Consider the following 57671-nt stretch of genomic DNA (forward strand, 5'->3'; position numbering starts at 1 on the left):
TCTCCCAATCATGGATGCCGTTACCTGCAGACAGAATGAATTCAGCCTCGGTAAGTGGAATCGCCTGAGGATCCACCGCGACTGGACCAAGATCTTCGATGCGAGATTCAATGCTGAATGTGCCTTCAAATTCAACCGGCAGCACTTCGTGTCGGGTTTCATCAATTGGTAGCGCACATTCTTGAGCCAGCAGAAGCACTCGAGGTGTCACACGTTTGATGTCGTGACGAAGCCCTGCTGCTCGACATACTGCATGCTCACTATCGACTTGCCACGCTTGTGTTGCAGGACGTTCATTAATCGCCGCAGACAAGCGCGCACCAAGTTCAAATCCACCTTGAATGCTATCCGGGAATAGCCAGTGCTTAGGCGAATATTGGGCTTCGATACTCGCCAGAACCTCAGCTCGCTGTTCTGGGCTGTAGTGATCAAACACTTCATCCGGAATCGTTAGCAATCGGTCGACGCCTGCAAGATCAAACTGCTCTTCTTTGTGGGTGCCGAATACCACAGCCATCACTGCGCCCTCACCGTCAGACTGTTTAATCAGCTGATGGGCTTGGCCAAGAACGTCTTTATCATGGCTGCTCAAGCGACCACCTGGCATATCTGGCACAACCACAATGTAAAAGTCTGGAGACTCAACCTTGTGCAACGGCAGCTCGACACTTGCTTGGCTGCTTTGGCGAGCACCCATCATCGAGGTTGCGGCATTATTGTTCAGACGATCGATGCGCTTAATGCCGTTCGGTCCAATAAAACCAACTCGATGTGGATAACGCCTAGTTAAGCCGCTTGGTCCAATCTCTTCAACTGGCTGTACCATCAAGCTATCATGCTGTGGGTGCAGCCTGTTTCGTCTAATCCACTCGACACGAGGGTCACGGCGTAAAATAAATTCTCCCATGATCTTCTCCTACACACCGACGGTTTCAGATTCTGGTGTCCATACGTCCACCTGATCATCGCTAATCTCAACCAGCATCTCAGCAACAAGTTCAGCAATGTCTTTCACTTCAGGTCTTGGCTCAACAACACCTTCAAGCATCGCAGTACATTGCTGACAACCTACCGCCACAAGATCGGCACCTGTTTCACGGATGTCGTCCATACGCATATCCGCAATACGACGTTCGCCAGGGATATCGGTAATCGGAGCCGCACCCCCCCCGCCACAACAACGTGAGCGGAAACCAGAACGTTCCATTTCAGCAATTTCAACACCGAGGTGTTTTAGCACCGAACGAGGCGCTTCATATTCGCCGTTGTAACGACCTAAGTAACAAGGGTCATGGTAGGTAACTTTATCGACTGACAATGGTTTAAGACCGATTAACCCCTTTTCAACCAATTGGTTAATGAAGGTTGTATGGTGCCAAACCTGGTAGTTTGGTTTTTCATTCTCTGGATAGAAGTCCGGGTATTCGTTCTTCAAACAGTGGAATGCGTGAGGGTCTGTTGTCACGATGCAGTCAAAGTCGTACTTCATCAGCGTTTGGATGTTACGTTTTGCTAAACGCTGATAAGTTACGTCGTCACCTAATCGGCGCGCAACGTCACCACAATCCAGTTCTTCATCGCCCAGGATAGCTACATCAATCTTGGCTGCTTTGAGAATTTGCACCATCGACTTAAGAATGCGTTGGCTACGCATATCAAACGCACCGTCAGACACCCAGAACAACACATCTGCACGTTTGACTTCAGACATCAGTTTGAGATCTTGGTCTGCTGCCCAGTTAGAACGTTTGTTCGGGTTATGACCATTCGGATTATCAGTGAAGATGATATTTTCCAGTACTTCCGCACCTTTGTTTGGTGTTTCGCCTTTTTCAAGCGTTAAGAAGCGGCGCATATCAACAATCGCATCCACGTGTTCGATCATCATCGGACACTCTTCTACACAAGCGCGGCAAGTTGTACATGACCATAGTGTTTCTGCGTTTAGAACACCGCCCACGATTGGTTTGTGCGGGTCACCTTTTGCACAACCAGTTTCTTTGCCTGGATATGGGCTACCAGCGTACTTTTCATCCGTACCACCAGCCAGTCCCACAACCATGTCCTGGATAAGCTTCTTAGGGTTAAGAGGCTGACCCGCAGCAAATGCCGGACACACCGCTTCACAACGGCCACACTGAACACAAGCATCAAAGCCTAGCAGCTGATTCCATTTAAAATCACTTGGGTTTTCGACGCCTAGTTTTTTAGCATCAAGATCTACTGGCTTTAAGCCTGTCGAACGACCGCCACCAAAACGCTCAGGACGACGGTGAAATGCTAAGTGCAATGCACCGGCAAACGCGTGCTTCATTGGTCCGCCCCAGCCCATACCGAGGAACATCTCACCGACGCCCCATACGATAGCAGCAAGGAGAACAACGGCAGCAACCACGTTAAACACATCGCCAACCAACTGAGTAGCAGGCAGTGTCACGATGAAGAAGCTCACCGAGAACATGATCAAGCTTTTCGGCAACCGCATCCAAGGGCCTTTAGACAAGCGCGATGGCGGGTTTAGTCGACGTTTTGCGACAAACAATGCGCCGCAAAACATTAAGCCAAGTGAGCCAAGCAGTACCCAAGATAAGATTTGCGGCTCCAGGTTAAACACGTGAACCGCGAAAATAAGTACAACGGAAAGGACAAAACCACCTGCCGTTGCAACGTGAGTGTTAGACATCACTTTGTCGCGCGCTACCACGTGGTGCAGGTCCACGAGGTAACGACGAGGCATGGCTGCTAACCCTGCAAAAAAGGCAACACTTTCGGCTTGCCCTCTCCGCCACATCATAATGCGGCGGAGCATCCCTATAACAGCCAGGGCTCCGGCTGTTATAAGTAAGATAGGAAGTAGTGACTCTAGGAACATAAGCCCCCCTTACAGATCTTTACACAGACGTAGTGCGTCGTAGAGTGCAGCGTGAGTATTACGTTGTGAAACACAGTCACCCAAACGCCACAGGATCATGCCGTCGTTGTCTTGAGATAAGACTGGCTGAGCCTGTGATGCAAACAAGGTTTCAACGTCAATTTGGCCTTTGTTTACAGACTCTGCTTTCAACTCGTAGTAAAGCGCTTCATTTGGACGAATGCCGTTTTCTACTACCACTTGGTCAACAACGCGTTCTTCTTTCGCACCCGTGTATTCGTTCTCTAGCAGAGCGATCAGGTTGTCACCTTCACGGTATACTTTCAGCAGTGCCAGATCCGAAGTCATGATGACTTCTTTCTCATACAGACTACGGTAGTAAGTTGGGAAAGTCGTACCGCCGATACCAACACCTGGTTTAATATCATCAGTAACAAGTTCAACTTGTGAGCCTTTAGAAGTCAGGTAATCTGCCGCCGACATACCAGAGAATTCACAGATAGTGTCGTAAACCAGAACATTCTTACCTGGTTCCACTGTGCCGTTGAGGATATCCCAAGAAGACACAACCAACCCTTCTTCTGCGCCCCAGTCAGGGTTCTGCTCGATAAATGGAGTACCACCAGTTGCAAGGATACAAACGTCAGGTTTAAGTTCACGAATCATGTCTGCGTTAGCAGCTGTCTCTAGAATAACTTCAACGCCAAGACGGTCTAATTCCATTGCCAACCAGCGTGTGATACCCGCCATCTGGTCACGTTGAGGTGCTTTCGCTGCGATGGTGATTTGTCCACCTAGCTCACTCGCTTTTTCAACCAACGTTACTTTGTGACCACGTTCTGCTGCAACGCGAGCTGCTTCCATACCACCAGGGCCACCACCAATTACGACAACTTTACGAATAGGTCCGGTTGTTTTTTCAATGATATGTGGCATACCCATGTGCTCACGGGATGTCGCCGCGTTTTGGATACACAATACATCCAGACCCATGTACTGACGGTCGATACAGTAGTTTGCGCCAACACATTGACGAATTTGGTCGGTTTGACCCAGTTTGATTTTGGTGATCAAGTGTGGATCCGCAATGTGCGCACGAGTCATACCAACAAAATCAACGTAACCCGCTTCAAGGATACGCTTAGCCTGGTTTGGATCTTTGATGTTTTGCGCGTGGATAACAGGTACAGAAACCACTTCTTTAATACCAGCTGCCAAGTGCAGGAATGGCTCTGGCGGGTAGCTCATGTTAGGAATAACGTTTGCTAGTGTGTTGTGGGTATCACAACCAGAACCAACAACGCCGAAGTAATCAACCATCTTAGTTGCATCGTAGTACGCCGCGATTTCTTTCATGTCGTCATGGTTCAAGCCATCAGGATGGAACTCATCACCCGTAATACGCATACCAACAACAAAGTCAGGACCAACCGCTTCACGTACCGCTTTCAGTACTTCCATACCAAAGCGCATGCGGTTTTCAAACGTTCCGCCCCACTGGTCAGTACGTTTGTTAACACGTGGAGACCAGAATTGGTCGATCATGTGCTGGTGAACAGCAGACAGTTCAACGCCGTCTAAGCCACCTTCTTTCGCACGAACGGCTGCTTTCGCGAAGTCGTCGATGATGCGCCAGATTTCTTCTTCTTCAATGGTCTTACATGTTGCGCGGTGCACTGGCTCACGTACGCCAGACGGAGACATTAGGTTTGGCCAATGCTCACCATCCCAACGAGAACGACGTCCCATGTGAGTAATCTGGATCATGATTTTGCCGCCATGCTTATGCACAGCATCGGCTAGATTCTGGAAATGAGGAATGATGCGATCGGTTGAAAGGTTAACTGAGCTCCACCAGCTTTGTGGGCTATCAATTGAAACCACACTTGAACCACCACAGATACACAGACCACAGCCACCTTTGGCTTTTTCTTCGTAGTATTTTACGTAGCGGTCGGTCGTCATACCACCGTCTGTGGCATAAACTTCTGCGTGCGCGGTACTAACAACGCGGTTACGGATGGTCGTTTTGTTAATTTTTAATGGTTGGAATAGAATATCGAACTGAGACATGATTTACCCCTGTACCAGCCTCGCTTGCGAACAAGCAAGGCTGTCTTCCTTGACTGACTTACAAATGGATTGATGTTGGTGTTTAGCCGATTGGTGTTACTTCGAAGACGCCGTAATCACACCCTTCCTCAGCACCACTTTGTGTTTGTACTGCTTTGGTTTTCACTGACAAGCCCAGGCTCTCAGCGATTTGGTCGATTGCGCCAGCGAACCAGCCTGTAAACATGTAATCCACTTTGCGGTTAACTTTTCCGTACTGGTATACGAAACATGAATTTTCCAAACGAACTCGAGCTTCGCCTTTAGCAATATTAAGGTGCTCAGTGACAAAGAAACCCCAGCCACGTTGAGATAGGCGCTTCATGTAGTGTTCAAATACGGCATCGCCAGAAAGGCCGTGTTCTTCGGCTTCTTTCTCACACCAGTAGTAAGCGGACTTGTAGCCAGCTTTGTATAGAATGTCTGCGTAACGCTCCGCACCGATCTCTTCTTCAATACCCATATGGTTATTTACAAAAAAGTGACGCGGTACATACAACATTGGTAAGGCATCCGTTGTCCAAACCCCTGTTTCGTCATCGACCAAGATTGGCATTTCAGGTGCGTGTGTACTCATATCGTATTCTTCCTTTTATACAATTAACTAACTCGTTATATATTTATATTTTTATGGTGAAACACTGTGGTTATTCACCCCAGACTTCGCCTAGTACGCGAAGCCAGTTTTCGCCCATGATCTTGCGAACTTGAGTTTCAGAGAAACCGTGACGCAACAGCGCTTCTGTTAAATTAGGGAACTCACCTAAAGTACGAATGCCTTCAGGGTTAATGATTTCGCCAAAGTTGGTTAGTCGGCGCGCGTAACCTTTGTCATGCGTTAACCACTCGAAGAAAGGCTGACCGTGACCTTGAGTGAAATCAGTACCGATACCGATTTGGTCTTCACCAACCAGGTCAAAGATGTAAGCGATCGCTTCAACGTAGTCATCAATCGTTGAATGAATGCCGTTTTTAAGAAAAGGTGCGAACATCGTTACACCGACGAAACCACCATGGTCTGCAATAAATCTCAGTTCTTCATCTGACTTATTGCGCGGGTGATCTTTTAAACCACTAGGCAGACAGTGTGAGTAACAAACTGGTTTTTCAGAAGCCAGAATTACTTCTTTGGAAGTCTTAGCGCCCACATGCGATAGGTCACACATGATGCCCACTTTGTTCATTTCCGCGACAATCTCGTGGCCGAAACCAGACAAGCCACCGTCGCGCTCATAACAACCGGTACCAACCAGGTTTTGTGTGTTGTAACACATCTGAACGACGCCGACGCCAAGGTCTTTAAAGACTTGCACATAGCCAAGCTGGTCTTCAAAAGCATGAGCATTTTGAAAGCCCATTATGACGCCAGTTTTACCCTGTTGCTTAGCTTTACGGATGTCATCGGTGGTGCGAACTTTAAGCACCAAATCATTGTTTTCCTCAAGAAGGTTATTCATTTCAACGATATTGTTTACCGTATTCTGAAAGCCTTCCCAAACTGAAACTGTACAGTTTGCAGCAGTGATGCCGCCTTTGCGCATGTCTTCAAACAGTGCTCGGTCCCACTTCGCGATAACCAGGCCATCAATCACTGTTGAATCATCATGCAAGTCCGTTGCGTTCATTTTTAAACCCTATTCTTCCCTTTCCTCGTTAGTCTCCAGAATAGGTATTACGGTCGATTAAAAGTGTTCTAAAAACGGCATTCTGAATCCCTTTTGCGTAACGCTAAGCGACAAAATGAAAACAAAAAAAACCGCCATCCTGCTGGATGGCGGTTTTTTTTAGAACAAGCGGATTAGATGGAGATTGAGCCGTAGGTAGGCTCATGCTGCGCTTCAAATAGCGCTTTCGATGAGCGTAATGGAGCATCAAATTGCATTAAATCTACGATGGTATTCGACTCTAAAGCCGGAGGAGCGACACTCACATTAGCCACCGCTGCTGAATGTGTTCCCAACCTTTCCGCTTTCGGTGAAATACCAATGTGCACGCGGTAACACTTACTAAAGTGTGGTGAAGAAACAAAGCCACATGCAGTAGCGATCTCGATAATTGACATCGATGTTTGTCTTAGTAACTGTCTTGCGCGGTTCAGTCTTAGCTTGAGGTAGTATTTTGATGGTGAGCATTGCAAATATTTCTGGAACAGACGCTCTAATTGGCGACGGGATAAGCCGACATACACTGCCAATTCATCCAGTTCGATAGTCTCTTCTATATTCGCTTCCATTAAAATAATAGCTTCGACTAGTTTAGGCTGAGCCGTACCAATCGTATGCTTAAGCGGAATACGCTGTGTATCACTTTCACCGCGAATATTGTCGCAAATGAACATTTCTGAAATGCTTGAACCAAGTTCACGACCATAATCTTTCTGGATCATGGTAATCATCATGTCTAACGGCACAGAACCGCCACTGCATGTCATTCGATCTCGGTCAATAACGAATAAATGGTTGAGACAATTAACGCGAGGATGACGCTCCTGCAACGTAGCAAGACATTCCCAGTGCACACTGCACTGATAGCCGTCCAGCAACCCCGCTTCCGCTAACACGTAAGCCCCCGTACATACCCCACCAAGGCCAACATGTTTACGGGCTAAAGACTGTAACCACGTTACTTGTTTACGCGTAAAACTGCGTGTGATATTTACACCACCCACTACAATCAATGTATCTAATTGGGGGGCATCTGCCATTGAACAATCTGGCTTGATGGTAATACCGTCACTAGCTTCAACGTAATCACCATCTTCTGATATCACATACCAATCATACAGTTCTTTCCCTGTCAGCTGGTTTGCCATGCGCATCGGTTCCACCGCTGATGAAAACGCGAGCATAGTAAAATTATCTAACAACAAAAAACCAATACGGTTTACTTCCTTGTTCGACGAGCCATCGAACTGATTTATTGAGACTGACATAGCGCACTCCAATGTAAAGGAGATTTATTATTAACCGGTAGCACTAGCTATTTTTTGTTTTTGCTTAGCGCACCGAATCGAGCACTTTTGTCTAAGCAACAACTATGCCTGTATATCTAAATACAGTGCATACTTTTGCAACATCAAGTTTAAAACTACAAGGGTCAATATATCTGATTGAATAGCTTGCTTATTTTTTGGTAAGCCGAAAACAAATTTTTTCTCCGCAGCATCCTAAAGATGTCTCTCACCAACCGACTGCAATCTCACGCACCAAAACGATGCAAAGTTAAACAAACATTCAAAATAATTGACCAAATAAAAACCTTACAACTTAGAGGCTTAGAGCAATTATTCGGTTCCATTTAAAACAATGATATAGCTAGAAAAATCCGTCTATCTATTGGCACAACAGAACGGTAAACTTATTGTTTTAAACGTTAACCAATGGTTACGATATAGTTAACAAATAAAGATTTCAGTGAATTCGCACACATAAATAATCATCATGACGAAAAAAATTTATTGCATCACGGGATATATCTATGCGGCACATAAACAAAGAAGCCAACATCTGTGGTCATACGATGCTGGCTTCTTTTCGGGGGTGTTTCACTGGTTTTCAGCCTCAATACTTTAAGGTCAGATATTTCTATTTTGACCTTTATACCTTGGCTTACTTAGTGGGCTGGCTTCTTTCTTAAGCTAAATGCTCCTTAAAGAAACCTTCCATTTTGTCGAATGGAATCACATCCATCTGATCATAAAGATCGGTATGGGTTGCATTAGGAATGATCATCAGTTCTTTTGGCTCAGCAGCTGCTTCATACGCCGTTTCACTGAAATAGCGCGAGTGTGCCTTCTCACCGTGGATAAGCAGAACCGGACGTGGTGAGATTTCTGCAATGTACGTCAAGATCGGCATGTTCATAAACGACAGTGGCGTTGTGATTGTCCAAGAAGCATTTGAGTTAATGGCTCTTGGGTGGAAACCGCGCTGCGGATCCTTATAGTAAGCCGCGTATTCGACAACAAACTGTGGTTCGCCGCCCTGCAGTTCAAGAGACACAGGACCATAAGCTGGCTCACCGTTTTCAGCGTCTTTCCAGCGCTGCTGACCCAATTGCTCTAGTCCTTGAGTACGTTGTTCAAGAGTAACACTGTCGTTGTAGCCTTTGGACATAACTCGAGTCATATCGTACATAGTGCTAGCCACAACCGCTTTAACGCGCTTGTCAATTGCGACTGCATTTAATGCCATGCCGCCCCAACCACAGATACCGATAACGCCGATTCGCTCGCGGTCAACATTTTCTAGCAAACCGATAAAGTCGACTGCAGCACTGAAATCTTCAGTATTGATATCTGGGGAAGCAACATTACGTGGCTCACCACCACTTTCACCAGTGTAAGATGGATCAAATGCTAGCGTAACAAATCCACGTTCTGCCATTGTTTGCGCATACAAACCAGATGACTGTTCTTTCACTGCACCAAATGGGCCACTCAGAACGATAGCAGCTAACTTGCCAGTGCTTTCTTTTGGCTGATACAGATCAGCGGCAAGCGTAATACCGTAACGGTTTTTGAACGTAACTTTTTTGTGCTCAACCTTGTCGCTTTTAGCGAAAGTTTTATCCCAGCTATTACCTAATTCTAATGTCGTGCTTGCCATGGCCTGGCCTCCTGAAAGCGCACCAACACCTAAAGCAACCGCGCTTGCTCCTGCCATTTTCAATGCATTTCGGCGACTAGCGTCTGGCAAGTCGTGGCTAGCGTTTGTATTGTTGGTATCGTTGTGTTTGTTCATCTAGTTTCTCCTAGTAAGCCTGATAAGCTTGTCATCTCAGTTTCGGAATTTGCTCAAATTAGTCATCCCCAACTTGAGACAACATGACTAGCTTAAGAGCGTGCACCGTTTAGGAGAGTGTCTCTCCTAACGACGTTTCTGCTATTTATAATGCGACAAGTCACCAATTTACCGTTATCCGGATACTACGAATTCCTTGCACAATCTTCCAAGTTGAACCATGAAATGTAAGAAAACCGACCTAGACCAATCAGTAAAAACACCCAAAAACAAACAATAAACATTTGATATAAAAAATAATAAACCTAAATCTCAACCAATAAGCATTCCATTACTTATTACTTACGTAAACGCTATTTAATGCCTAATTTTCTACTTTAACTTGCCTTAGGTGAGAAAAACGAACAAGCCTAGTCAACATGTGACTAGGCTTGTTCTTAACTCACTGATTCGAATCGGTACTATAACGCTTTCTTATACAACTCGATCACTTGATCTTTTGTCATTGGACATGGGTTACCACCAGCGCATGGATCGGCTAATGCGTCATCGACCCAACTCAAGATATCCTCTTCAGTAACACCCAGTTCACCAAAACCAGCCGGAATGCCTACTCGACGGTTCAGCGCATGAAGCGCGTCAATTGCAGCCAAACTTGCCTGTTCTACTGTCAAGTCAGAGGTATCTACGCCCAATACTTCAGCAACCTTGGCAAATTTTTCTACACGGTGCGGGCGGTTAAATTCACTCACGATAGGTAACAAGATTGCGTTACATACGCCGTGAGGTAAGTCTTTATGTGCACCAGCAGGGTGAGCCATTGCGTGAACCATACCTAAACCCGCACTGTTGAAAGAAAGACCAGCAATAAACTGACCATAAGCCATCATTTCGCGCGCGTTAATATCGGTGCCATCATCTACCGCTGCTGGAAGGTTTTCTGCAATGGTTTGTATCGCTTCCAGAGAGATATAGTCGGTCAATTTATGCGCGCCAACAGAGACGTATGATTCAAGAGCATGAGTTAATGCATCAATACCTGTTGCGGCTGTCGTTGCTTTAGGAATACCCAACATAACGCTTGCGTCATTGACTGAAATTTCTGGAATAATTTTATCTGAGATAATGACGTGTTTCACATGCGTTGCTGTGTCCGTAATAACCGCGTTACTGGTGACTTCTGCAGCCGTACCCGCAGTGGTATTAATCGCATAAAGCGGCGCCCCTAAGCGTTCGACTTTCTCGACACCGTTATAAGCGGCGATTGGTCCTGGGTTTGCAGATAGGATCTTGATCGCTTTTGCCGTATCAATCGAACTACCACCACCAAAACCGATAATGTATTGCGCACCAGAAGTCACATACATGTCATACGCATTTTTCACCGTGTCGGTATCAGGGTTAGGTCTTACATCTTTAAACAAAGTAAGCTCTAACGAGCTCGAAAGTAGTTTTTCGGCAAACCCCAACTCAACAAGCATTGGGTCACAGATAAGTAAACCTTTTTCCAAGCCATGTTCATTCGCTAAACGCTCGACTAAGGCTTCAATCGCGCCTACACCAGAGTAATTGATTTTAGGAAACGCCAGTTTAAATACGCTCATCGTGTTTATCCTTATAAGTTAAGATCTTGTTGAGGGTGTCGATCTTTTTTGCTATCTATTTACCCTCTTTCTTTATAAGGTTATTAAAGCGATTTTTTGCTCCGAATAACTTTGCTTTTTTGCCTGTCAGCGCATGAATAAGGGGATTTTTTTAAGGTTAGAGAGCCGAAGTTCACAAATTGAAAAACAGGCAAATTGCACTTTGAAAGTACAAGTTATAACTGGAGAATTGATTACAAAAATGAAGATGGCAAGCAGAATCCCGAATCCAATTTATGAATTCGGGTAGAGTTAAATATTAATTTATAGAGATATTTAATGACTGTCTGATGTAGGTGCCTGCGCCCAGCAGGCCAGGTTCGGAATGAGTGATCAAGAATACAGGGATAGATTGAAGGTACTCTTTAAAACGGCCTTTATCTTCAAAAGCCACTCGAAAGCCAGACTTGATGAATAGGTCTTGAACTTTAGGAACAATACCACCAGCAATATACACACCACCAAATGAACCATTGGTCAGAGCAAGATTACCGCCAAAACGCCCCATCAAAATGCAAAACAGATAGAGTGCGCGCTCACAATCCTTGCATTCAGATTTAAGTGCTTTCTCTGTAATCTTTGCCGGAGTGTAATCTTCAGGCTCGGCACCACGGTGTGACACAACAAAGTCGTATATGTTTCGGATACCTTGGCCAGACAAACAGCGTTCCGCAGACACACGACCGAACTTGTTACGTAGGTAAACGATCAAATCGTCTTCTTCTGGAGTACAAGCAGCCAAGTCAACATGTCCACCTTCTCCCGGTACACTGTGCCAAAGGTTTCCACCATGGATTAACTGAGCAACACCAAGCCCCGTCCCCGCTCCGTAAACCGCAATTGGTTTATTTGAGATTGGCTCGCCACCACCAATTTGAACTCTGTCCTCAAGATTTAAGCTTGGGATAGCAAAGGAAACCGCTGTGAAATCGTTAATGACTTCCAAAACCTGAAGGTTGAGTTGGGATTTTAATTCCTGAATAGAGAACTCCCAGTGGTGGTTAGTCATGGAAACCCAATCTCCGGTTACCGGACAAGCAATCGCAATACAGGCCGATAAGATTGGAGTGTCATGACGCTCAAGGTATTTGCGAATCACGATTTCCAGCGTTTCATATTCGGCAGCAGGGTAAGTCACGATATCGCTGATCGTCCCTGTCGCTAACTCACAAAGAGCTAAACGCGCGTTGGTTCCCCCGATATCCCCTACCAAGGCATACTGTTCCGACATTACTTCTCCTTAATAATACTCAAAACGATCACGTGTATTTATTGGCGATAAAACGCACGCAGAACACAAAATGCAACACCATGAAAAGTGACACAAAACAAACTAGTTAATGCTCAATAATCAGAAATCGTTGCTTTACGACATAATATTTGCACTTAAATATAGCAGAGGGTTGGAGCCTATCTATGCGAAATGGATTACAGGTTAACGATTTACTGATTTCACCGGTAAATTCCATATAGCGCGAAAAATAGTACGAATGAGCAAAAATAACACAGGAATGGGTCTTTATTCTCTACAGTAAATTGATGAAAATACTCGGTTCAGGAATTATGCGGACAAACTCAGAGTAAAGCTGTGGAAAATAACGGCATCCTTTGTTGAAGATTAGCGTATGAACTTGAATATAACGCCAGCTTAAACACCATTACTATTCGGAGAACCGATGTCTCAACCAGAAGCTCAAACAGTCGAGTTAAGTCATACAAAAACGAAAAGACTGGGGCTAAAACTAAGAAAGATACTCAAAGTCGCGATCGCCCTACTCGCCATTATTGCTGCTGGTGTCTACACCTATATGCTACAACCTCAGTTTGCCTCCCCTCAGGTGAAAGTGGATAGTTACCAGGGAAAATACGTAGACGGAAAGTTTCACAATATTGAGGAGGTTCCGGTATCCACGTCAAGCGATGGCGCTTTGGTGGGGTTCTACCGTTTTTTAACGGAACCTGTTATCGACGCCGTTCCGGTAACCAATTTGCCTTCAGTCAAGTCAGACTTACTGGGTCTGAATCCACGTGACAGTGTTATGGTCTGGATGGGCCATTCCAGCTACTTTATCCTGCTAGATGGCATTCGCTACTTAATTGACCCTGTATTCAGTGACAACGCTTCTCCGGTTCCCTACACCAACGTGGCATTTCCCGGTAGCAATGTTTACAGCGCAGATGACATCCCAGAAATAGATTATCTGTTAATTACCCACGATCACTGGGATCACCTCGATTACCCAACAATTAACGCGCTGAAAGCGAAAATTGACCATATTGTGACGCCTATTGGTGTCGGCTCTTATTTCACTCAATGGGGGTTTAGCCCTGAGCAGATCACAGAAGGCGACTGGTATGATTCCATCGCAACGAAAGCGGGCCGAATTCATATCCTTCCAGCACAGCACTTTTCAGGTCGATTGCTAAAACGTAATCGTACACTCTGGGGATCATTTGCCATCGTATCGAATCAACATAAGGTCTATCTTGGTGGTGACAGTGGCTATGGTGACCACTTCAAATCAATAGCCAATAAATTCGGCGGCTTCGATATCGCGGTGCTTGAAACTGGCCAATACAACAAAAACTGGCCATTCATTCATATGACGCCAGAAGAAGTCGCTCAGGCAGCCAACGATCTCAACGCAAAAGCACTATTACCTTCGCACAATAGTAAATTCAAGCTGGCTAAACATGCCTGGTATGAGCCACTAGATCGAATCGCTCAGGCAAGTCAGCGACAAGATTACCGCTTAATGACACCAATGATTGGAGAAATCGTCGGTTTAGAAGATAACAACCAGACGTTTTCTGAGTGGTGGAAACAGTAATACCCGTCTCAATAAATTAAGTTCGGGTCACTGGGGGAGATTCTTCGTCATATTGCCCTGAATCTCAAACCTTCACGTCGACCTGCGAACGAGGTCATAGAGGAAATGGGTGAGTTCGTATTACCCGCTATCAATCAGAACTAAAGGCAGTTAAAAATGAGCAATGCACTCTGAATGCATTGCTCATTATTGGAGTCAACCTTCGGCACTTTAGCGTTCAGAGAAAAACGCTCAAAGAAAAACACTCGATAAAAAATTAACCACCCTCGATAGCCGCCAGTGGAACTTGATAAACTTCTTTACCATTAATGACTACCGTCCAGGTGTCGCCTTCCAAATCCGCTTTCACCTCGCGGTTGGTTGCGTTTACGTAATCGGTCATAAAGTTAATCGTGAACTGCTCTCCTGCCGGGCTTTGCACCACGATACTGGCTTGATTATCTTCCATGCGTAAGATACCTGCAGGACACGTACCGAAATCTTCCTGCCCTTCTGCACGGCAACGCAATAATGTTGTTGCATCATAGTCATCAGTCGAGAAAGGAGACGTCGCATTATTCACGTCCGGATTTAACGCATCTGTATTCCAGTAAACGTAAACACTTTCTTCAGGGAAACGAAAAATTAAGCCCTGATCGCCCAAATCACTCTGGCGATAAACCATGTTGCTATTCTGATCGGTAAACTCCCCGGGGGTGTCGCCTTTTGGTGAAAGTTCATGCACAACGCCATCACTACGATTTATTGTTATGTAACCACTGCGCTGGCTAAAAGTACAAGCGATCATCTTCTCTGCGTTGTCGTCGCCTGCTTTGTAGATATCACAACGGCTCTCGGCTGAATCAGCATACGAGATCGAACTCGTGGCTAAGCCAGCGACAAGGGTGAATAACATAAGACCAGCTCTCATAATACCTCCTACAATTTGTTACTTAATCCACGCTAATGACCAATGAGCGCGCTCCCAGAAACAAAAAAAGAATAGTTCTTAGCCTCCTATTGGGCAATTAAACCAAGTTGTCGAGAAAGCCATTTGCATCATGTTTAAAGCCGCTTCTCTGAGATCCATCTATTTACGCCAGTCACCCAGGCTTGGTATAACAACAGAAAGAAAAAGAAATAAAGTTCATACAAGAAAGGAAGCACAGTGAAGATTTGTTTAGACAACGTAATTGCAAAAGGGAACACCTCCAACTTAACCATTGAGCATTGGAAAATAGAAAGCGGACATTGCTGGGGCATTTTCAGTGCCGAAGGAGACATCGGATCTTTGCTTGGGGACTTACTTTGTGGGGAGCTTTTGCCAATCGATGGCACGTTAGATCTTGGCGGATTAAAAGTAGCCCAAGTCTCTTTGTCTGAACAACAGCGACTGCTCGATTCTGAACTCAAAAAAGATGACACCGACTTTCTTGACCGAATTGACCAAGGCAGCACCGTCTATGCGTTAATATTTGAACGCTGCCAGGATGAAGCGCTGACTCTAAAACTTATCGAAGAGCTCGATCTCTCGCACCTTCAGCAAAGTGGTTTCCGTGTGTTGTCTACTGGCGAAACCAGAAGAGTGATGCTGGCACGCGCTTTGGCCACACAGCCTGATTTAGTCTTATTGGACAACCCTTTTACCGGATTGGATGTCAGTCATCGAGCAGCACTGGCCGACTATTTGCACACATTATCTCAGTCGTTACAAATGCTGATCACCTTTTCTCGTGAATCCGATATGCCAGAGTGGATTGACCGCGTTGCTCTGTTTAACGCTGGCAAACTCGACAGTACCATGGATAAACAAAGCTGGGATCAACACCCAATCATTGAGCAAATAAAATCTCAGTCGGAGAAACAAAGTGAAGAAATGATGGCACTCATACGCCAGCATCAACACGCTACCCATTTTGAAAACCCGATCTTTGAGCTGAAAAATGGTCACGTCGAATATACCGATAAAATGATTTTTACAGACTTGAACTGGCGCATCGACAAAGGCCAACACTGGCAGGTAAAAGGACCAAATGGATGTGGTAAAAGTACGTTGCTAGGGATGATCTTCGGCGATCACCCGCAATGTTACAGCAACGACATCCATATTTTCGGTAAAAAACGCGGCTCGGGTGAAACCATCTGGGAGATCAAGCAGCACATCGGTATGGTTTCCTCCGCATTGCACCTGCAGTACCGTGTTAATTGCAGCGCATTAGAAGTGATTTTGTCTGGGTTCTATGACTCGATTGGTTTGTACCATCAACCAACCCGTAAAGAGGTAGAAGTCGCGAAAGAGTGGCTTGAAATCCTGCATATGAGCCAATACCAGAAAACGTCGTTCCGACAATTAGAGTACGGACAGCAACGCTTGTTACTGATTGCACGAGCGATTGTAAAACAGCCAACCTTGCTGATTCTGGATGAGCCATATCAAGGTTTAGACTTTTTAGGCCGACGTCTGGTCAAGAATACCTTAGAGCTCATCGCGCGCGAAAACTTAAGCCAGTTACTTTATGTCTCTCATTATCAGGAAGACCGTTTAGACAGCATTAAAAACGATCTAGAGTTTATTTTCGATAATGATGTGCAATGCTATCGAACTCAAATTCTTCAGTCATAAGGAGCACAACAATAGTTCCTGAACTATGGCTCCTGAATACAGTATCCGTTCAGGTGACTGGCTGTCGCGCGAGTTGACGGTATGGTAACGGCTTGGAATAGAGGTAGCCCTGATGATATTGAACGCCCAATTTCTTCAGGTGCTCCGCTTGCTCAGGCGTTTCGACACCTTCGGCAATGAGCTTAACCTTTAACTCATCGGCAAAGTAAACAATGGCATTCAAAACTGACGAACTCACGCTTTGGATGCCGATTGTGTCAACAAAGCATTTATCGATTTTCAGATAATCAATACGCATGTGTTGCAGAAAAGCTAACGAGGTCTGCCCCGTTCCAAAATCATCAATCAGTACATCGATACCATATACCCTCAGTGCGGCAATGCATTTGCGCGCCTCATCATCAATCAACTGACGTTCTGTAATTTCTATTCCCAGAGAAACGTTATTATTGTTTAGTTGTCTATGAATAAGTTGGATCTTCCTTATGACCTTTGGCTCGACGAGATACCCCGGAGGAACATTTACACTTAAGTGCACAGGGTGAGTAAATTTCAGTTTAGTGAAATCTTCTGCTGCTTTTTCTAACACAAAGTCTGTCAGGATCGATACCAACCCACTCTGCTCCGCAGCGGGAACAAATTTGTCCGGTGCAATAAAACCTTTTTGTTGGTGTTCCCAACGTACCAGCGCTTCATATCCAAACACATCCCCACTCTCTGCATCTATCTGAGGTTGGTAATACAGCGTCAAATCCTCTCTTCTTAACGCCTTTTTTAACTGCGAAACCAAGCTACGACGAGGATCAAAAAGCATGCGAACCATATAAAACAACAGATAAATCATTAATATGATAGGCACTGTGTACACCAGATAAGACAGCGTTCTTTGGTTTACAAACAGGTCACTTGCTTCACTCAAGGCTTCATAGTCGAACATGGTTGAAGACTTAGTCGCTATAGGATTAGTGCCGTTTCTTGTGGCATCAGGAGGGGTAACCTGACCATGAATAAATAGCGCTGAGCGTTTGAAACGCAGGTCGTTGTTAAAACCTATCGTCACTCCAAAATAATCTCGGTCAATAACTGTCACAACCTGATCGTTATGAGCACCAAGAGTAACCATAAACAGGAATGGCTCAGGTAAATTTTCTACTCTGCCAAGAGCCAGTTTCTGGCCTTGAGGAAAAGTTAGATAATCAGCCAAAGGCTTGTTTACCTTACCAAGCTTTGAAGAACAAATAATGTCATTTCCTTTGACGATAAGCATCTCATCAATATCTCGCTCAAACATCAAGTTCTGCTGGAGTTGTTCGCAATTTTCCGGGTGAAGTAATGCCTTTCTATTTTCAGTTTCAACCTGATACAGAATTTCATCGGCAATAGAGATGTTTCGATCTAAAAGATGCTCAAGTTCGCTTTGCACACTCTCTCGCGCGAAGTAAATCGCGCTAAAAATCACCAGAGGTATAGGGATTGAAATAATAATGAGTTTGTTTAAAAGCGCTTTATTAAGCATGTAAGACAACCTTTATCAACCGACCCTATCTGGTGCCAGAAAAACCTTCCTTGGAAGATTAACGAAATACAGGTTTTTCATAAGATACTGTGAGTATGCAACTCACCTGGTAGGACCGCAAACTAAACAATGAGTTGATTATTTATTCGCAAATCACCTCGTATCTTGAGGTGATTTGCGTGTAATTACCATTTGATGCGCAACGAATGCTCATCCGACTCACCTTTGAGACAAAACCATGAGTTTCATCCCGGCCCAAGCTTTTCTCATCCAATAAGAATTGCCCACAAAAATTATTTTTATTTTCTCAGTGATTAAGAATTATAGTTGTCCTATATCATCCAACAAGTTACAACCTATACATGACAACAAGCAAAGCAAACGCTAATCAGGTAAACGAAAAGGCGCTGCAATTATTAATGAAAGTAGCGGTAAGCCAATTCCCAGTATCTGCGAAAACACTAAGTGAGCAATTAAACGTACCATTGAGCAGTCTCTATCGACATTTGAAACTGCTAAAAGAATGGAATTTGATTGAAGAAAGCGTCCACGACAAGACATTTGTAGTAGGGCCAGCTGCGCTACTTTTGATGCACAGTTATGAAAGCTCACAACACGGTCTTGATATGGTTGAAACCATCTTGGCTCGCTTAGTTCAGCAGACCGGAGAAATGGCGGCCTATATGGTTCCTTCTGGTTATCGGGCATTGTGTGTCAGACAAAAAGAAAGTATGCAGGCGCTACGGTGCAGCTTCGTCCAGGGTCAAAGTCAACCCCTGCTTCGTGGCGCCTCATCCAAAGTGATGCTGGCTTATATGCCTAAGAGTCGTGGCGAGAAGATCTTACGTTACTTCAAACAGGACCATTGTCTTGATGAATGGGAACAAGAGTTTGCCACGATCAGAAAACACGGATACGCCGTCAGTACTTCCGAAATTGACCCAGGTGTCTCTGGTATCAGCGCACCAGTCATGAAAGGAAGTAAACTCGTTGGCGCAGTTTCGGTTATGGCTCCAGCTCACAGGGTCGAGAAGGACAAGCAACGTATCGTTTTACACGTGTTGCAGGCGGCAAGGGCACTACCACCAGAAAGGTAATTCATCATGTTGGGCTTTTTCAAACGATATAAATTTCATCAAACAACACATACACCAGTTCAGCACTACCCATTTTCATTTATGACGGTTTGTGAGCACGTTGCTCCGATGTCAAAAGGCGCGTTTGAATTAGCGAATCAAAGCTTAGAAAGTGCGAGCGAATGGCTCTATCAGCAACATGATCAAACTACAGCTGCGCATTGTGGTCATTTTACTCATGCTCAATTAGAGAACGGGGATTTTCAGGAAGCACTTAGCTTGGCACTTTCCCGTCACTCTATTCCAGTATTGGTAACCAATTGCACGGAAGCGATCTTGTCTATGCTGCCAGTGGTCGCTGCCTGCCAGGATGATGTGGGTATTTTGCATATTGGTCAAAAAATGCATTTAAAGCCGACATTAGAGCCAAAGGTAGGGTCAGCATTTCATTTTGCGCTTTCCCGCTACCCAAACGTTAGGCTGCTTTTTGCGGGTGTTAACCAACATGATACCAAGCAAGAGACATGGGAATATGCTGAGGACCAAGGCTGTGACTGGATCACCGACAAAGAGTTTACTTTTCGACACCGTAATCATGTCAAACAACAAGTTGGCAATTATCTTGACCATTGCGACCAAGTGATTATTTCGGTTGATTTAGGTTCGCTTATCGCCAAAAACGACCTTGATGGTGATATGTCTTTAGATATTCAAATGGTACTCAGAACCATCAGGCTATGTTTAGTATCGGGCAAAGTAAAAGCCATACAATTGGTTGGTGATCGTGACCGTCTCGTCTATTCAAGACAAACGAAAACGATCATTGAGGAGCTGTATCAAATAGCGCCACTTCTCGATCACGCTGCCTGATAGCAAGATAGAACCGATAAAATAAAAGCGCCCTCCAAATGAAGGGCGCTTTTTTATTCAGCTCAATTCGTCAATATTGGTTATTTCGCTCGACGTGCTTTCAAACGCTTCACCATCGCCAAACGACGTTCTGCTGACCCTTGGTCTGTTGCAGATTGGTTAGGGTTATTACGACGTCCTTGACGATTTTTAAATGCCGGTTTGGAGTTCAGTTTTTCGATGTACGATTCACGCTGCTTTGGTTCATAACCAGCTAGCTCAATACGGCGAATTCGTTGTTGAATCAAGTTTTCAACTTGTACAACGGTCAGCTCTTCATCTCTGTTTACGAAAGAAACCGCGTGCCCTTGCTTACCAGCACGACCAGTACGGCCAATACGGTGAACGTAGTCTTCAGCAAGGAACGGCATATCGTAGTTCACAACATGTGGCAGATCCGCGATATCTAATCCACGAGCGGCAACATCAGTTGCTACCATCACACGGACTTTGCCTGATTTGAATTCTTCAAGCGCACGACGTCGAGCACTTTGCGCTCGGTCACCGTGACAAACTGCCGCTTTGATACCATCAAGCTTCAATTCTTTAACCACTTCGTTCGCGGTTTCTTTGTAGTTAACAAACACCAACACTTGTTGCCAGTTTTTGCGACCAATCAGTTCAGAAAGCAGCTCTGTTTTTCGTTCTTGATCAACCGGATAAAGTACGTGAGCAACGGTTTGTGCGGTTGTATTTGCGCGTTCAACTTCAATACGTTTTGGTTTACGCAAAATGTCTTTTGCTAATAGGTTAAGCTGGCTGGACGTCGTTGCAGAGAACATCATGATCTGCGGATCCGTGTCCACATCAAGCATGATTTTACGCACCGCGTGAATAAAGCCCATATCCAAAATACGGTCAGCTTCATCAAAAACGAGGAACTCTAGATTGGCAACTGAGACATTACCTTGCTCAATGTGCTCTTCCAGACGACCCGGTGTGGCGACCAGAATATCGACGCCGTTTTCGAGCGCTGAGACTTGTGAAGACATTTTACGTCCACCAAAAACTGCCACCACCGATAGGTCGGTATATTTGGTGTACGCTTTGATGTTGTCAGCAATCTGCTCTGCCAGTTCACGCGTTGGAGCAAGAATAAGCGCACGCGCCGTCTTACGTGAGGCACTGTGATCACTGTCTAGCAGTCGCTGAATCATAGGCAATGAGAACGCTGCAGTTTTACCAGTACCAGTCTGGGCTGTAGCGAAAATATCATGGCCTTTAGGAGCCATTGGAATCGCCTTCTGTTGAATTGGCGTTAACTTTTCATAACCGCATTCTGCCAGCGCTTTTACCACTTCTGGTGCAAAACCTTGAGATGAAAATGACATTGAGCGTATTCCTTAAACAAACCACTAAAAATAGCGTTAAAAATTCAGCCGTGCACTATACCCGAATTTAAGTGATTTATCTCACTTTTCTCTCTTTTTTCAGTTTTAAGTCTGTGCAAACAGATTAAGCGGCAAACACTAACGCCACATTGCTTGACCGCTTAAGGGAGATAACCAGGTAACTCGTTACTTCTCTATCCCAGAAAGTTTAAGTAAAACACTTTCTAACTCATCCCAAGGAAGCAACTGAGAGTCGATCACTTCTAATCTCGATTCAAACCCTTCAAGGCTGATTTCATTCACCGTAACTACCGCATTCGCGACATTAAATGCGTAACATCCCCGGTCTGTATTCACTACAGCTTTTACTCGCTCTGCCGTTAAGGCCGATAGCATAGAGAATAGCTGATCGAAATCGAACGTATGCTCTGCGCCAAATAGCCAACCACAACTGAAATACCCCTGCCCCTTATTCTCTTTACGAATGAAAGCTTCGCCCGGTGGCAGTTGGAATTGTGGTTCTTGATGCGCGTGTTCATGATGGTGAGACTCAATATGTGAAGAAGCACTGCCATGAACTCGTTCAATATCTAAAACTTCAATAGGTAGATCGCCGTCATGAATCAACTTGCTAAACACTTTCGATGGTGACTGATCGGTGATCCAGTCGCTAAATACATCAATGTCATGGCTAGAACAAAGGTCAACTTTGCTACCAATAACCACATCCGCGCAATCTAGTTGATCAAGGAAGTTTTGATTGGAAAGGTGCTTCTCATCACTCAGATTACGTGGGTCCACCAATGCGATGGTCGCTTTAAGATCAACATAAGGCTGATACTGCTCAGACGTTAATGTCGCAATCACTTGTTTTGGATGACCAAGCCCTGTCGGTTCGATAAGCAAACGATCGGGCTTTTGACGCAACAGCGCAGTAATGCCCACCGACATGGGAACGCCTGCGGTACAGCACATGCAACCGCCAGGGACTTCTTTTATCAACGCACCTTGGTCAGTCATCAAAGCGCCATCAATACCGATCTCACCGAATTCATTCACTAAGACTGCCCAATTTTCGTCTGCTGGTTTTTTCTTTAGCAGGTTTAAGATCGTCGTCGTTTTACCTGATCCCAAAAAACCAGTCAGTATATTGGTAGGTACTCGATTTGACATGCTTTTTCTCCGACGTTAGTGCATTCATACTCTGGCAAAGTATACGGACAACGTGATGCGCTTCAATAATTTTGTCGCTGTAGAGCCTCTACAACAGCCAATCACTCACGTTGATAATATTAAAGATAAATATCTCTTCGAGAAATCTGCAAGCGGTTAACGTTAAGCTGTGGTTAGCAAATCTTTCCGCCTGTGACAGTAATATCAGTGTCATGGTGAACAACCACTTGCGCCATCAACCGCAGCGCTTCCACTATGGTATCTAATGACATTGTAGGCTGGTTACCGAGTGTGTTTTGTTCGGGTAACAGTGGAATATGGACAAAACCATGCCGTAAAGGCTTATCTCTAAGGTAGTGTTGCAAACCATAAAAAAGGTGATTGCAAACGAACGTTCCCGCACTGTTAGAAACTTGGCAAGGAATCCCTTGTTGTTGCAAAGTCTGAACGACACGCTTGAGCGGTAAAGTCGTGAAATAAGCGTCAGGACCATCGGCAATGATGGGCTCATCAATCGGTTGGTGACCTTGATTGTCAGGAATTCGAAAGTCATCCACGTTGATAGCAACACGCTCAGGGGTAATGGCGGCACGGCCAGCCGCTTGCCCAACGGTTATCACACAATCTGGCTGATGCTGTTCTATCGCTTCTATCACTGTATTAATTGAGTCATATCGCGTGACAGGCACGTGGCAAGTGACAATAAAACCGTCATCAATGGCCTCTCCTTCTAACCTCTTGATCGCTTCTAAAGCAGGGTTGATGGCATCGCCGCCAAAAGGTTCAAAGCCAGTAATCAATACTTTTTTCATGTGCGTTTTCAATTAATTGGGATTAGCAAAATTATTGCACTCCTGCTTCGCTAGTCCAAATACTAATTTGATTGCCCTATTCACTCTTAAATATTATGTGAAGACCGTAGAAAGTTTTACCGAAAGTACCAGAAACTTGGTTTCTCGTCTTAACTTAGGTAGAGTACGCGCCACAAAATATCTGCGATTCGAAGAGATTGAATACAATGAACATTGATGATCAAGTGATCGAAACTATTGAAGAGCTGGAAGCCTTTTTGCACCTGGTTGAAAGCGGTGCTCTTGGCCTTGAAGGTGTGGCAGGAATTGCACTTGCTAAAACCAATAGCGATGGCCGCCCATTTGTCGCGGTACTAGGAGACAACCACCAGCTTATTCTGGGTCGTTGGGTTTCAGCACACGTTTACGAGAACGGTAAAGATATCGTTCAAAATGGCCCACGTCGTGCACATTAATGTGAATATGGCTAACCACTAGCTTGCTTTTGATAAGCAAGCTTTTTTGTATTAACTATGTACTAATCAACTAGTTCACGATAACAACATCAAGATTTAGGCAACTGATCACACAATACGCATAAGATTTTGGGTATAACGTACTAATCATAAAAATTAGGACGTGAAAAATGAATAACTCTTTCGACTACACAATGCCCAACAATGAAGGATTCTTTGGCGAATATGGCGGCAGCTTTGTACCACCAGAGCTTGAGCAAATCATGCGAGACATCAATGCTGCCTACGAAGAATGCTGTAAAGACCCAGAATTTAAAACTGAGCTGGCACGCCTTTACAAACACTTTGTGGGTCGACCGAGTCCGATTTTCCATGCTGAGAATTTGTCCAAAAAATATGGCGCTGATATCTACCTGAAACGCGAAGATCTTAACCACACTGGCGCGCACAAAATTAACCACTGTTTAGGGGAAGCCATTCTCGCGAAAAAGATGGGTAAAAAGAAATTGATCGCAGAGACAGGCGCAGGTCAACATGGCGTTGCGTTAGCGACAGCAGCGGCTCTTGTCGGATTAGAGTGCGATATTTACATGGGCGAAGTGGACATCGCTAAAGAGCACCCTAACGTGGTTCGAATGAGAATTCTAGGCGCTAACGTGATTCCTGCGACGCACGGACGCAAAACGCTGAAAGAAGCGGTAGACGCAGCATTTGAAGCTTATTTAAAAGATCCAGAGACTCAGCTTTACGCCATTGGCTCTGTAGTAGGCCCTCACCCATTCCCTAAAATGGTTCGTGATTTCCAATCGATTATTGGTAACGAAGCACGAGTTCAGTTTAAAGAAATGACGGGCAAACTACCGAACAACCTCGTGGCATGCGTGGGCGGTGGTTCCAATGCTATGGGCTTATTCAGTGCCTTTTTAGAAGACGAACAGGTCGCGATTCACGGTGTTGAGCCAGCGGGTCGTTCTTTAGAGAAAGTGGGGGAACACGCGGCAACGCTTAGCTTGGGCGAACCTGGCATCATGCATGGTTTTAAATCTTACATGCTGAAAGACGAACAAGGTGAACCTCAAGAAGTTTATTCTGTGGCAAGTGGACTAGACTACCCATCTGTTGGCCCGCAACACAGTTACCTAAAAGATATCGGCCGCGTGAATTACGGTTCGATCACTGATGACGAAGCAATAGACGCTTTCTTTGAACTATCACGAGAGGAAGGCATTATCCCTGCGATAGAGTCGTCTCACGCAGTGGCTTACGCGATAAAAATGGCGAAACAAGGAGAAAAAGGGTCGATTCTCATCAACTTGTCTGGCCGAGGTGACAAAGATATTGATTTTGTGGTCGAAAACTACGGCGCAAAATACGGTATCGAATCGCTAATCTAAACCTTATTGTATTAACGTAAAGCCACCTAAATTAGGTGGCTTTGTTGTATTTAGCATCTGTGAATAGGCTTTTTGGCCTCACATTCGCTTTAGTGGCTTAACGACGCTATCTAAACCTTCGATTTTTAGCGCTAAACACAACTTGAGCAAGTCCCCAAGCTCACCGCTTGGCCACCCTTTTTTATCGAACCACAGCAAATATTCCTCTGGAAGATCAATCAACACTCTTCCCGCGTATTTCCCAAAAGGCATTTGCATTCTTGCTAGTTTTATCAGGTTTTCTTTTTCTAACATAAGTCGGACTGTGATTAACGTAATTATCCTTAGGGTATCACTGGTGCGATCTCCCGACCAGTTTCACTGTGCTTTATGCTAAAGTAGGCCGCATTCGAACATAGAACGAGAAAGTAATGAAGTCACCTTGTCGTGCTGCCTGTAAAAACAATGGCGGCATCTGTTCTGGTTGTCACAGAACGATAGAAGAGATCATCCAGTGGAAAGACAAAACGGATGAACAACGAGATAGTCTGATCAATCAAATTGCCGGTGGTGCGTCTACCCATTCATGCCCAGAATGCGGAACTCAAGCACACTGTGACATCTCAGCAGGAAAAGAGACTTGTTGGTGTTTCGGTGTCGAGACCAGAGATTTACCCAAGCCTGACGAAGGCCAATTGTGTTTGTGTAGAAAATGTTTGGAAAAAAAGCCAGTCGCTTAATCGACTGGCTCTATTTGATTACTTAGCTTTTAGTGCTGGCGATTCAAACTTAACACCATCCCAGCCGCTCACCATAAAATTACGAATGTTCTGATGATCATCGTTTTCTGGATGTTGTAAAACATCTTCACGGTAAAAACGTCCAAAACAGGCCAGTGTGGCTTCCTTGTCTAAGTTATTAAGCAGACCAAATGCAAAGATTTTGCACGAGCCATTGTTTTCACCGGCTCCATTTTCGGTCGCACCATTAGTAAATGCAGTTGGTGTGAACTCGTAGTTCGCCTCTATCACCGCGATGGTCGTTTCAAATTCAATCTTTTCTGGTGTCGACGCTACTGCATCTAAAAATTGTTGTAGTTCCATTTTCATTCCAATTTGTTATGCCAACATACCGATGACATATTTGTTTAATAAAAAGCCAATATAAGAGTCATTAATCATACATATATTCATAGCCTTACCAAAACATACGTCAATCAATGCTTCAAAAGCATTCACGAAGATTAGTGAATATTTATTAAAAAATTATGCATTGAGCCACATTGTATCGGATTGATAAGGAGATATCATGTCCACCCCATTTAAAGCAATAGGTGTTTTAGCACTTTCGTCACTTGCCATCGCATGTTCTTCACAGCCAGAGGATACATTGGCATCCTTCCGTGCTCAGTGTAAAGCGACCACTGCACCGATTGCTGGCGAAACCTCTATTCAAGGGCTGACGCTAGTAGGAACGTCTATCGCGGATGCACCTTTTGATACATCAGCAGCAGAGATTGTTAGCTATGATGGGTGTACAGATAAACTTTATGTGGTCAATGCTCAGGCAAAACGCATCGATGTCCTATCCATGGACGAAAACAGCCGCCCATCGCAAACCGCGTTTATAGATTTAAATGGCGCTGGTGAAGCCGCATCGATTGATATCGGCGCCGCCAACAGTGTAGCTGTCTCCAATGGCCTCGTTGCGGTTGCTATTGAGAACAGCAACAAACAAGAAAACGGCATTATCGCGCTTTATCGATCGGATAACTTGTCTCTTGTAACGACCTATCCTGCTGGTGCGCTGCCAGATATGGTCGGGTTTTCAAAGGATGGCCGTTACATCGCGACCGCCAATGAAGGAGAGCCAAGCGGTGATTACCGTATTGACCCAAAAGGCAGTATTACATTAGTGGATTTAGGCCAAGGGCTCACCAACGCCGAAGTCACGCAAATTGGTTTCGAGCAATTTGATGGTCCTCGTGCCAGTGAATTATCTGATAGCGTGCGTATTTCTGGACCGAACGCAAGCGTGGCTCAAGACTTAGAACCAGAATACTTGACCTTTGCTGACAACGGTAAAATTTACGTAGCGTTACAAGAAAACAATGCCATGGCAATCATTAATCCTGAAAGCAAATCGGTTGAGAAAATTGTCGGGTTAGGCGAGAAATCATGGTCTGACGCTAAATTGGATGCATCCAACAAAGACAAAATAGTCGGCAACTTTAAGAGCTACCCGCAATTGGTTGGCTTATATATGCCAGACACCCTCGACAGCTATTCAGTTAACGGTAAAAGCTACATAGTCTCTGCCAACGAAGGAGACGGTCGTGAGTATGGCATCAAAACCACACAAGAGCGTTGTGAGCAGGTCAACTTTAAGTGGGATGAAGATGACTATCAAGGTACAAGCGACTACGCCAGCAAAGAAGGCACTTGTCTCAGTCACGTTGATGAGGTTCGTGGTAAAAAGCTTAAAGTCGCGAGCGATCATCCACTGGCAGCAGCACTAAAAGACAACTCATTTCTAGCGCGACTAAAAGTCATCAAACCGGAACAGACATTAACTGCTACGGATAATGTACAAGCGTTTGGTGCTCGTTCTTTTTCAATATGGGATGAAGATGGTGAACTGGTTTTCGACAGTGGTGATGACTTTGCAACCATCGCTTTAATGAATGAAGGCAAACACTTTAACAGCACCAACGACAGTAATAGTAGCGGTGATGATCGCAGTGATGACAAAGGTATTGAACCTGAAGCAATCGAAACCGCAGAAATAAACGGACGTCACTACGCATTTATTGGCCTTGAGCGCCAAGGCGGGATCATGGTTTACGATATTAGTGAGCCAAGCCAAGCGGTCTTCCTTCACTATGTGAACCACCGTAACTACGAGCAGCCGGTTTGCACACAAGTGGAAGAGAGCGAGTGCGCGAATGATACCTACAATCCAAAAGCTGGCGATCTCGGACCAGAATCGATTAATTACTTCACCCGTAACAGTGGTCACTTTATCGCAGTTGGGAATGAAGTTTCTGGCACGACTTCTGTCTATCGTATCGAGCTCTAAGGCCCAATTGCTCTAAAAAAGACGCCCGAACTTATGTTCGGGCGTCTAGTATAAAGCTAAATACCTCTTATTCGGTAAGAGCTAAACCATCACATTTCGATGCGCAGATAAAGTCGTTCTTATGCAGCCCTTTTATTGAATGGCTCCACCATGTCACCGTGACTTTACCCCACTCTAGTAAAATCGAAGGGTGATGAAATTCATCTTCTGCCAGTTCAGCAATTTTATTACTAAACGCCCAAGCCTGTTTGAAGTTTTTAAACTTATACACTTTTTCTAACTGAGGAATCCCCTCTCTTTCAAAAATCTGCCAATCAGTAAGTTGCAGCAGCAGTGACTGTTGCTCCTCTTTACTCAGCGCAATGGCATCAAGACTACAAGCTTCGCATTTTTGTTCATTCAACATGAGCAGGTTCCTTTGGTTCAAATAGTGGTGGCAACAATCCGGCCCCAATAGCCATATCGGCTTGCTTTAATAGGTTTAATTGACTGATTTGATAAAGCTGTGAAAAATCGTCGATTACATAGTATTTCGGTTGCATGATATCGATGCGATAAGGCGTTCTCAGCACGGTTTGTAAATCGAAACCTTCACGAATCGCATCTTCACTTTCTAGCGAATAGATGGTTTCTCCCGGAGAAGAGAGAATGCCTCCGCCATAAATCTTGGTCTGATCGCCTTCTTTAACCAGGCCGAACTCGACGGTAAACCAATATAATCGTGCAAGATACGCTCTCTGTTTAGGCGTCGCGGCTTGGCCTAACTGCCCATAATGCTCAGTAAACGCGGCAAAATCAGGGTTGGTCAACATGGCACAGTGGCCAAATATTTCATGGAAGAAATCGGGTTCTTGCAGATAGTCAAACTCTTCACGACTACGCAGGAATGTCGCAACGGGGAAGCGTTTATTACCTAACAGATTAAAAAAACGATCGAAATCGATAAGCGCTGGAACAGGCTCGACCTGCCATCCTGTCGTTTCCATCAATACACGATTGATATCAGGAAGTTGTGGCACATGATCCTCGGGCAAATCGAGTAATGTCAAACCATGTAGATAAGCCTGACAAGCGCGGTTATGAATAACACTCATCTGTCTGGTGACTAAATCTCGCCAAATTGCATCTTCTTCGAGGCTCCATTCTACCCTTCCATCCTGGTCAACGGGTTTAGAATGATATTGCGTCATGACCTTTCTCCATTAACAAATCCTTTACATTAAGCCTATCTGTACTCCTGACTGCTTCCAATCCCTAAACCATTTTCGCCCGCGCATTTGAGTGTAACAAATTATTTACATTTACACGTAAGACTATGATATTGCTAACATCAAATACTTTCACGCCAGTTTGACATTGTTAGTGATTGCTTTCAGACTTAATGTGTTATCAGCTTGTTATAGAAGGAACCTATGCGCGAGTACAACAAATTATGGCAACCGAGCGAAAGCCGCATCGAAGAAGCCAATATCACCCAGTTTATTGAACACATTAACAGGCAAGGAAATGACATAAAAAACTATGCCGAACTCCATCAATGGTCACTGGATCATTCCGAACAGTTTTGGCAAGAAGTGTGGCTGTTTTGTGATGTAATCGGAAACTCGGGTGACACGGTAAAATGCCAAGCTGAGAGTAAATGGCAGCAGCCGGTTCCTAACCGCGACACAAGCTGGTTTCCTGACGCCCAAATTAATTATGCGGAAAACCTTCTTAGTTTTGCCTATCACAACCCTAATGATATTGCGATTTGGTTTGAGAACGAGCGTGGAGAGAGACAAAATTATACTTGGCAAGAGCTGTGTGATGAAGTCTCTAGCATACAGCGATGGCTGCAAGATTGCGGTGTAAGAAAAGGCGATGTGGTTGCTGGATACCTTCCCTACCTGCCTCAAACCGTGATTGCAATGCTAGCCACGACCAGCCTTGGTGCGACTTGGACCGCGACATCGCCTGACTTCGGCATAGAAAGCGTTTTGGAACGATTTGGCCAAGTAAAACCCAAAGTTCTGTTCACTTGCGATGGCTACACATTTAACGGCAAAGTGTTCGATATGACAGATAAAAACCATCATATCTCCGATCACTTAGATGGTCTAAAGCACGTTTGCCAGATCAACTATCTCAATCCTCGCAGCTACGAATGTGATGTTTGCACCCAAGACTGGCAATACATATTAAATCAATACCCACCGCAGCCCGTCACTTACACGCGTATCAACTTTAATGATCCCTTATTCATACTCTACTCATCCGGCACTACTGGGAAACCAAAGTGTATTGTGCATTCTGTAGGCGGTACTCTGCTTAACCATGTTAAAGAGCATCAGCTTCATTGCGATATTCAGCCAGAAGATCGCGTATTCTATTACACCACTTGTGGGTGGATGATGTGGAACTGGCATGTTTCCACCCTAGCCAGTGGCGCGTGTTTGGTCATTTTTGATGGCAGCCCAATGTACCCAAATTACAAAGTGTTGTGGGATTTGGCTAAACGCGCTGATGTATCACTTTTTGGCACCTCGGCAAAATACTTGGAAGCCATGGAAAAAGCGGGCTATTCCAATCAAGGAAGCGACCCGCTTCCATCACTAAAAACCATATGTTCCACGGGCTCTGTACTTTACCCGGAGCAATTTGATTACGTTTATCAACATTTGAAAGAGGACGTTCATTTAGCTTCTATTTCTGGTGGCACAGATATTTGTGGTTGCTTCGTATTAGGTAACCCTATCTCCCCGGTTTACCGTGGTGAATGTCAGTGTGCAGGTTTAGGTGTCGATACAAGAGTCTTCAGTCCACAGGGCGAAGATATTATCGGTAACCGAGGCGAGCTAGTGTGTGACAATTCGATCCCTAATTTCCCAGCTAAATTCTGGGATGACAGCGGTGAGCGTTACCATAACGCTTATTGGGACAAGTTCGAGAACGTTTGGCACCACGGCGATGATGTTGAAAGAAATGCCTCAACGGGCGGTTATCTCTTTTACGGGCGAAGTGACACAACGTTAAACCCTGGTGGAGTTAGGATTGGTACAGCAGAAATTTACCAGCAGGTTAATTCGATTGAAGGGATTGTTGACTCAATCGCGGTCGGAAAAGAGGTAGATAGAAACGAGCAAATCTGGCTGTTTGTTCAGCTAGCCACTACCGAAAAATTGAACGATGAGATGATCGCGAAAATCAAAGCTCAGTTGAAATCTGCCTGCTCAGCGAGACACGTTCCAAGTGAAATTTTTGCCATCAGTGACATTCCTAAAACGAGATCTGGTAAATTAGTCGAGCTTGCTGTCAAACAAGTTATCAATGGCAGAGAGGTGGAAAACATTGGTGCCATCGCAAACGCACATGTTTTGGAAGAAATAAAAAAGCTGGTGTCAGCCTGATTAGGTCTTAATGGAAAGGTTGCAAGCAAATAAAAAGCGAGCCTTGAAGCTCGCTTTTTGATGTTCTTATTAGGGATTACCGGCGCCCAACACCCATTATTACTGACATCGATTTACCATCTGATGTGATTTCAAACACATTCTTTGTTTCTACGTCAGTAAAGCCCGCTTTAACGAGGGCAGCTTCTGAACTCGCCTCTGTAAAGCCATCTTGTCCTGAGTCTGATACAAAATCAAAATGAACGAAACAGCCACCGTGGTTAAGTAAAGAGTGCGAAATGCTTAGTGCTGAATCTGCATCTTCCAAGAAGGCTAAAACTGATGATGCAACGACCAGATCAAATTGCCCACGGAACGCAGGATGCTGCGCAACAAGACCTCGAGATAAGGTATCAACAACTGGCTCTACATTCGCCAGCTCTTTTTTATCTAACTCTTCGATCATCTCTTCAGATGAATCTAGTGCCACGATATCTTTAACCAATGGAGACAATAACTGGCTTAACTGCCCGGTTCCGCATCCGAAATCTAGTACTTTAATGCCATCAAGCTGAGTTAACTGTTGTAACTGTTCAAACACTGACTGAGCAAATTGCGTGGTTGCGGGATTTGATTCCCAACTCTTTGCTAAGCCGTCCCAATCTTGTGCCATCGTGGCCTCCATGTTCACTTCTGATATCTCACATCTCACCGTGTGACGCCGAAAGTGCTTTAGTTACAAAGAGAACGGTTCTATTCTCTATTACAAAGCGCAAAACACTTTTAGCGTGACACAAGAAGTCTAACAATGATTGACTTCTTTTGAGCGTCAGACCTATATCAACGCATACTTGGTATAGGGTACCCCAAAACCACAAAAAGACCATAGACTTATCTGGCGAAATCGTGTTTTTTTCGTTAACCTTTCACAGCTTTGGGAATCGTTCTGTACCGTATCCCTTTTGATTTCAAATTACTTTTCGGTTGTGTCAAATCATGAACTTAACGCAAGTAGAAGCCTTCTGTACTATCGCTGATTGTGGATCGGTGTCCGAAGCTGCAAGGCAGTTGGACTGTAACCGAACCAAACTCAGCATGTCGATAAAAGCGTTGGAAAAGGATCTCGATGTCGAATTGTTTACCCGAACAGGCAATCAACTCACGTTGTCTGAAGCGGGAAAAGCGATTTACAAAGACTGTGAGTACCTTTTAGTCATAGCACAACGTATTCGCAAAACGTGTGGCCAAATTTCAGAGGGTTTCAACGCCGAGGTATGGGTTGCACGAGACGACTCCCTACCCGACGACCTGTGGCAAGACTTATCACACAAGCTGAACAACCGTTACCCTTCCACCACATTTAACATCATCCTCGCATCAAGTGGTGACTTAGCCAACCTGGTGAGCACGCATCAAGTGGATTTTGCTTTTGGTGTTGATTACGAGCGAGTCGACGATCCCCATATCGTTTATAACCCACTAGGTAAAATACGCATGATGTCTGTGTGCAGCGCCGATCACCGGTTAAGCAAAATGCGTCGCGTATCGGATGAAGAGCTACGCAGCCAAATGCAAGCGCTGATGGTTTACTTAAATGAGAAAGACAACCCAGAACTACAGCCTTTCTCAACACGCTACATCGGCTTCTCAAGTTTTGATTACATGTTAAACACCATCCTAGAGGAAGATGCATGGGGCGTGTTACCTGAGCCCCTAATTCGTCACTATCTACGTCAACAAAAGTTGGCGGTCATTAAACACACCTACGGTTTAACACAAGAAGACTACTGTATGTTTTCTACAAATGGTCAAATTGAGCACCCTGCTATGACGTGGTTAGCGGACAAACTCAGCGATTATTTATTTGACTTCTAAACACTTTGCACTGAGTGTCAATTTTTATGACAGCAAGGTTATGCTGTATCATATTGTTTTTATTATAAAATATTTTAAACCCCTCTCACTCAACAAGTTACTGGTCAAATTCTGGTTGCCTAAATAGCCTTGTAAGCAAAGAATATAGCGGAACAAAAACTACAAGGTATATCTCATGTGTGTCAGGACAAGCAGAAACGAAAACCATATTTTAACCATTTCAGCCCTTTTAGCTTCAGGCTTCGCTGCTGGTGGTATGGTACTAGGCTTGCTTGTTGGCTCAATTGTGATCGTTTTTGATGGTGTCTACTCTTTAGTCAGCTTACTGTTAACATTATTGTCACTGGCAGCCTCTTATTACATTAGCAAACCATCGAAGTCAGTGTTTCCATTTGGTAAAGCCGTACTAGAGCCGATCGTTATTGCGATCAAGGCAACAGTTATTTTGATTGTTGTGCTATTTTCTCTTTACTCTGCGATTTCCGCACTGATGACAGGCGGTAGAGAAGTCGATGCGTCTATTGCGACAATCTTTGGTGTTGTAAACGTTTTGGGCTGTGGTTACGCATGGTGGTTTATGGCGAAAAGAAGCCGAAACTACTCATCAGGTCTAATCGAAGCAGAGACAAAACAGTGGCAAATGGACACCTTGTTAAGTGTTGCTGTCACGGTAGGTTTTGTGGCCGCGTGGTTGGTGTCGCTGTCTCCATTCGCTCAATATGCGGCTTATGCTGATCCACTGATGATGCTGTTGATGGGCTTCTACTTTTTAAAAGTACCGTTTGATATGTTATGTGGCGCACTACGCGAGCTGCTGATGATGACACCGAGCAAAGAACTTTGTCAGGTGGTTGGTAACGATGTACTAGAGATCGAGAAAGTATCAGACCACCAGCTAAAAGTTGCTGGCATCACCAAAGTTGGACAAGAGCTACGAGTGAACATCGATCTGCATGTCGACGATGACACGCTAGAGTTGGATACGTTGGAGAAGACGCGTAAACAGCTAACAACACGCTTGTCGAAGCACAGATTCAAGCTGCAGCTCCAGCTAAACGTCGCTTAGAACAAATAAAGAAAGCTCCCTAATTTGGGAGCTTTTTTGTATTTACGGGGTCGATATTCTCTTCCACTGCAGAGGCTCGTTTCTCTTTTGTGACTAGCCAACACAATAATGAGCCAACCGTTACCATCATCACACCATGCCAAAAGCTCTGACTCAAGGTCACTCCAAGAATGACGGAAGAAAACAGAGCCGAAAAGATTGGTGTGAAGTAAGAGAGCGTCGCAAGAAACACCATATTTCCGCCAACAATCGCAATGTTCCACAACCCATAGCCTCCCGCCATCAAAGCCGCAGAAGCTAGCAAGTAGCTCATTGCCGACCAAGAGAAAGTCATTGCTGGTTGATCCGTTACTAAAAATTTCACCCACAAAGACACAGCCGTGGCAATAAAGAACAGCGTAATCGCGTTGTGTTTAGACTGTTGCTTTTGAGTCAGGTTACAGTATACCGCCCAGATCACTGCGCCAGTCAGAGCCATAAAGTAAACCAATGGATTACTGTTAACGTTGTCTATTATTTGCTGCACTGATAAGCCGTTATCCCCACTCACCGTCCACGCAACGCCTAAGAAAGCGAGGGTTACGGCTGGATAAAGTAACCAGCTTGGCTTTTTATTACTGCTTAACACCGCAAATAACACCGTCAATGCAGGCCAGAGGTAATTTACGATGGACACTTCTATCGCCTGCGCTCGTGAGTTTGAATATCCCAGCGCCAAAGCGAGAAAAATCTCATAACAGACAAACAGTGCTCCGCCGAAGATAAGATATTTAGCAGAGAAGTTAGAAAGCCTTGGGATCCCCACCACAACAATCAGAAAAATAGAGCTGACAGAATACAACATGGCCGCCCCTCCGACTGTTCCCAGGCTTTCCGTCACCAATCTGGCGATACCCAGTAAACAGCTCCAGGAAATAATGGCGATACAACCATAAAGAGTGAATTGAAATTGCGCAGATTTCATGTGACCTACAGCTTATGAATGCGAAAGTAGCCATCAGATTAACGCAAAAAGGAGCGGCTACAACAGACAATCTTATAAAAAATCAGTATAGAAATTATTCCGTTACGAGTTTGGAACAAATATAAAACACTTTTTACAAATTCTGCTTAACCCCTTTTTAGTCAGCGACTATGATGAAAAGAACTCACAAGTGAAATTGTGGAGAATAATCAGTCTGTAAATGCAAGAGAAACAGACAGAATACTCAGACTAAAGGGACTCTCAAATGAAAAAAATTGCGGTTATCTTCAGTGGCTCTGGTGTTTATGATGGAACAGAGTTGCACGAAGCTGTATTGGCACTCCACGCTATTGAGAAAGAAGGCGCTAGCTGGCATTGTTTCGCTCCTAATATCGACCAGTTGCATGTGATCAATCACCTGACTGGCGAGGAAATGGATGAGACCAGGAACGTAATGGTGGAATCAGCACGCATTGCGCGAGGAAATATTGAAGATGTGGCGCGATTGCATGTCGAAGATTTCGACGCTTTACTTCTACCTGGTGGTTTTGGCGCAGCAAAAAACCTAACTGACTTTGCGGTATCTGGGGCGGAATGCTCAATCAACACACACGTTGCTCAAGCCTGCCGTGCATTTGCTCATGCCAACAAACCCGCAGCTTATCTTTGCATCGCACCTATCATTATCCCGATGATTTATGAGCAGGGTGTAAAAGGAACAATAGGCAATGATGAAGCGACTTCTGCCGCCTTTAATCAAATGGGTGGTGAGCACATCGAATGTACCGTTGATGAGTTTGTTTTTGATGAGCAACATAAGGTCCTTTCTACACCCGCTTATATGTTAGCCGAGAATATCTCTCAAGCTGCTTCAGGCATCGAAAAACTCGTATCTAAACTTGTCGAAATAGCATAATTATTGATAGATAAGTTAAAAACACTTCTTTCATCCCCATTGATAAATCTAATTTCAATGGGGATTTCTTATACTTTAGTCTAATTTAGATATAAATCATCAATAGATCTTCATTATTAACAATTTTTTACGTTACTAGTTTCATATTTAAGCTACGTTATATTTATGTTGCACCTACATGCTGTGCAACAAGAACGCTGTCACAGTTCCTGTAGTGAAACGAGTACCAACTGGCTTAATTTGTTGTAGATCAAGTTGGAACCCGAAAAAGGTGTGCGACAGTAATTCCCAATTAATAACAACTTATAAAGAACGACGGAGCAATCCAATATGACTAGTGCATTTTTTATCCCTACGGTAAACCTAATGGGCGCAGGCTGTCTTAAAGACGCCGCGGACAGTATTCAATCACAAGGCTTTAAAAAAGGGTTGATCGTTACCGATAAAATCCTTAACCAAATCGGTGTGGTTGAGCAGGTTCAAGGCCTTCTTAACGAAAGAAGCGTCGCAACCGTAGTGTTCGATGGCACTCAGCCAAACCCAACGATTAACAACGTTAACGACGGCTTAGCACTATTAAAAGAAAACGAGTGTGACTTTGTAATCTCACTTGGCGGTGGTTCACCACACGACTGTGCGAAAGGTATCGCACTTGTTGCTGCAAACGGTGGACACATTTCTGACTACGAGGGTGTTGATCAATCTGCAAAACCAATGCTGCCACTTATCGCTATCAATACGACTGCGGGTACTGCATCGGAAATGACTCGTTTCTGTATCATCACCGATGAAGAACGTCACATTAAGATGGCAATCGTAGATAAGCACACCACGCCATTGATCTCAGTAAACGACGCTGAGTTAATGCTTGCAAAACCAGCGTCTCTGACTGCGGCAACAGGTATGGACGCGCTGACTCACGCTATTGAAGCGTACGTTTCTATTGCGGCAACGCCAATTACGGATGCCGTTGCGATTAAAGCGATTGAGTTAATTCAAGCGCACCTGCGCACAGCAGTGAAAAACGGTGAAAATCTGGAAGCTCGTGAACAAATGGCGTACGCGCAGTTTATGGCGGGTATGGCGTTTAACAACGCTTCACTAGGCTACGTCCACGCAATGGCTCACCAGTTAGGTGGTTTCTACGATTTACCACACGGTGTGTGTAATGCCATCCTGCTTCCTCACGTACAACGCTACAATGCACAAGTCTGCCCTGAACGTCTGACTGATGTGGCGAAAGCAATGGGCGTTAACGTGGAAGGCATGTCAGCAGAGCAAGGTGCAGCAGCCGCAATCGACGCGATCGTTACACTAGCGAAAGATGTTGGTATTCCTGCTGGCATCAAGGAGCTTGGCGCGAAACTAGAAGATATTCCAACGCTGGCTGATAACGCACTTAAAGACGCGTGTGGTTTCACTAACCCTAAACAAGCAACTCACGAAGAGATCTCTGCAATATTCGAAGCGGCAATGTAATCGAATCAGAGTTCACTCTCGCAACGTCATACAATCCCCGATCTCGTGTCGGGGATTTTTACATCTGTATACAGTTTAACGCCTAACAAACATAGGAATTCAGTGTTAGCTTTAAATACAGACACGTTTTAAATTGGACACTGCCATGAGAACCGTTATCACCACCCTGCTCGTTTGTTTTACCTTTTCCAGCCATGCTGCCGACTATGAGGCAAAAGAAGTGGCGAACGGATTCAATGTTCCTTGGGGAATAGAATTTATCGATGAGAAGCAGGCCGTCGTTAACGAGAAAAACGGTACCATTTCTTTGTTGAATGTCGAATCGGGTCAACGTGAAAAACTGTTTTCAGTCTCAGGCGTGAGCACGACTGGTCAAGCGGGCTTACTTGACGTAGCCCTCGCACCAAATACAGATAAAACCCAGCCAACGCTTTTCTTTACCTACAGTAAGCGAACCAGCAAAGGAAACACGGTGGCGCTCGCGACCGCGACTTTACACAACAATCAACTGACACAATGGAAAGACCTTTTTGTTGCTGATGCGATTACTGATACCGGGCGACATTTTGGTAGCCGTATAGCGTTTGTCGATAATAAAGTTTACTTCTCGATTGGGGATCGAGGGGATCGTGATAACGGGCAAAACAGACAAACTCATGCAGGGTCAATTCTACGTTTAAATCTGGACGGCACTGTCCCGGCAGATAACCCTTTCACAGAGTCTGACGTAAAGCCTGAGATTTGGAGTTATGGTCATCGTAATCCTCAAGGTTTGTACTTCGATCAAGCGACGAATCAGCTTTGGTCAATCGAACACGGTCCAAGGGGTGGCGATGAGATTAATCTGATAAAGAAAGGCTCGAACTACGGCTGGGCAAGAGTCTCCCAAGGAAAAGAATATTGGGGCCCGCTTGATGTTGGCGAAGCGAAATCCCTGCCGGGTATGGAAGATCCCAAACTGGTTTACATCCCTTCTATCGCCCCAAGTAACCTAGTGGTATACCGCGGAGACAAATACCCTGACCTAAACGGAAAAATTGTCGCTGGGGCTCTTAAACTTACGCACCTCAATGTGGTTTCTATCGAGAATGGAAAACTGACCGAATATCAACGCCTGATGGACGATCTTGGCGAGCGAATCAGAGACGTAACGATCAGTCCCGATGGTTATCTCTATTTTTCGACCGACACCGGGAAAATATTTCGTCTAGAGCAGAAGTAAATCAAATTTAGCTTATAATTAAACTGTTGTTTTAAAGATACTTTATACAGTATGCATGAGGTAAAAATGGTTCCTTTCCCATTAGTCGTCGATAAAATTAAAGCCGTTATTTTTGATTTAGATAACACCCTTGTGAGCTCCGATATGAACTTTCAAGCTCTGCGCCAACAACTAGGGTGTCCACAGTCGCAAGACTTATTAGACTTTGTAGAAAAACTGGAACATCCTCACCACAAAGAGCATGCACACAATGTGATTTTTGATCACGAAATCTCCGATGCCGAGCAATCTGCACCCATGACAGGCTGTCACGAACTTTTGGCTTTCCTGAATCAAAAAGCGATGAAAACAGCCATCGTGACACGTAATTGCCTGATTGCCACCCAACGTAAACTTGAGCATAACCAAATCGAAGTTGAGCGAGTGATCACGCGCGAATGCTACCCACCAAAACCCGACCCTTTGTCTTTGCAAGTTTTAGCAAAAGAGTGGCGGTTGATGCCCGATGAAGTACTTTACGTCGGCGACTACTTATATGATTTACAAGCGGCTTATAACGCACAAATGCCCTCTTGTCTTGTCCACCATGGAAACTTAACTGAGTTCCACTCTTGCGCGTCTCTTGCGGTAAAAGAGCTCACTGATTTGTTGATTTACTTAGAATCATCCCTTTTAAGACAAAGCAGTTAGCCCACTTTACAAAAATAAAAAAAGAGCACCTCAGTGCTCTTTTGTCTTATTTCCCGATTCTTTTTCATGCATTACTGAAGGTAAGCGTTCAGCATCCACATCAGTTTTTCTTGCTCACGAATGTAGTCGCCCATTAATGCAGCCGTACCTTCATCTCCCGCTTCGCCAGCGTTGAATAGAATTTCACGCTGATTAAGCAGAAGGATGCCGAAGCCATCAACCAAACCTTTGACGCAATCGTCACCCGATGTTGCGTTTTGGTGCTCTTTTATTTCACTTGATTCCAGATAGTGGCTGAATGCATGTGCTGGCGTGTGACCTAATGTCAAAATACGCTCTGCCAGTTCATCGATTTTTACTTGCAGGTCGGTATAAATTTCTTCAAATTTCACGTGTAGCTCAAAGAACTGATGGCCTTTGATATTCCAGTGATAACCGCGTGTGTTCATGTACAACACTTGGTAATGGGCAAGTAGCTGGTTCAGCTGTTGTGCTAGTTGCTCAGAGTGTTCGCGATCTAGACCAATTAGGCTTACTTGTGTGCTCATATCTTGCTCCTGTATGTAATTAAAAATTTATTTGCAGTGATTTCTGCTGATGGAGTTATATTAGATCGAAGCGTTGAGTAACGAAATTCGGTTCTGGCTATAACTTTGATAAGTAAATTCTATAGTGACCGCAGCCACATAAAAAAGCCCAACCACTTAACGACAAAGAGTAAATGGTTGGGCTGCTATTTAAGAATGTGCGGATGGCTTGAATCGTTATACGGTTTTGAACGCTGCCATTTGTTGATTCAGCTCTGTTACCTGCTCTTTAACCTGAAGCGAAGTTTTAGAAGCATGATGACTGTTGCTGGACACCTCATTAACGGAATGCGTTATCTCATCCATCAATCCCGTAATTGAGTGGGTGGCGTGAGATTGTTGCTCAGCCGCTGCAGCCAGTTCAGCCATCTGTCCGTTTAACGAGTTGATTTGCTCTGTAGTCGAGATTAACTTGATCACTGCATTCTCGATATGTTCTGCACCAGTTTCTGCCAGTAACTGACTATGCTCAATTTCCTGAACAACCGACTGTGTTGAGCGTTGAATAGCATGGATGATATCGTTTATTTCCGTAGTAGATTGCGTGGTTCTGGTTGCCAGCATTCGCACCTCGTCCGCGACAACTGCAAAGCCTCGACCTTGATCTCCTGCTCTTGCTGCTTCTATCGCTGCATTCAGCGCCAATAAATTGGTTTGCTCTGCGAGACCTTCGATCACTTCGGTCACCCGACCAATTGCATCACTTTCTTTACTTAGCTGCATTACTCGAGAGCTTGCGTTTTCAATGCTGCCATGCAGGTTTTCCATCGTCCCTTTATTCTGCTCTAACGCGTCACGACCTTGTTCTATTTCACCTTTCGAGTCAGACAGTTTTTGTACAGACTGGTGTGCTTGTTCAAGAGTATTTCTAGCGGCAATAGCGATCTCTTCAAGTTGACGTCCCATTTCAACGATGTTGCTTTGCTGCCTCTCAACATTGGTTGATGTAACCTGAGCGGACTCCAGTAACGCTACCATGTTGCTATCAACTTGCGATGCTTTACTGCTTACACCTGCAACGATATTGGCCAGAGATTCATTCATGCGGTTAATAGACTCGGTAAGGACGGCGAGTTCATCATTTCCAACAACTTTAAGCGGAGGTTGTGAAATATCACCGGAGGCGATGGTCTGCGCACGCTGTGATAAATTTTTCACTCTGCGACCAATCGTGTTGCCCATATATTTTGAGATCACGACGGCAGCAACAATGACAAATACTGCCGCTATCAGTACTGAAGTCAGTACATTTTGAATCGACTGACTGATACCATCACCACTTTGACTTGCCCGACGTTGTTGAACAGATACGATGGACTCTAAACTTGCGTCGAGTGCGTTGGCTGCTGGTAATAACTCGTTCGCCATCAGAAGATTAGCTTCGTTCCATTCTGGAGAACGTCGCAATGAAATCACCTTCTCGGCGAGCGGAAAGTAAAGTGCTTGCATCTCTTTGAACAATGCCCATAACGACTTGTCGTTGTCTGAGAGCATGTCGAGCTTGCCATCAATTTCAGCGACGGATTGATTATGGAACTTGAGAAGGTCCTGATATTTTTCAAGGTGATATTGCTGGCCGTACAACAGGAAGTCACGCAATGCCGATAATGCGTTCGCAAGTGACGTGTAACTATCGGCGTAGACTTTGAAAAGTCGCTTACGTTCGCCACCAAACTGATTTCCTGACTCTTCATTTATCAAGCTTTGGATCTGATCAAGCGCCACTTCTGCAATCGGGGCGGCTTCGTTAATAAATAAACTGTGTGCTGGCAGGTTTTCTTCGCTGTGACTTAACTCAAGCAATGTATTCAGAGAGGCTTTCATTGCCTCCCATTGATTTTGGATTGTGAGAAAGTCTTGCTCAGGGATCAACGCTTGCAAAGTTGGCAAAGATTCATCGGTGGAAGCCATGATATTTTGTACATCTTGACTTAATTGTGCTCCGGTCGTCTCATTGGCCCCGAGTAGCATATAAGCACGGATAGAAGATAATGAAGCCTGAACAGATTGCTGAATACCTCTACTGGTATCCACTGTCGGCAGATCGGAAGTAAGCAACGAAGAGACATGCTGCTCGACGGTAGTGATATTTCGATAAGTAAAGATCGCAGACGCAATAAAAAGAACAGCCAACAACATAAAACTCAGCTGTAACTTTCCTGAAATCGTAAGGTTCATCCATAAACTCCTTTTAACGATGAACCACAAATATAACGACTTTTACAAAAAGATTAACCCTACGGGACGAAAACGCCATAAAAACAAGGTTTTATTTGCTATTAACAAAAGTATTTAGAGACAATGACTAGATGAATGCGCTTGCTAGAAGCTGTAGCGAATGTTCGCAAACAATAGTGTCGCAGGCGTCTCACCAAACAAACTGTCACTTTCACCGGTAAAGCATTGAACAACCGTGAGTAACTGCCAGTCATTAGCAAGTGAGTAATTACTCGAAAGACCCGCAAAATAAGAGCCATCATCGTAATAACTTACGGATGCCGTCAGGCGATTAAGGGAAGTCAGATCAAAGCTTACATCAGCATAAAGTGTGTGCTGGGTAAAACTGAGGGTTTTCGCATCGAGAGGTAAGTTTAGATAAACGACGGCGCTAGAAGCATCTACTGGCTCTGAAATGAATAACCACGCCACACGCCCAAGCCAGCTCCGTTTTCCTCCAAAACTGTAGTCCGATTCAAGGCTTCCTGCCATGGATGATTGCGTCAATTCGCCTTGGTATTGCTTTTCTATCGGATCAAACCAGGATAATTCACCACGTAAACCCGCTTCGTAGATGTCTGTTGCAAACCCGGCTCCAAGTACAAAGTCCCGGTTTGTCCGCCCAGCAATCACCTGATAATCCCAGCCTGATTGATTGGCAAAATAGCGTAGCGAAATACTATTCTTATCTGGCGACTCCACAGGCGCGAAAATTAAATCGATGCCATCAGCAAACCCTAGCTTCTTGCTCACCATTAGCGCATCGGTACCCGCTCGCTCTTCATAATCAAAGTCATAAATAGAGTAAGCATTATAGATATCGTTTGGGTTCCAGATCGTGTTCATCGACCAATTGACACGAAAACGACCCGCCGTTGCGCTCCAGTCTTCCTCACGCCAGGTGATATACAGTCGATCAAACTGAGTATTGAGAATTACGCTGTCATCTCGCCAGTTTTTGCTCAGATCAAAGTATCCGTTATCCAATGCGACCAGATCTGCATATTGGTCGAAATCGAGTGAATCACCCCACAAAGCACGGTTTCTCATCCCGACATTAATACGCCAGTTTGGTGAAAATCGATATTCCAGATTGAAGCGATTATGAATCAAGTGATCAAGCGTATTACTGTGATTATCCGGAATGTTATAAGTGGCCATGTACTTGATATAACCATCGAAGTCCCATGCTTTTTCTGGCTCGACACCCGGAATCGAGGCGGAAGTTTGCGAGTTTAGAAACAGTAAACTCAACGCAAGATAGCGACTCACTTTGATATTCGGCTTTGAACCGTTTGACCTCCACCTAAGCATGAGATCTCTCCGCATGATTACCAATATTGCTGAAATCTCTCGCTAAACGCCCATCTTCAAAGACGATAATTCGATGCGCCCGCTTGATCACTCTGGGATCATGTGTGGAGAAGATAAACGTCGTGCCCTCTTGTTCACTTAACTGCTCCATGATATCGAGAAGTTCTGCGGTACTTTTCGCATCTAAATTAGCCGTTGGTTCATCCGCCATAACAAAGCGAGGTTTAGGTGCGAGTGCTCGTGCGACAGCCACACGCTGTTGTTGCCCGCCCGACATTTTGCTCGGGCGTTTATGCATTTGCTCAGCCAATCCAACCTGCTCAAGTAATGAAGAAGCACGCTCGCGGCACTCTCTTTCGCTTTTCCCCTGAAGTTGCATTACGAACTCGACATTTTCTAATGCCGTTAACACAGGCAATAGGCTGTAGTCCTGAAAGATAAAGCCAATGTTATCCCTACGATATGCAATCAGCTCTTTCTCCGACATTTCGGAAATAAGGCAACCATCAATTTCCACTCGACCTGCGGTCGGTGCATCAATGCCCCCAAGCATATTGAGCAGTGTGGTTTTTCCCGAACCAGACGGCCCCATAATAGCGACAAACTCCCCCTGTTTGATTTCCAAATCGACACTCTTAACAGCATGGACCGGAAAATCACTGTCGGGATTGTAGGTTTTGGTTAAATGTTCGAGTTTAATCGTCATCAAGTTTTCTCCGCCATGGCATCCACAGGTCGATGTTTGAGTATTTGTCGCGATGGGTACCAAGCAGCAAACAGACTCGCGACAAAAATCGCCACAATGATCATCTGGTACTCATAAAAAGACACTCTTGGGAACAGCAAGGTATCCACACCATAAGCGCCTAACCCGTCGGCAAGGCCACTAAGCGACAACCCTGTGATACTCAAAATTTTCAGCATGATGGCACTTCCTATCAATCCAAACATGCAGCCCGACAGCCCGAGAAACAGCGTCTCTAAAATGATAAGTAAGCGGATTTTGTGTTGCTGCATGCCCACAGCCATCAGCACGCCAAATTCTCTGGTACGCTCGAATACTGACATCAGCATGATGTTGATGATGCCCAACATCATCGCCAGCACAAACACCACCAGCATGACCTGATTCGAAATGTCCATGGAACTCATCATCGTAGAGAGTAAAGGCTGTATTTCTTCCCACTTCCTCACCACTAAATGATCTTTCGTTGTGTTAGACAGCAGCGTCTGTGTAAACCTTTTTGTTTTCTCTAACACTTTCTCGTCGTTTGAATTAAGAAGGATAGAAATTTCGTGGGCGCCTTTTAACCCGGCGACTTTCTCTAAATCGGCTTTGCGCACATAAGCATTACCATCATCAAACGTACTCGACGGTGTTTTGAATATCCCTCTGACGCGAAACGCCGCACCCGAGACATCCCCATTAATATCGGAAAGCGTCACAATCACTTTGGAACCGATACGCAAATTTAATCTCTTGGCAGTTTTCTGGGAAACTAAAATAGGATTTCTACCGTCTTCATCCAACCATTGCCCTTGCTGTATGTGTTGCGCCAAGGGCGTGATTAATGGCTCTTGCACAATGTCGATACCATTGATGCGAATACCACGTGTACTTCTAGCAGAGGCGATCATTCCGTCCACAAGAAAACGTTCAGCCACCGCCTTAACTTGTTGCTGATTGGCTAAGGTCGCCGCGATCACTTGAGCGTCTGGAATGGTCTGCTCCAGTTCAGGGTTAACCAAGTACTGGTTTTGATGGATCTGCAAGTGGCTGGTTTGCCAGGAAATCGCATTTTTGATCATGCTATCAACCAAACCATTCATAAATCCGATCATGGCAATCACACCCATCAGACCAAACACCATTGCCCCAATCATGATTGATGTTCTGAGCTTGTTTCTCCACAAGTTCCGCCACGCCAACTTAATCAACATGCGAGCCTCCTTTGAGACCACTTGCGATAGGAAGGCGTAATAAGCGCGCCATTGGATATAAAAGACATAAGAAGAGGATAAAAAGCACAACCAGGATTTGAGTCATTGCCAAATGAGGATCGAGCGAAACAGGCACGATTGGCTCAAATCCCGTTCCTAGCATCACCTCAGCGGCCTCTCCGGTAATTTCAATCGGGTTAAAGTGAAAGTAAGCCAAAACCGGGGCACTGATCATCAAGCCAAGCAATACGCCAATGACCGATATAAACAGAGACTCAATAACCAGTAGAGAAACTAGTTTGCCTCTGAGCATCCCGGTCGCCAACATAACCGCAAACTCACGCTGCCTTTCTAACGTGGTCATCAGAATTGTGGCAAACAGGCCAAACCCAACAATGCCGTAAAGGATATAAATTAGAAATATTCCCCCAGCTTTATCGAGCGCAATCTGTTGCGAGAGTTCAGGTGATAAGGCCTTCCAGTCTTTCACCGCGACATCTCGACCATAATCCCGGCGCAGTTGATCAACAACACTCGATAAACCACGTAAGTTTTCGGTATTGAGAACCCAAGCTGTCACTTGCTTATCCAGGGAATACAGAGCCTGAGCGGTATCGAGCGGCATGTATACCAATTGAGAGTCGAGTTGCTGCAGCGGGAAATGCAAAATACCCGCGACGCGATACAAGCCCGCTGCGGTTTGCCCATGATAGCCCATGCCATACAAAACCAATTCATCACCAACGTCTAAATGGAGATATTGGGCCAGACGTCCCCCCACCAGCACTGCATTTTCTCCCGCAGCGATATAAGTTCCTTTGACTATTTTGTCACTGATACTGGAATAGTCGTCTTCGGCTTCGGGGTCTACTCCCAACACCAAAGCCCCTTTTGAATGTTCACCTTTAGCAGCGAGAGCAAACGACTCAACTCTTGGCAGAACAACATCAATTTTTGGGTTATCTTTCGCAGACGAGATGAAGGACTCGGTTTGTGGCAAAACATCATCAATACTCAAGGTATCGCTGAACTCAGGATTTTGTAATTGGATCAACCCCGTATAGAACTTTGCCGCATTTTTTATGTTCGACGTATAACTGCCTTCTTGAAAAGCGCGTGTTATCAGGGAAAGGAAAAGTACTAATGCCAATGCTGTGGCCGTCAGTAACGTCCGCCGTTTTTGCCGCCATAAATTTCGCCAAGCAAGTTTCATCAGCATACGCTATTGCCTTCCCTACTCATGACACACGACCTAATCTCGGAGTAACTTCATTTGCTGTTGAGAGAAAAAGTCATCATCAATCTTAAAATCGAACTGGGCTTGATGCGTAGTCAACACGGTTCGGTTACCCGGCTTATCAATTGGACGCATTTCCAGGCGGGTAGCAACCTTTCTTCCTCCTAAGGTTTTGATATCAAAAGTGGTCATGACATTGACCAGATCATCAAATTCATCATAAAACTCGATTTTTCGCTGTAAGTAAGTCGCCTGAGAAATCCACAAGGTGACTTTATTCCAGACAACTGGCGCGTCAGGCTTAGCTAAAGCATCAATTCGCCAAACCTTATCTCCATCAAAGGTATCCTCTCCGAGTAAAGTATGTTGGTAATCTACGACGATAGAGGATTGGTTAATCAGATCGTCATTCGTGAAGTCAGAACCCATCCACGACTGGCTCAACATCGATGGCGCAATCTTTATAATTCGTTCAATGCTGGGTACCCAGTTCCACATCTCTCGGTAACGTTTGAGTGACGCACTGCCTTTATCTTTTGCTGGAGCAGTCACCAGCACTAACGAAAGTTCTGTCCCTTTAGTCCAGCTCTTCATCGTCATTGAGCGCCGCCAATCTGGCCGGATAATCTCCATCGTCGCTTCACTGTAGCTCGACTCACCTCGCATGGTTTGATCCGACTTCTGAACTATCTCAAACGCCGTTGCCGCCAAAGCCAGCGGTGAAGTGATAATACATAGCAGGATCACAAACGCTTTAAACATAATGCTCCTCTCACTCATATTGGCTTTACGTCGACAACACAAATAACAATAAAAACATGAAATTCAATTGAGTATAGCAAGGAACTCATTGCGCTTAGGTGATGTGAAGTAGAAAAACTCAGGTGTGTGATATGTAGTGAGGTTAGGACGAAATAGATAATAAGAACGAGAATCAACAAGCATCAATAATCATGCAGAATCAAACCTAATAACTTGAGTGCAGGTTATTAGGATAAAGAAAAAGCCCTATTCAAAATCCACAATGTGAGTACTTTGAATAGGGCTCTTTGCCTTTATGCTTCATTTTCCGACTGAAGCTGCCTTTACCTTTTTTGGCGTTAACGATTCTCGTTTTAAATAACTGACTCGTAACAACTGCTTTAAGCGCATTATCTTTTATTTTACCTCTGCCGAATTCGGTATCATGCTGAAACTCATTCGACTGAGGACTAGCTTTTAACTTTGCCATAAATCCTCCTCAATGGTCGGGCCAGATTGGACAATAATTAGAAAAATAAGTCAATTTAATTGAGTAAATTAAATTTTATGCGTGAAAAATTCACAGCGACGTCATTTAATTGAAAATTACTCTAAAACAAGCAGATTAAATAGTGACTGCATACAAATATTTCCCCTTAAAGTACTAATATCTGTTGACTCTTATCGTATTTAACCTAGACTCAAACACGGCTAGAAAGAAAGTTCTTTGTTTTCACATTTCGTTGGATTACTTGTAACTCCGTCGTCCTGTGGTACGCAATAGCAATTTATTTTTCCACGCTATAAGCGCCGTTGAGGCGAAAGATTACACAAATTTAGATATTTAGGAAAATAGACATGTCTAACACAGCTACTGGCACAGTTAAGTGGTTCAACGAAACTAAAGGCTTCGGTTTCATCCAACAAGAAAACGGTCCTGACGTATTTGCTCACTTCTCTGCAATCACTGGTGACGGCTTCCGTACTCTAGTTGAAGGCCAGAAAGTAGAATTTGTTATCTCTCAAGGTCAAAAAGGCCCTCAAGCAGAGCAAATCAAAGTACTTTAATTCTTAAAGAATTTGATACTGTAGCCAGCTTTTAAGCTGGCTATTTTTTTATCTATAACGAAATTTTCTCTCCGGTCACCGATAACAACATGGCGCTAAAACCAACCATTTATAAGTTTCGTATCGATATTTCCGATATGAACAACGATTATTATAATTCGCACAAACTGACCATCGCTCTTCATCCCTCGGAAAAACCACAACGTATGATCGCCCGCGTCTTGGCTTATTGCCTCAATGCGACGAGCGATTTAGAGTTTACAAAAGGGTTATCAACCATTGAAGAGCCTGACCTTTGGCACATCGAAGACGATCAAAGCATCACTCACTGGATTGAAATCGGTGAACCAGACGCAGATCGAATCAAAAAAGCCACTCGCCTTTCAAAGCAAGTCAAAGTCTACAGCTATAACACTAAGGCTTCGGTATGGTGGGAGAAAGTATCAGGCAAGTTTTCCATGCTTCCGGTAAGCGTAGAAAGTTTTGACTACGACTCCATTGACACAATTTGTCAGCACCTTGACCGTGGCGCAAGCCTTTCTGTTATGATCACTGGTACGTCTATATTTGTTGATATTAACGATCAACATATCGAAGTAACGGTGAGGGAACTGCAAAGTCATGACGCCACTTAATACACTGTTTCAAGAGATGGGATTCAAAACGATTCCCTTTGTAACCGAGCATAAGACGGCAAAGAAACGTTGGCTGGACGAACAGAACGCGCTATTCACTAGAGTGTGTGAGAATAAGCCATCAACAGCCCCAGCACTTCATCTGCTGGGATTGCTAACTAAATCTCACATTGAAGCTAGTGCTAGCTACGAGCAAAACGCGCACGCTAGCCAACAAATGCAGATAGCGATCAGTGAGTCAGTGGGTGACGAACACGCGAGCAAGTTCACCAATCAATCTGCTGAAGACCTTATTCTGATTACCCACCTGTGGCTCTTTACGCAAGGGTATCTGAATATGGATTTCAGCCTGGCTCACGATCATGCAGAGCAAACTCAGAACACGCTCCAACATGTACTGGTGATTCAACGTATTGATGTCGACGCGTTTAGAACCGAGTTGATGCGTAGCTTTTATTTGGGACGAGAAGCAAATCCAGCCAAAAGTGGCGGCTTTTTAGGTTGGTTCAAACGACTCTTTTCCATATGAAAAGCATGGTTTTATCTACAGTAAACAACTGATAGACTGCGTCTCCGGCGCGGCACTTGTCGTAATTGTATTCGTAAAGGACATCATCCTTTGAACATCAGGGACTCATTATGAAGTTTATTCGTTGGTTTTTAGGAAAAATCATATTATTGCTTAACGCTGTTTTTTCACCTCGTGGAATCAAGCGCGATGCTAATGAACAAATGAGCGTTGACGACAAAGCGAAGCAATATGCGCTTTATCAGTTTGAAGCTTGTCCTTTCTGCGTGAAAGTTCGCCGTGCAATGAAACGACAGTCGGTAAAAATCGAACTACGTGACGCGAAGAACGACCCTGCTCATCGCCAAGATCTCGAGCAAGGTGGCGGTAGAATTAAAGTTCCTTGTCTTCGAATCGAAAAAGATGGTGAGACACAATGGCTTTACGAGTCTTCAGACATCGTCGCACATATTGAAAAAGAATTTGCCTAGTTCCCCCTAAGAACATTGGCGGATGTAAAAGAGGCACCAATCAATTGGTGCCTCTTTTCTATTTATCAGAACAAATAACGACGATTAGTCGCTGACGATCAGCATCAGTTCCACACGGCGATTACATGCTTTTCCGCTGGCGGTCGCATTGCTGCATTGGGGAGCATGCTCACCAAACCCACGCGAGAAAACTCTTTGACGTGGAATACTGGTTGCCAGCAACTGCTTTTCAACTTCGCGAGCTCGTCGTTCGGACAATGTGTCATTAAAACTTGCCGCCCCGGTGCTGTCCGCATGCCCATCGATCACCACGTCAACATCAGTACGTCCTGCCAGATAGTGCCCTAGACTGCTCAGCCAACCTTGAGATTGTGCAGATAATTGAGCAGAACCAGTCTGAAAGTGAACTTGATCTTTCAAGCGTACCATCAAGTGTCCCCCACTGATGGTTTCATGGGCAATATTGTGCCGATCTAAAAACATCTCCAGTGAAGTTATGGAATAGGATTCGTCCACAGCAGCGTTCGTAGTCGGCTGAACAGCGATGTTCATGACACTCGATGAATTACCATACCCCCACTCAGGGTGTCTTAGCTCTGTGTTCGTCTTCGGGGCTGTATCTAACATGTTCCCACCAGGCACTATGTCTTGACTGATACTGCCACACCCTCCAAGAATGCCACAAACAATTAAAAACCACTGCTTCATACCGTTCCCAACGTAGAAAAACTCTTATTCATTATGTCGACTCAATACGCATTGTCTTTAGCGCTTTCGTCAGTTCAATATCAGGCATAACGTCAAATGACATTAAAACATCGAAACAAATGCACTGTTCGTGCCAGCCATATGATGCTTTTAGCAGCGAGTTTGATTTCTATTTGGGCATTATCATCTCACTTTAGTGTAACAATCGGTTTTAATGGTTTTAGTCGTCATCGTTAACCGATAAACTAGCGAAAATTTCTCAATCGAGCGTTAATATGTTCAAAAACATTTTGAAAGGATTTGCTTTTTTTGCCGCGGTGACAGCACTCACAGCATGTGACAACGGCAATTCACAGCCGCTACAAGGCAAACAGTATGAAGTGCTGCCAGCCTCACTTCAGGAGTACCAACTCGCTCCTGTTACCGAAGCTTTTTCTCTGACCTGCGGTCACTGTCGCTCGATGGAAGAGTTTGTCCCTCAACTGGAGTCTCTGACTGAGCAAGACGTTGAAAAAGTGCATGTTACGTTTAACGAAAGTGCTCAGATCAGCGCTATCATTTTCTATACGGCGGTAATGCAGCTAGAGGCGACTCCAGATAAGGCATTTATGGCTGACCTGTTTGCTGCGGTTCAAATGGCACCTGAAGCCACCGCTGATGAACGCCAAGCAGCGGTAGAAAAAGCGTTTGAATCTCGTAATCTTATCAGCCCTTATCAACTTGACGAAGCACAGCAAAAACAGCTTTTCGAGTACATAAACAATGCTGATGCAATTACGACTAAAGGGCAAATCAACTCAGTGCCAACCTTTATCGTCAACGGTAAATATCAGGTGATTAGCGGCGGTCATGACAGTATTGAAGCTATGGCTGAAACAATTAACTACTTACTAAAGCAACCTAAATAGACAAGGAGCCAACGTGTCTAAATTTTTGTTTCCTATTATTATTTTTGTTCTGGCGGCATTTTTCATTTATCGCACTTGGACAAACCATAAAGTGGCCGATGAAAACTTTGCCAAGGGACAAGCATTCCTACTAGAGAACGCCAAGAAAGACGGGGTCATCACAACAGAAAGTGGCCTGCAATATATGGTGCTAGAGAAAGGTACGGGTGACGTTCACCCAACAGCAACAAGCAAAGTAAAAGTGCATTACCATGGCACACTGATTGATGGTTCGGTATTCGATAGTTCAGTAAACCGCGGCGAGCCTATCTCATTCGGTCTGAACCAAGTGATTAAAGGCTGGCAAGAGGGTGTTCAGTACATGGTAGAAGGTGAGAAGATTCGCCTGTTCGTACCAAGCACTCTCGGTTACGGCAAAGGTGGTTCGGGTCCAATTCCACCAGCAAGTGTGCTGATCTTTGATATTGAGTTGCTAGAAATTCAATAAAAAATTAAAAACGCCGGATGACTACAATCCGGCGTTTTTCTATTCAGAATGTCACAAAGGTTCACATCATTGATAAATTGAGGTTGTGATCTGCAAGTAAAGCGATAAACAACACAAAAAGATGATAGATAGAAAACTTAAAGGTTTCTATCGCGCTCCGTTCTTCCGGTGCAAACTTCAGCTTCCAAGCGTGGTAAATAAATCCGGCGTTAAGCAGAAGTGAGGTAAATAGATAAATAAAGCCGACCATACCAACCAGCACTGGCATCACACATACCAAAGTAAGCAGTACGGAATACAACAGAATTGAGGTTTTGGTGTATTCGATCCCATGCGTGACAGGAAGCATAGGGATATCCACTTTACGATATTCTTCCACTCGGTGAATCGCCAGAGCCCAAAAATGGGGCGGCGTCCAGATGAATATAATCATCACCAAAAGCCATGCATTACCGTGCAATTCGCCAGTTACCGCTGTCCATCCTAATAGTGGTGGCATCGCACCAGCTATGCCGGCTATCACAATATTTTGTGGCGTAGCCCGCTTGAGATACATGGTGTAGACAACCGCATAGCCAAGCAAACTCAATAATGTCATCCATGCGGTCAACGGGTTTACCCAAGCGTACAGCAGAACAAACCCTACTCCGCCTAAACAAATGGCAAATGTCACCACAGACTTCGGGTTGGTGTCCCCAGAGGGCAACGGGCGCTTATGAGTACGAGCCATTCGCGCGTCTATATGACGGTCGATCAAATGATTAAATGCCGCAGCAGAACCTGCCATCAAACCGATCCCGATTAGCCCTATCGCAGCTTGTAGCCAAGGGAAAACAGCCACAGGCGCCAGGCTCATACCAACAACAGCGGTCACCAGCATGAGTGCGACCACTTTTGGCTTGGTGAGTTTTAGGTAAGTAGAACCAATTCGCTTTTGTCCCTCTAAAGACAATGCAATTTCTTTATTCATAGCGAACTCCTTTCGCTTGATGACTCCACTGTGTTTTTCCTTGCCACAAGTAGAATTGACTCACACAAATCAGGCTCAACATAATTGCAGCGCCCAGTGTGTGGGCCACTGCGACGTAGATAGGCAACTGAAACACGACATTGCTTACGCCGAGTATGATTTGGCAGATAAGCACAATGCCAATCCACAGGCCTGACGCCCGAGAGTAATGAGAGTCTTGTTTGAACAAAAGTACGCAATACGATGTAACCACCAGCGCCGTCACAATGGCTCCAATTCGATGGCTCACGTGTATGGTCATTCTGGCTGGATATTCCAAAACACCAAATTCGTAATTTTCGAATCCGGCTTGCCACAATGAAAATGCTTCTTTCCAGGATAGGTAACTCATCCAATCGCCTTCACAAATGGGCAATGTGGTACACATCAAAGCGGCATAGTTTGAAGAAGTCCAACCGCCCAGCAGCACCTGCAAGAGCACCACTGCAAATGCGACCATAGAGAATAAACGCACCGTATTGGTGGAGGGTGAAAAATAGAGATTGCCTTGCGCCTTAAGCTGACAATGAAATACCGCTTGCAGCGCCAACAACGTAAAACCACCGAGTAAATGAAGCATTACGACTACCGGCATCAATTTGAGCGTAACGGTCCACATCCCCAACATTGCCTGCCCTACCACCAGCAGACAGAGCATAAAAGGTATCGAAGCATTAACGCGATCTGAACGTGATGCGAGAACAGCCATAACAAAAATCACAATCCCAAGCGTTCCGGCGAAATAACGATGGATCATCTCCAGCCACGCTTTTTCATGTTCAACCACACGATCAGGAAAATTCAAGTTGGCTCTTGCGACATCATCTTCGTGATGAGGAACCGACAAATGACCATAGCAACCCGGCCAGTCAGGGCAGCCTAGACCAGCATCGGACAAACGGGTATAAGCACCGAGCATGATCACCACCAGTGTAAGACACAAGCTGATTCTCACTAGTCGAATTAGTGTCATGGTTTCCCCCTATCCCACTCGGGACAACTTAAGCAGTTTGCGCAAATCAGCCAGCATATCCTTGCTAAGCTTAACCAAATCTTCGTTTTGCTTTGGTGTGTAGGACATGACTAACTGCCCCAACGGGTCAACGATGACCACTTGCCCTTGTTCAACTTTTTCTGCCACAGACGCGTTTATGACCATCCTCTCCATCGATGTATCTACCGAGTCTGACGATTCCAATGTCCAAAGCACAGGCACAACACGTTCTTGATATTTTCCTAAGGCGATATGACTTTGTTTAAGCAGATGCAACTGTTGTTGGCACTGCTGCTCACAATGATTGGGCACCACATACGCCAATTGCCAACCATGTAGCGTTTGCGGGGCTGTTTGACCTAACTGTTCGAGCGTAGTGTAAGGTTCAATGAGTTTACCTCGGTTAGTCACGCCACTCTGATACCAACCCTGACTCAAGATCAACTTTGCAATTAACGCAGGTAGAGCGAACAAACACACTAACGAGATCAGAACTAAACGCCCTCTTGTTACTTTCGAAGTCATTTTTCACCTCCATGTGATGAAACCGCTCTTAACCAACGAATAAAGACCACGACAGTCAGTAGGAGAAAGACACCTGCCATGACAAACCATTGTACGGAGTAGCCAAAATGTTTAGCACTTGTTAGTGGTAACGGGTTCCACGGGAAATCATATGGCCAGTTTTCTAAATTATCTGGCTGCAAAACCGCTGGCATTAACTCGACATTCATCATCTCGTTCAATTGAGAGATATTAAGATTTTGCACTCGAATGGCATCGCCCAGCTCGGGCATCAACTCGGAACTCAAAGGGTTCATTGATTTGCGGTACAAACGCCCTGTCACCATAGCTGGCGTCTCTAACTCTTTGACAACTGGCAGTTCAGAGCGGGAGCGCTCTCCCTCCACAAAACCCAGTTCCATAAGTGCCAATATGTTCTGTTGCTGGCTAACAGAAACCACCTGATACGCCAGATAACCCACTTTTCCGTTGTAGGTTTGGTTGTCCAACAAAATCACAGGCAAAGGTTCAGGGGTCACTTGCGCCTCGACCTTAACGCCAATGACACTTTCTTCACGCCAATCATTGTTATCGAGTACGACATGCATTGCCTGATAAGGCTGGTCAGAACGCGAGAGAATGGTCTGCTCAAGGGCTTGTTTCTCCTCGCCTCTCTCTAATTGCCAAAAGCCCAGTTTGACCAACAGAGAAAACACAGCCACAGTTAAACAAACCGCACCCCAAAACCGCTTCGATAAAAGTAGTGTTGAAACCGGAGGTTCCATGTCCACCGTATTCTTGTTCAAATTGACGCTCATCCTTTTGCTGCTATTCATCATATTCAACCTCGCCAAAGCCCTTATCGAAATGGTTCGTGAAGATCCTGATAATCCCGACCGTGACCATAAACCCATGAGTCACTATTTGGGCCGACGAGTCATGTTTTCTGCGCTAGTTGTTATCCTGCTCCTTATCGCACTGACGTCTGGATGGATAGACCCTAACCCTCGCCCTTACTAGCTTCAGGTGGGGCGTTAAAGCACGTAAACGAAGACAAACAGGCACAACCAAACCACATCAACAAAGTGCCAATACCAACTGCCCGCCTGAAAGGCAAAATGGTTGTTTGGAGAAAAGTGATCCTTCGCGATTCTGAACAGCAATACGATTAAGAAAATCGTTCCAAGACAAACGTGCATGCCGTGGAAACCCGTCAGCATAAAGAAAGTATTACCGTAAACCCCGGACTGCAAAGTCAGTCCCATTTCCTGATAAGCATGGATGTACTCTTCCGCTTGGTAAAATAGGAAGAAGCCCGCCAGCACAATGGTGATTTCCAGCCAGACAATCAGCGCAGTACGTTTGTTTTGCTCCAAACTGATGTGGGCCATATGCAATGTTATGGAAGAGAGCAGAAGAATGATGGTATTGGTGAGCGGAATGCCTTGCCACGGCATCGCTTGAGTGGTTTCGCCACTAGGCGTAGTTGTCAGTGGCCACATCGCTTCAAAATTGGGCCAGAGAACTTCATTGGTCATGAAGTTATTGTCCGCCCCACCCAACCATGGGACGGCGACCATTCTTGCGTAGAACAGCGCACCAAAAAATGCGCCAAAGAACATCACCTCTGAGAAAATGAACCAACTCATCCCCTGACGAAAAGAGCGAGTAATTTGAGAGCTGTACTTACCGGTCAGCGACTCGGTAATCACGTTACTAAACCAGCCCGCTAACATGTACAGCAGAAACAGAAATCCCGCGGCCAAAACAACACGACCAATCGATCCGACCGGACCTTCACTTTGAGTCCCCTGTACGGTCATACCTGCACCGACAGCGACTAAGAACAGAGCAAACGCGCCAAGAATTGGCCAGCTGCTTTGAGCAGGAACGTAATAAGTCCCAGGTTTATTACTCATAAGTTCTCTCCTTACAGACGTTAATTGGTCTGCGCTCTCTATGAGAGGCTAACTCCCTTCCTGTGGAGGCAGTTTGTAGAGTGTGTAAGACAGCGTTAACGTATTTATTGAGTCGGGAATATCAGGCTCAATGTAAAAAATCAGTGGCATTTGTGCGTGTTGATTGCCTTCCAACGGCTGCTGGTTGAAGCAAAAGCACTCAATCTTATTAAAGTAAGCCGCACCATTACCTGGCGACACAGACGGAACAGCCTGCCCTACCAATTTGCGTCCGCTCTCGTTAAACGCAAGGTATTCAGTT

The 57671-nt window shown here is 44.8% G+C and carries 56 protein-coding genes and 1 pseudogene (2 of these 57 cut by a window edge); 22 read left to right on the forward strand and 35 right to left on the reverse strand.

All coding sequences use genetic code 11. From position 1 onward, the window contains the following. The 9 genes from VEJY3_RS21770 to VEJY3_RS21810 form a co-directional block, all read right to left on the reverse strand. A protein-coding gene (locus tag VEJY3_RS21770; protein WP_014234590.1) for an electron transfer flavoprotein subunit alpha/FixB family protein crosses the window boundary here: on the reverse strand, positions 1 to 907 show its 5' portion. 332 nt of this gene lie to the left of the window's left edge; only the first 907 of its 1239 coding nucleotides appear in the window; the start codon lies at positions 905 to 907; its stop codon lies beyond the left edge, outside the window. 9 nt (positions 908 to 916) lie between these two features. Then, a complete protein-coding gene (locus VEJY3_RS21775) occupies positions 917 to 2872 on the reverse strand; it encodes a (Fe-S)-binding protein (protein WP_049794688.1) in 1956 nt (651 codons plus the stop codon). 9 nt (positions 2873 to 2881) lie between these two features. Continuing rightward, complete coding sequence (gene dgcA, locus VEJY3_RS21780) at positions 2882 to 4945, reverse strand: dimethylglycine demethylation protein DgcA (protein WP_014234592.1); 2064 nt, start codon at positions 4943 to 4945, stop codon at positions 2882 to 2884. Positions 4946 to 5027: 82 nt separating this feature from the next. After that, complete coding sequence (locus VEJY3_RS21785) at positions 5028 to 5561, reverse strand: DUF5943 domain-containing protein (protein WP_014234593.1); 534 nt, start codon at positions 5559 to 5561, stop codon at positions 5028 to 5030. Between the two features lie 70 nt (positions 5562 to 5631). Continuing rightward, positions 5632 to 6609, reverse strand: a complete 978-nt coding sequence (locus VEJY3_RS21790; RefSeq protein ID WP_014234594.1) for a dipeptidase — start codon at positions 6607 to 6609, stop codon at positions 5632 to 5634. Between the two features lie 173 nt (positions 6610 to 6782). Then, positions 6783 to 7916 (reverse strand): GlxA family transcriptional regulator, encoded by a 1134-nt coding sequence (locus VEJY3_RS21795; protein ID WP_014234595.1) that lies wholly within the window; start codon positions 7914 to 7916, stop codon positions 6783 to 6785. 700 nt (positions 7917 to 8616) lie between these two features. Next, positions 8617 to 9726: an alpha/beta fold hydrolase gene (locus VEJY3_RS21800; RefSeq protein ID WP_014234596.1), complete on the reverse strand. Its 1110-nt coding sequence runs from the start codon at positions 9724 to 9726 to the stop codon at positions 8617 to 8619. 461 nt (positions 9727 to 10187) lie between these two features. After that, positions 10188 to 11330 (reverse strand): iron-containing alcohol dehydrogenase, encoded by a 1143-nt coding sequence (locus VEJY3_RS21805; protein WP_014234597.1) that lies wholly within the window; start codon positions 11328 to 11330, stop codon positions 10188 to 10190. Positions 11331 to 11628: 298 nt separating this feature from the next. Further along, positions 11629 to 12600 (reverse strand): glucokinase, encoded by a 972-nt coding sequence (locus VEJY3_RS21810; protein ID WP_014234598.1) that lies wholly within the window; start codon positions 12598 to 12600, stop codon positions 11629 to 11631. A gap of 445 nt (positions 12601 to 13045) precedes the next feature. Here VEJY3_RS21810 and VEJY3_RS21815 point away from each other — a divergent pair, with 445 nt between their 5' ends. Then, a complete protein-coding gene (locus tag VEJY3_RS21815; protein ID WP_014234599.1) occupies positions 13046 to 14200 on the forward strand; it encodes an MBL fold metallo-hydrolase in 1155 nt (384 codons plus the stop codon). A gap of 256 nt (positions 14201 to 14456) precedes the next feature. Here VEJY3_RS21815 and VEJY3_RS21820 read toward each other — a convergent pair whose 3' ends face one another. Then, on the reverse strand, positions 14457 to 15110 hold the full coding sequence (locus VEJY3_RS21820; protein WP_014234600.1) for a hypothetical protein: 654 nt from the start codon (positions 15108 to 15110) through the stop codon (positions 14457 to 14459). 237 nt (positions 15111 to 15347) lie between these two features. Here VEJY3_RS21820 and modF point away from each other — a divergent pair, with 237 nt between their 5' ends. Beyond that, the gene (modF, locus tag VEJY3_RS21825) at positions 15348 to 16802 is read left to right on the forward strand and encodes a molybdate ABC transporter ATP-binding protein ModF (RefSeq protein WP_014234601.1); all 1455 of its coding nucleotides are present in this window, start codon (positions 15348 to 15350) and stop codon (positions 16800 to 16802) included. 49 nt (positions 16803 to 16851) lie between these two features. On the opposite strand, the gene VEJY3_RS21830 is transcribed toward modF, so the two are convergent. Next, entirely contained in the window at positions 16852 to 18318 is a 1467-nt protein-coding gene (locus VEJY3_RS21830) for an EAL domain-containing protein (RefSeq protein ID WP_014234602.1), read from the reverse strand. Between the two features lie 362 nt (positions 18319 to 18680). On the opposite strand from VEJY3_RS21830, the gene VEJY3_RS21835 reads away from it, so the two are divergent. After that, positions 18681 to 19415 (forward strand): IclR family transcriptional regulator, encoded by a 735-nt coding sequence (locus VEJY3_RS21835; protein WP_014234603.1) that lies wholly within the window; start codon positions 18681 to 18683, stop codon positions 19413 to 19415. 6 nt (positions 19416 to 19421) lie between these two features. Next, complete coding sequence (locus VEJY3_RS21840) at positions 19422 to 20264, forward strand: arginase family protein (RefSeq protein WP_014234604.1); 843 nt, start codon at positions 19422 to 19424, stop codon at positions 20262 to 20264. A gap of 80 nt (positions 20265 to 20344) precedes the next feature. Here VEJY3_RS21840 and VEJY3_RS21845 read toward each other — a convergent pair whose 3' ends face one another. The 3 genes from VEJY3_RS21845 to pcp all read right to left on the reverse strand — a co-directional run bounded on the left by VEJY3_RS21845 (position 20345) and on the right by pcp (position 23619). Continuing rightward, on the reverse strand, positions 20345 to 21634 hold the full coding sequence (locus tag VEJY3_RS21845; protein ID WP_014234605.1) for a DEAD/DEAH box helicase: 1290 nt from the start codon (positions 21632 to 21634) through the stop codon (positions 20345 to 20347). Positions 21635 to 21820: 186 nt separating this feature from the next. Next, positions 21821 to 22807: a GTP-binding protein gene (locus VEJY3_RS21850; RefSeq protein WP_014234606.1), complete on the reverse strand. Its 987-nt coding sequence runs from the start codon at positions 22805 to 22807 to the stop codon at positions 21821 to 21823. A 173-nt stretch (positions 22808 to 22980) separates the two neighbouring features. Further along, on the reverse strand, positions 22981 to 23619 hold the full coding sequence (gene pcp / locus VEJY3_RS21855; protein WP_014234607.1) for a pyroglutamyl-peptidase I: 639 nt from the start codon (positions 23617 to 23619) through the stop codon (positions 22981 to 22983). A 206-nt stretch (positions 23620 to 23825) separates the two neighbouring features. Between pcp and VEJY3_RS21860 the strand changes: the two genes are divergently transcribed. Both VEJY3_RS21860 and trpB read left to right on the forward strand, forming a co-directional pair. Then, positions 23826 to 24074 (forward strand): hypothetical protein, encoded by a 249-nt coding sequence (locus VEJY3_RS21860; protein ID WP_014234608.1) that lies wholly within the window; start codon positions 23826 to 23828, stop codon positions 24072 to 24074. Positions 24075 to 24244: 170 nt separating this feature from the next. Beyond that, positions 24245 to 25468 (forward strand): tryptophan synthase subunit beta, encoded by a 1224-nt coding sequence (gene trpB, locus VEJY3_RS21865; protein WP_014234609.1) that lies wholly within the window; start codon positions 24245 to 24247, stop codon positions 25466 to 25468. 78 nt (positions 25469 to 25546) lie between these two features. Here the strand turns inward: trpB and VEJY3_RS21870 are convergent, their stop codons facing one another. Beyond that, positions 25547 to 25762 carry a DUF3820 family protein gene (locus tag VEJY3_RS21870; RefSeq protein WP_005375557.1) on the reverse strand — a complete coding sequence of 72 codons (216 nt, stop codon included), beginning with the start codon at positions 25760 to 25762 and terminating at the stop codon, positions 25547 to 25549. 116 nt (positions 25763 to 25878) lie between these two features. On the opposite strand from VEJY3_RS21870, the gene VEJY3_RS21875 reads away from it, so the two are divergent. Then, entirely contained in the window at positions 25879 to 26187 is a 309-nt protein-coding gene (locus VEJY3_RS21875) for a cysteine-rich CWC family protein (protein WP_014234610.1), read from the forward strand. 18 nt (positions 26188 to 26205) lie between these two features. Here the strand turns inward: VEJY3_RS21875 and VEJY3_RS21880 are convergent, their stop codons facing one another. After that, entirely contained in the window at positions 26206 to 26550 is a 345-nt protein-coding gene (locus tag VEJY3_RS21880; protein ID WP_014234611.1) for a HopJ type III effector protein, read from the reverse strand. Between the two features lie 205 nt (positions 26551 to 26755). Here VEJY3_RS21880 and VEJY3_RS21885 point away from each other — a divergent pair, with 205 nt between their 5' ends. Next, positions 26756 to 28525: a choice-of-anchor I family protein gene (locus tag VEJY3_RS21885; protein ID WP_014234612.1), complete on the forward strand. Its 1770-nt coding sequence runs from the start codon at positions 26756 to 26758 to the stop codon at positions 28523 to 28525. Between the two features lie 67 nt (positions 28526 to 28592). Here VEJY3_RS21885 and VEJY3_RS21890 read toward each other — a convergent pair whose 3' ends face one another. Continuing rightward, positions 28593 to 28931: a 4a-hydroxytetrahydrobiopterin dehydratase gene (locus tag VEJY3_RS21890; protein ID WP_014234613.1), complete on the reverse strand. Its 339-nt coding sequence runs from the start codon at positions 28929 to 28931 to the stop codon at positions 28593 to 28595. Beyond that, entirely contained in the window at positions 28921 to 29715 is a 795-nt protein-coding gene (phhA, locus tag VEJY3_RS21895) for a phenylalanine 4-monooxygenase (protein WP_014234614.1), read from the reverse strand. Before phhA ends, VEJY3_RS21890 begins: the two co-directional genes overlap by 11 nt. Positions 29716 to 29937: 222 nt before the next feature. On the opposite strand from phhA, the gene VEJY3_RS21900 reads away from it, so the two are divergent. Beyond that, the gene (locus tag VEJY3_RS21900; protein ID WP_014234615.1) at positions 29938 to 31911 is read left to right on the forward strand and encodes an acetoacetate--CoA ligase; all 1974 of its coding nucleotides are present in this window, start codon (positions 29938 to 29940) and stop codon (positions 31909 to 31911) included. A 76-nt stretch (positions 31912 to 31987) separates the two neighbouring features. Here the strand turns inward: VEJY3_RS21900 and VEJY3_RS21905 are convergent, their stop codons facing one another. After that, positions 31988 to 32602, reverse strand: a complete 615-nt coding sequence (locus tag VEJY3_RS21905) for a class I SAM-dependent methyltransferase (RefSeq protein ID WP_308507402.1) — start codon at positions 32600 to 32602, stop codon at positions 31988 to 31990. 284 nt (positions 32603 to 32886) lie between these two features. Between VEJY3_RS21905 and VEJY3_RS21910 the strand changes: the two genes are divergently transcribed. Further along, entirely contained in the window at positions 32887 to 33765 is an 879-nt protein-coding gene (locus tag VEJY3_RS21910) for a LysR family transcriptional regulator (RefSeq protein ID WP_014234617.1), read from the forward strand. 175 nt (positions 33766 to 33940) lie between these two features. Continuing rightward, positions 33941 to 34831, forward strand: a complete 891-nt coding sequence (locus VEJY3_RS21915; RefSeq protein WP_014234618.1) for a cation diffusion facilitator family transporter — start codon at positions 33941 to 33943, stop codon at positions 34829 to 34831. Positions 34832 to 34850: 19 nt separating this feature from the next. Here the strand turns inward: VEJY3_RS21915 and yddG are convergent, their stop codons facing one another. Beyond that, on the reverse strand, positions 34851 to 35795 hold the full coding sequence (gene yddG, locus VEJY3_RS21920) for an aromatic amino acid DMT transporter YddG (protein ID WP_014234619.1): 945 nt from the start codon (positions 35793 to 35795) through the stop codon (positions 34851 to 34853). 265 nt (positions 35796 to 36060) lie between these two features. Here yddG and elbB point away from each other — a divergent pair, with 265 nt between their 5' ends. From elbB to VEJY3_RS21940, 4 genes are all read left to right on the forward strand, one after another. Further along, positions 36061 to 36711: an isoprenoid biosynthesis glyoxalase ElbB gene (elbB, locus tag VEJY3_RS21925; RefSeq protein ID WP_014234620.1), complete on the forward strand. Its 651-nt coding sequence runs from the start codon at positions 36061 to 36063 to the stop codon at positions 36709 to 36711. A gap of 330 nt (positions 36712 to 37041) precedes the next feature. Continuing rightward, positions 37042 to 38190 (forward strand): L-threonine dehydrogenase, encoded by a 1149-nt coding sequence (gene yiaY, locus VEJY3_RS21930; RefSeq protein ID WP_014234621.1) that lies wholly within the window; start codon positions 37042 to 37044, stop codon positions 38188 to 38190. A gap of 145 nt (positions 38191 to 38335) precedes the next feature. Continuing rightward, positions 38336 to 39412, forward strand: coding sequence for a PQQ-dependent sugar dehydrogenase (locus tag VEJY3_RS21935; RefSeq protein ID WP_014234622.1), 1077 nt, complete (start codon positions 38336 to 38338; stop codon positions 39410 to 39412). A gap of 66 nt (positions 39413 to 39478) precedes the next feature. After that, positions 39479 to 40102 carry an HAD family hydrolase gene (locus tag VEJY3_RS21940; RefSeq protein ID WP_014234623.1) on the forward strand — a complete coding sequence of 208 codons (624 nt, stop codon included), beginning with the start codon at positions 39479 to 39481 and terminating at the stop codon, positions 40100 to 40102. A gap of 71 nt (positions 40103 to 40173) precedes the next feature. Here the strand turns inward: VEJY3_RS21940 and VEJY3_RS21945 are convergent, their stop codons facing one another. From VEJY3_RS21945 to VEJY3_RS21980, 8 genes and pseudogenes are all read right to left on the reverse strand, one after another. After that, positions 40174 to 40650, reverse strand: a complete 477-nt coding sequence (locus VEJY3_RS21945) for a Dps family protein (RefSeq protein WP_014234624.1) — start codon at positions 40648 to 40650, stop codon at positions 40174 to 40176. 216 nt (positions 40651 to 40866) lie between these two features. Then, on the reverse strand, positions 40867 to 42867 hold the full coding sequence (locus VEJY3_RS21950; protein ID WP_014234625.1) for a methyl-accepting chemotaxis protein: 2001 nt from the start codon (positions 42865 to 42867) through the stop codon (positions 40867 to 40869). A gap of 144 nt (positions 42868 to 43011) precedes the next feature. Next, positions 43012 to 44220, reverse strand: a complete 1209-nt coding sequence (locus VEJY3_RS21955) for a hypothetical protein (protein WP_014234626.1) — start codon at positions 44218 to 44220, stop codon at positions 43012 to 43014. Then, positions 44213 to 44926, reverse strand: a complete 714-nt coding sequence (locus VEJY3_RS21960) for an ABC transporter ATP-binding protein (RefSeq protein ID WP_014234627.1) — start codon at positions 44924 to 44926, stop codon at positions 44213 to 44215. The genes VEJY3_RS21955 and VEJY3_RS21960 overlap by 8 nt, the downstream gene beginning before the upstream one ends. Further along, entirely contained in the window at positions 44926 to 46161 is a 1236-nt protein-coding gene (locus tag VEJY3_RS21965) for an FtsX-like permease family protein (protein WP_014234628.1), read from the reverse strand. The genes VEJY3_RS21960 and VEJY3_RS21965 overlap by 1 nt, the downstream gene beginning before the upstream one ends. After that, entirely contained in the window at positions 46151 to 47380 is a 1230-nt protein-coding gene (locus VEJY3_RS21970; protein WP_014234629.1) for an ABC transporter permease, read from the reverse strand. The genes VEJY3_RS21965 and VEJY3_RS21970 overlap by 11 nt, the downstream gene beginning before the upstream one ends. A gap of 33 nt (positions 47381 to 47413) precedes the next feature. Next, entirely contained in the window at positions 47414 to 48160 is a 747-nt protein-coding gene (locus VEJY3_RS21975) for an outer membrane lipoprotein-sorting protein (RefSeq protein WP_014234630.1), read from the reverse strand. 227 nt (positions 48161 to 48387) lie between these two features. Beyond that, positions 48388 to 48629 (reverse strand): annotated as a pseudogene (locus tag VEJY3_RS21980) (alternative ribosome-rescue factor A). A 368-nt stretch (positions 48630 to 48997) separates the two neighbouring features. Between VEJY3_RS21980 and VEJY3_RS21985 the strand changes: the two are divergent. The 4 genes from VEJY3_RS21985 (at position 48998) to VEJY3_RS22000 (ending at position 50841) form a co-directional block, all read left to right on the forward strand. Further along, positions 48998 to 49207, forward strand: coding sequence for a cold-shock protein (locus VEJY3_RS21985; RefSeq protein WP_005375625.1), 210 nt, complete (start codon positions 48998 to 49000; stop codon positions 49205 to 49207). 89 nt (positions 49208 to 49296) lie between these two features. After that, positions 49297 to 49842 (forward strand): YaeQ family protein, encoded by a 546-nt coding sequence (locus VEJY3_RS21990; RefSeq protein ID WP_014234632.1) that lies wholly within the window; start codon positions 49297 to 49299, stop codon positions 49840 to 49842. Continuing rightward, positions 49829 to 50371, forward strand: a complete 543-nt coding sequence (locus VEJY3_RS21995) for a hypothetical protein (protein WP_014234633.1) — start codon at positions 49829 to 49831, stop codon at positions 50369 to 50371. The genes VEJY3_RS21990 and VEJY3_RS21995 overlap by 14 nt, the downstream gene beginning before the upstream one ends. A gap of 110 nt (positions 50372 to 50481) precedes the next feature. Next, positions 50482 to 50841: a glutaredoxin gene (locus tag VEJY3_RS22000; RefSeq protein ID WP_014234634.1), complete on the forward strand. Its 360-nt coding sequence runs from the start codon at positions 50482 to 50484 to the stop codon at positions 50839 to 50841. Positions 50842 to 50925: 84 nt separating this feature from the next. Here VEJY3_RS22000 and VEJY3_RS26220 read toward each other — a convergent pair whose 3' ends face one another. After that, complete coding sequence (locus VEJY3_RS26220) at positions 50926 to 51549, reverse strand: OmpA family protein (RefSeq protein WP_014234635.1); 624 nt, start codon at positions 51547 to 51549, stop codon at positions 50926 to 50928. Positions 51550 to 51824: 275 nt separating this feature from the next. Here VEJY3_RS26220 and VEJY3_RS22010 point away from each other — a divergent pair, with 275 nt between their 5' ends. Together VEJY3_RS22010 and VEJY3_RS22015 are read left to right on the forward strand one after the other, a co-directional pair. Continuing rightward, positions 51825 to 52457 carry a thiol:disulfide interchange protein DsbA/DsbL gene (locus VEJY3_RS22010; RefSeq protein ID WP_014234636.1) on the forward strand — a complete coding sequence of 211 codons (633 nt, stop codon included), beginning with the start codon at positions 51825 to 51827 and terminating at the stop codon, positions 52455 to 52457. A gap of 13 nt (positions 52458 to 52470) precedes the next feature. After that, positions 52471 to 52944, forward strand: coding sequence for an FKBP-type peptidyl-prolyl cis-trans isomerase (locus tag VEJY3_RS22015; protein ID WP_014234637.1), 474 nt, complete (start codon positions 52471 to 52473; stop codon positions 52942 to 52944). A 61-nt stretch (positions 52945 to 53005) separates the two neighbouring features. Here VEJY3_RS22015 and cyoE read toward each other — a convergent pair whose 3' ends face one another. The 4 genes from cyoE to VEJY3_RS22035 are packed head-to-tail and all read right to left on the reverse strand — an operon-like array spanning position 53006 to position 56236. After that, positions 53006 to 53914 carry a heme o synthase gene (cyoE, locus tag VEJY3_RS22020; RefSeq protein WP_014234638.1) on the reverse strand — a complete coding sequence of 303 codons (909 nt, stop codon included), beginning with the start codon at positions 53912 to 53914 and terminating at the stop codon, positions 53006 to 53008. Further along, positions 53907 to 54926 carry a heme A synthase gene (locus VEJY3_RS22025; RefSeq protein ID WP_014234639.1) on the reverse strand — a complete coding sequence of 340 codons (1020 nt, stop codon included), beginning with the start codon at positions 54924 to 54926 and terminating at the stop codon, positions 53907 to 53909. Before VEJY3_RS22025 ends, cyoE begins: the two co-directional genes overlap by 8 nt. Positions 54927 to 54935: 9 nt before the next feature. Beyond that, on the reverse strand, positions 54936 to 55472 hold the full coding sequence (locus VEJY3_RS22030) for a hypothetical protein (RefSeq protein ID WP_014234640.1): 537 nt from the start codon (positions 55470 to 55472) through the stop codon (positions 54936 to 54938). Continuing rightward, complete coding sequence (locus tag VEJY3_RS22035) at positions 55469 to 56236, reverse strand: SURF1 family protein (protein ID WP_014234641.1); 768 nt, start codon at positions 56234 to 56236, stop codon at positions 55469 to 55471. The genes VEJY3_RS22030 and VEJY3_RS22035 overlap by 4 nt, the downstream gene beginning before the upstream one ends. Here VEJY3_RS22035 and VEJY3_RS22040 point away from each other — a divergent pair. Then, positions 56235 to 56471: a DUF2909 family protein gene (locus tag VEJY3_RS22040; RefSeq protein ID WP_014234642.1), complete on the forward strand. Its 237-nt coding sequence runs from the start codon at positions 56235 to 56237 to the stop codon at positions 56469 to 56471. The genes VEJY3_RS22035 and VEJY3_RS22040 overlap by 2 nt on opposite strands. Before the next feature lie 14 nt (positions 56472 to 56485). Here VEJY3_RS22040 and VEJY3_RS22045 read toward each other — a convergent pair whose 3' ends face one another. Continuing rightward, positions 56486 to 57370 (reverse strand): cytochrome c oxidase subunit 3, encoded by an 885-nt coding sequence (locus VEJY3_RS22045; RefSeq protein WP_014234643.1) that lies wholly within the window; start codon positions 57368 to 57370, stop codon positions 56486 to 56488. 48 nt (positions 57371 to 57418) lie between these two features. Further along, positions 57419 to 57671 carry the end of a cytochrome c oxidase assembly protein gene (locus tag VEJY3_RS22050; RefSeq protein WP_014234644.1) on the reverse strand. 290 nt of this gene lie beyond the right edge of the window, so the window shows 253 of its 543 coding nt (coding positions 291-543); its start codon lies beyond the right edge, outside the window; it ends in the stop codon at positions 57419 to 57421.

Origin of the sequence: Vibrio sp. EJY3, assembly GCF_000241385.1 — a bacterium.
GTDB classification, from domain to species: domain Bacteria; phylum Pseudomonadota; class Gammaproteobacteria; order Enterobacterales; family Vibrionaceae; genus Vibrio; species Vibrio natriegens.

What these genes read in the sequence shown, in the direction of transcription:
- VEJY3_RS21775 (WP_049794688.1), bottom strand. Translation starts at nt 2,872, where the DNA reads ATGTTCCTAGAGTCACTACTTCCTATCTTACTTATAACAGCCGGAGCC.
- dgcA (WP_014234592.1), bottom strand. Translation starts at nt 4,945, where the DNA reads ATGTCTCAGTTCGATATTCTATTCCAACCATTAAAAATTAACAAAACG.
- VEJY3_RS21785 (WP_014234593.1), bottom strand. Translation starts at nt 5,561, where the DNA reads ATGAGTACACACGCACCTGAAATGCCAATCTTGGTCGATGACGAAACA.
- VEJY3_RS21790 (WP_014234594.1), bottom strand. Translation starts at nt 6,609, where the DNA reads ATGAACGCAACGGACTTGCATGATGATTCAACAGTGATTGATGGCCTG.
- VEJY3_RS21795 (WP_014234595.1), bottom strand. Translation starts at nt 7,916, where the DNA reads ATGTCAGTCTCAATAAATCAGTTCGATGGCTCGTCGAACAAGGAAGTA.
- VEJY3_RS21800 (WP_014234596.1), bottom strand. Translation starts at nt 9,726, where the DNA reads ATGAACAAACACAACGATACCAACAATACAAACGCTAGCCACGACTTG.
- VEJY3_RS21805 (WP_014234597.1), bottom strand. Translation starts at nt 11,330, where the DNA reads ATGAGCGTATTTAAACTGGCGTTTCCTAAAATCAATTACTCTGGTGTA.
- VEJY3_RS21810 (WP_014234598.1), bottom strand. Translation starts at nt 12,600, where the DNA reads ATGTCGGAACAGTATGCCTTGGTAGGGGATATCGGGGGAACCAACGCG.
- VEJY3_RS21815 (WP_014234599.1), top strand. Translation starts at nt 13,046, where the DNA reads ATGTCTCAACCAGAAGCTCAAACAGTCGAGTTAAGTCATACAAAAACG.
- VEJY3_RS21820 (WP_014234600.1), bottom strand. Translation starts at nt 15,110, where the DNA reads ATGAGAGCTGGTCTTATGTTATTCACCCTTGTCGCTGGCTTAGCCACG.
- VEJY3_RS21830 (WP_014234602.1), bottom strand. Translation starts at nt 18,318, where the DNA reads ATGCTTAATAAAGCGCTTTTAAACAAACTCATTATTATTTCAATCCCT.
- VEJY3_RS21835 (WP_014234603.1), top strand. Translation starts at nt 18,681, where the DNA reads ATGACAACAAGCAAAGCAAACGCTAATCAGGTAAACGAAAAGGCGCTG.
- VEJY3_RS21840 (WP_014234604.1), top strand. Translation starts at nt 19,422, where the DNA reads ATGTTGGGCTTTTTCAAACGATATAAATTTCATCAAACAACACATACA.
- VEJY3_RS21845 (WP_014234605.1), bottom strand. Translation starts at nt 21,634, where the DNA reads ATGTCATTTTCATCTCAAGGTTTTGCACCAGAAGTGGTAAAAGCGCTG.
- VEJY3_RS21850 (WP_014234606.1), bottom strand. Translation starts at nt 22,807, where the DNA reads ATGTCAAATCGAGTACCTACCAATATACTGACTGGTTTTTTGGGATCA.
- pcp (WP_014234607.1), bottom strand. Translation starts at nt 23,619, where the DNA reads ATGAAAAAAGTATTGATTACTGGCTTTGAACCTTTTGGCGGCGATGCC.
- VEJY3_RS21860 (WP_014234608.1), top strand. Translation starts at nt 23,826, where the DNA reads ATGAACATTGATGATCAAGTGATCGAAACTATTGAAGAGCTGGAAGCC.
- trpB (WP_014234609.1), top strand. Translation starts at nt 24,245, where the DNA reads ATGAATAACTCTTTCGACTACACAATGCCCAACAATGAAGGATTCTTT.
- VEJY3_RS21870 (WP_005375557.1), bottom strand. Translation starts at nt 25,762, where the DNA reads ATGTTAGAAAAAGAAAACCTGATAAAACTAGCAAGAATGCAAATGCCT.
- VEJY3_RS21875 (WP_014234610.1), top strand. Translation starts at nt 25,879, where the DNA reads ATGAAGTCACCTTGTCGTGCTGCCTGTAAAAACAATGGCGGCATCTGT.
- VEJY3_RS21880 (WP_014234611.1), bottom strand. Translation starts at nt 26,550, where the DNA reads ATGGAACTACAACAATTTTTAGATGCAGTAGCGTCGACACCAGAAAAG.
- VEJY3_RS21885 (WP_014234612.1), top strand. Translation starts at nt 26,756, where the DNA reads ATGTCCACCCCATTTAAAGCAATAGGTGTTTTAGCACTTTCGTCACTT.
- VEJY3_RS21890 (WP_014234613.1), bottom strand. Translation starts at nt 28,931, where the DNA reads ATGTTGAATGAACAAAAATGCGAAGCTTGTAGTCTTGATGCCATTGCG.
- phhA (WP_014234614.1), bottom strand. Translation starts at nt 29,715, where the DNA reads ATGACGCAATATCATTCTAAACCCGTTGACCAGGATGGAAGGGTAGAA.
- VEJY3_RS21900 (WP_014234615.1), top strand. Translation starts at nt 29,938, where the DNA reads ATGCGCGAGTACAACAAATTATGGCAACCGAGCGAAAGCCGCATCGAA.
- VEJY3_RS21910 (WP_014234617.1), top strand. Translation starts at nt 32,887, where the DNA reads ATGAACTTAACGCAAGTAGAAGCCTTCTGTACTATCGCTGATTGTGGA.
- VEJY3_RS21915 (WP_014234618.1), top strand. Translation starts at nt 33,941, where the DNA reads ATGTGTGTCAGGACAAGCAGAAACGAAAACCATATTTTAACCATTTCA.
- yddG (WP_014234619.1), bottom strand. Translation starts at nt 35,795, where the DNA reads ATGAAATCTGCGCAATTTCAATTCACTCTTTATGGTTGTATCGCCATT.
- elbB (WP_014234620.1), top strand. Translation starts at nt 36,061, where the DNA reads ATGAAAAAAATTGCGGTTATCTTCAGTGGCTCTGGTGTTTATGATGGA.
- yiaY (WP_014234621.1), top strand. Translation starts at nt 37,042, where the DNA reads ATGACTAGTGCATTTTTTATCCCTACGGTAAACCTAATGGGCGCAGGC.
- VEJY3_RS21935 (WP_014234622.1), top strand. Translation starts at nt 38,336, where the DNA reads ATGAGAACCGTTATCACCACCCTGCTCGTTTGTTTTACCTTTTCCAGC.
- VEJY3_RS21940 (WP_014234623.1), top strand. Translation starts at nt 39,479, where the DNA reads ATGGTTCCTTTCCCATTAGTCGTCGATAAAATTAAAGCCGTTATTTTT.
- VEJY3_RS21945 (WP_014234624.1), bottom strand. Translation starts at nt 40,650, where the DNA reads ATGAGCACACAAGTAAGCCTAATTGGTCTAGATCGCGAACACTCTGAG.
- VEJY3_RS21950 (WP_014234625.1), bottom strand. Translation starts at nt 42,867, where the DNA reads ATGAACCTTACGATTTCAGGAAAGTTACAGCTGAGTTTTATGTTGTTG.
- VEJY3_RS21955 (WP_014234626.1), bottom strand. Translation starts at nt 44,220, where the DNA reads ATGCTTAGGTGGAGGTCAAACGGTTCAAAGCCGAATATCAAAGTGAGT.
- VEJY3_RS21960 (WP_014234627.1), bottom strand. Translation starts at nt 44,926, where the DNA reads ATGACGATTAAACTCGAACATTTAACCAAAACCTACAATCCCGACAGT.
- VEJY3_RS21965 (WP_014234628.1), bottom strand. Translation starts at nt 46,161, where the DNA reads ATGTTGATTAAGTTGGCGTGGCGGAACTTGTGGAGAAACAAGCTCAGA.
- VEJY3_RS21970 (WP_014234629.1), bottom strand. Translation starts at nt 47,380, where the DNA reads ATGCTGATGAAACTTGCTTGGCGAAATTTATGGCGGCAAAAACGGCGG.
- VEJY3_RS21975 (WP_014234630.1), bottom strand. Translation starts at nt 48,160, where the DNA reads ATGTTTAAAGCGTTTGTGATCCTGCTATGTATTATCACTTCACCGCTG.
- VEJY3_RS21985 (WP_005375625.1), top strand. Translation starts at nt 48,998, where the DNA reads ATGTCTAACACAGCTACTGGCACAGTTAAGTGGTTCAACGAAACTAAA.
- VEJY3_RS21990 (WP_014234632.1), top strand. Translation starts at nt 49,297, where the DNA reads ATGGCGCTAAAACCAACCATTTATAAGTTTCGTATCGATATTTCCGAT.
- VEJY3_RS21995 (WP_014234633.1), top strand. Translation starts at nt 49,829, where the DNA reads ATGACGCCACTTAATACACTGTTTCAAGAGATGGGATTCAAAACGATT.
- VEJY3_RS22000 (WP_014234634.1), top strand. Translation starts at nt 50,482, where the DNA reads ATGAAGTTTATTCGTTGGTTTTTAGGAAAAATCATATTATTGCTTAAC.
- VEJY3_RS26220 (WP_014234635.1), bottom strand. Translation starts at nt 51,549, where the DNA reads ATGAAGCAGTGGTTTTTAATTGTTTGTGGCATTCTTGGAGGGTGTGGC.
- VEJY3_RS22010 (WP_014234636.1), top strand. Translation starts at nt 51,825, where the DNA reads ATGTTCAAAAACATTTTGAAAGGATTTGCTTTTTTTGCCGCGGTGACA.
- cyoE (WP_014234638.1), bottom strand. Translation starts at nt 53,914, where the DNA reads ATGAATAAAGAAATTGCATTGTCTTTAGAGGGACAAAAGCGAATTGGT.
- VEJY3_RS22025 (WP_014234639.1), bottom strand. Translation starts at nt 54,926, where the DNA reads ATGACACTAATTCGACTAGTGAGAATCAGCTTGTGTCTTACACTGGTG.
- VEJY3_RS22030 (WP_014234640.1), bottom strand. Translation starts at nt 55,472, where the DNA reads ATGACTTCGAAAGTAACAAGAGGGCGTTTAGTTCTGATCTCGTTAGTG.
- VEJY3_RS22040 (WP_014234642.1), top strand. Translation starts at nt 56,235, where the DNA reads ATGTCCACCGTATTCTTGTTCAAATTGACGCTCATCCTTTTGCTGCTA.
- VEJY3_RS22035 (WP_014234641.1), bottom strand. Translation starts at nt 56,236, where the DNA reads ATGGAACCTCCGGTTTCAACACTACTTTTATCGAAGCGGTTTTGGGGT.
- VEJY3_RS22045 (WP_014234643.1), bottom strand. Translation starts at nt 57,370, where the DNA reads ATGAGTAATAAACCTGGGACTTATTACGTTCCTGCTCAAAGCAGCTGG.